The sequence below is a fragment of the Flavobacterium sasangense DSM 21067 genome, assembly GCF_000686885.1.
GTDB lineage: Bacteria > Bacteroidota > Bacteroidia > Flavobacteriales > Flavobacteriaceae > Flavobacterium > Flavobacterium sasangense.
On sequence record NZ_KK366033.1, the window covers coordinates 1 to 57,671 of the forward strand.

Consider the following 57,671-nt stretch of genomic DNA (forward strand, 5'->3'; position numbering starts at 1 on the left):
AATCTAAGAAAGTCAATGCATTTACCTTCTTTAACAGCAGTAAAATGGGACGAAAATTTTAAAAATATTTACGCTAGGCTCATATCAAAGAACGGAATTAAAATGAAAGCATTAGTCGCTGTTCAGAGAAAAATACTTGAACTTATTTATATATTATTCAAAAATGAGACAGTGTATGATAAAGAATATATAACAAAAAATAGCGCGCAAACACAAATGGTTTAAACACGCTATAGAGACTAGTTCAATGACTGTCTTGAAAAACAAAAGTAATAAAAATTAAGATTTAAATTTGAAATCAACACAGAATCTTATATGTTTTAAAATAATTAAGTTCACAAAAGCTCTAATTGTTTATAAAAAACAAACCCAGCATTACACTGGGTTCGTTTATCATCTACTAAAAGAAACCTAATTTGTTCTTGTTATAAGAAATCAACATATTTTTAGTTTGACGGTAATGGTCTAACATCATTTTGTGGTTTTCTCTACCAATTCCTGATTGTTTGTAACCTCCAAATGGCGCTCCAGCTGGATAAGCATGATATTGGTTTACCCAAACACGTCCCGCTTGAATAGCTCTTGGAACTTGATATAATTCATGTGCATCACGAGTCCAAACGCCTGCTCCTAATCCGTACATGGTATCATTAGCAATTTCTAAAGCTTCCTCTGTAGTTTTAAAAGTCGTAACTGCTAATACTGGACCGAAAATCTCTTCTTGGAAAATACGCATTTTGTTGTGTCCTTTGAATAACGTAGGTTGAATGTAATATCCTCCTTCTAAATCGCCACCTAAATGATTCACATCGCCACCACATAACAATTCAGCACCTTCTTCTTTACCTAAATTAATGTACGAAAGAATTTTGTCTTTTTGATTTTGTGAAGCTTGAGCACCCATCATTACTGTTGGATCTAACGGATTACCCATTTTGATAGCTTTTACTCTTTCTAAAACTCTTTCGATAAATTTATCATAAATCGATTCATGAATTAACAATCTTGACGGACACGTACAAACTTCTCCTTGATTTAGGGCAAAAAGAGCCACTCCTTCTAGAGCTTTATCTAAAAACTCATCATCAGCATCCATAACTGATGGAAAGAAAATATTTGGTGATTTTCCACCTAATTCTAACGTAACTGGAATAATATTTTCTGTAGCATATTGCATTACCATTCTACCTGTAGCAGTCGAACCCGTAAATGCTGCTTTACAAACTTTTGGATTGGTTACCAAAGTTCTTCCTAACTCTGCTCCAAAACCATTGATAACATTAATAACTCCTGCTGGAACTAAATCACCAATAATTTCCATTAACACCATAATTGAAATTGGCGTACTTTCTGCTGGTTTTAAAACTACACAATTTCCGGCAGCTAAAGCTGGTGCTAATTTCCAAACGGCCATTAAAATTGGGAAGTTCCAAGGAATAATTTGGGCTACAACTCCAATTGGCTCATGAACGATGATAGAAACCGTATCTTTATCTAATTCGGTAATTGAACCTTCTTCAGCGCGAATTACACTAGCAAAATATCTAAAATGATCAATTGCTAACGGAATATCAGCTGCCATAGTTTCACGAATGGCTTTACCGTTATCTAACGTTTCAACCGCAGCGATGTATTCTAAATTAGCTTCTATTCTATCTGCGATTTTGTTTAACATGATACTTCTCTCAGTCGCCGAAGTTTGGCTAAATGTTTTGAAAGCTTCATCTGCCGCATTTACAGCCATTTCAACATCCATTTTAGCCGAATGTGCTGCTTTTGCCATTAATTTACCATCTACTGGTGAAAGTACTTCAAAATATTGCCCTGTTGAAGGTGCTGTCCATTTTCCGTTGATATAATTATCGTACTTTTCTTTTAGTTGTGGTCTTTGAATTAAATTACTCATAATTTTGATTTTAGGTTTGTTTATCAAATTTAGATTCAATTCTTATCATAGAATAGCACAATTATTTCATTTAATAGCACAAAACTGATATTAGCTCAATTTTAACATCTAAAAATTACATTTCTATTAATTTTTTACACAATTATTTATCGAATTAATAATATTGTCTTTCTAAACTTATCACCAAAAGGCTGTTCAAAATTTCTAAATTCTAATTTCTAAATTCTAATTTTATAAAGTATCTTTGCGGTTTAAAATTCGATACAAAATGCGTATATCTTACAATTGGTTAAAACAATTCATTAAAACCGATTTAAAATCTGAAGAAATTGCTGACATTCTTACCGACTTAGGTTTGGAAGTAGAAGGCGTTGACAAATACGAAAGTTTAAAAGGAGGTTTACAAGGCGTTGTGATTGGTCATGTTTTAACATGCGAAAAACATCCTGATGCTGATAAACTAAAAATCACAACAGTTGATTTAGGTGATGGAAACGCACCAGTTCAAATTGTTTGTGGTGCTCCAAACGTGGCAGCGGGACAAAAAGTTCCTGTAGCGACTATTGGAACTAAGTTATTTGATAAAGAAGGAAACGCATTCGAAATTAAAAAAGGTAAAATCCGCGGACAAGAAAGTCACGGAATGATTTGCGCTGAAGACGAATTAGGCTTAGGCGAAAGTCATGACGGAATTATGATTTTGAACGAAGATTTAAAACCTGGAACGCCAGCTTCAAAAGTATTCGAAATTGAAACGGATGAGGTTTTCGAAATCGGATTAACGCCTAACCGTGCCGATGCTATGTCGCACATGGGAGTTGCTCGTGATTTACGCGCTGGATTATTACAAAAAGGAACTACTTCTGAATTGATTACACCTTCGGTGAGTAAATTTAAAGTGGAGAAACGTACTTTAAAAATCGATGTAAAAGTTGAAAACGAAAAATTAGCACCAAGATATTGTGGTGTTACGATTTCGGGAGTTACCGTTAAACCATCTCCAACTTGGTTACAAAACCGTTTGAAAGCGATTGGTTTAACTCCAAAAAATAATATTGTTGACGTTACGAATTACGTTTTACACGAATTAGGTCAACCATTACACGCTTTTGATGCCGCTCAAATAAAAGGAAATAAAGTAGTCGTAAAAACGGTTCCGGCTGGAACTAAATTTATTACTTTAGATGATATCGAACGTACATTACACGAAGAAGATTTAATGATTTGTGACGAAAGTGGACCAATGTGTATTGCGGGTGTTTTCGGAGGAAAAACTTCGGGAGTTTCTGAAAAAACTCAGGCAATTTTCTTAGAAAGTGCTTATTTCAATCCGGTTTCAGTTAGAAAAACAGCTAAAAGACATACGTTAAGTACGGATGCATCTTTCCGTTTTGAAAGAGGAATTGATCCTAGTATTACGGAATACGCTTTAAAACGTGCGGCTTTGTTAATTCAAGAAGTGGCAGGTGGTGAAATTACTTCGGATATCGTGGATATTTATCCGAAAAAGATTGAAGATTTTAGCGTGTTTATTCATTTCAATAAGGTGAATAAAATCATTGGTGAAGAAATCAAACCAGAAACGATTAAGAAGATTTTAGCTTCTTTAGATATCAAAGTTAACAGTATCACCGAAGCCGGTTTAGGGTTAACAATTCCTTCTTACCGCGTGGATGTTACGAGAGAAATTGATGTTATTGAAGAAATTTTACGTGTTTACGGATACAACAACATCCAAATTCCTTCGAAAGTGAATGCTACTACAGCCAATTCATCAAGAACGGAAGAATATAAAGTACAAAATATCATTGCGAATCAATTGTGTTCGTTAGGTTTCAACGAAATGATGGCGAATTCTTTAACTACGCCAGATTACGTAAAACTTTCTGAAAACTTGAAAGAAGAATTCAATGTAATGATGTTAAATCCATTGAGTAGCGATTTATCAGCAATGCGCCAATCGTTATTATTCTCTGGATTAGAAGCGGTTTCTTTCAATATCAATAGAAGAAGAAGTGATTTAAAATTCTTCGAATTTGGAAAAAGTTACCACAAAACAGCTAACGGTCATGACGAAAACAAACACTTAACGTTATTAGTAACCGGAAATAGACAAAACGAAAGTTGGACGAATGCACAATCAAAATCTGATTTCTTCTTGTTTAAAGGTTATATCAATACGATTTTAAGTCGTTTGGGATTAGACAAGAAAGTGACTTCATTACCATTTGAAAATGATGTTTTCGCAGAAGGCTTAGCTTTAGCGGTTGGAAAAGAAGTAATTGTAGAATTTGGAACGGTTAAAAAATCTGTTTTAAAACATTTCGACATCAAACAAGAAGTGTTATACGCTGATTTTGCTTGGGATAAAATTCAGAAATACGTTTCTACAAAAATTAAATTCACCGATATTCCAAAATATCCTGAAGTTCGTAGAGATTTAGCCTTGTTGTTAGACGAAAACGTACCATTCGAACAAATCTACAACATCGCCAAACAAACCGAAAAAGGCTTGTTAAAAGACGTAAATTTATTCGACGTTTACACAGGTAACAACTTACCAGAAGGTAAAAAATCATACGCTATAAGTTTCATTTTACAAGATGATTCTAAAACGCTAACCGATACTCAAATTGATAAAATCATGAGTAAGTTACAAGGTAATTTTGAAAGTCAGTTAGGCGCTAGCTTACGCTAGTGTTTAGTTTACAGTCACAGTTTACAGTATAAAAAAAACTCCCGATTAAAATGAATCGGGAGTTTTTTGATTGTATTATTCTTATCAAAACTATTCCTTCACAAACTTCGCATTAGCACTACCCTTTTCCGTATTTACTTTTACAAAATACGTTCCTGAAGCTAAGTTAGTAACATCAATTGAATTAATATCATTTGTAGTCGCCATAACAATTTGTCCCAATTGATTATAAATTTCAATTGAATTGATTACTACACCCAATTTAGCTTGAATATTCAAAACATCTTTTGCAGGATTTGGATATAAAGTAAAATAAGTTCCAAAATCATAATCTTGCGCACTTAACGCAGCAACAGTTGTTATGTACGTATTAGTTGTGATTGGGAAATTGTAATCAAAGTAAATGTTAGCATTATTAGTGAAAGTATTTCCAACAACTAACGTAGGTTTCGTTTTAATTTTAAACACCACATAACCATCATTAGTGGCATCATTAAAATCTAAATTGATGTTTTCAAAAATGAATTCCACTTTGTTTCCATTAATTCTCGTATAAAAATCGTGACTACTTTTTAATGGAACTAACGTTGCTATATCAAACTTATTCAAATCAATCATATCTTTAACTACAATGTTTTCTGCTGGGAAAGTTCCTGTGTTTTCGAAACGAATTACATAGTGTACATGTTTTCCAACTTCACTAGGTGCTATAGTTGTTCCTTCTAAACACGTTTTATCGTTTGGATCATAAGAACCGACAACCGTTTGGTCTAATGTAAATGTGTTATCAGCTGGTGTTTGATCTGTATTTGCTGTTGTTATTGTAGTTGTGTAATTCAAAACATCTCCATTATTAACAGCTGGAGTTTCCATTGGCGAATTTACATTGAAAGTTAAAATAATCTCTCTAGTTTCAAAAGGTTGTAAATTGACATAATTCCATGTAAAACTATTTGTTGCAGAACTACTATAAACAGGATTAGCAGAAACATAATCTAATCTTGCATCATCAAAAGTAAATGAAATACTACCATTTTCAATTTGATTTCCTTTGTTGCGATAAACCAGTTTATAATTAGCATCAAAACCTGGACGAGCTGGAGTAATTGGTAATAAAACAATTTCAACATCCGATTTTACTCCATTAGCAGTTACACAAAAATCTTGCGTAAACGGACTTGTTTGTGTTGGAAAATTTGCTACAAAACTAAGCGGTGAATTATTAAAATAGGTTGGGTTTTCTAAAATTGGAGTAATTGTATAATTTCCAGCTTGAACTGGAATTGAATAATTACCTGATTCATTTGAAATTATTGAGCCCGAAGTAGTTCCGTCTGTAATACTAAAGTTTAAATTTGAAACTGAAATATCAGAAACAGCACATCCATTATTGTTAAAATCGAATTTTGTAACTCCTGAAATATCATAGAAAGTCCCACCTGGTGTAAATGAGCAATAGGAATTAACTTGAATTTGATTTTGCAATCCTAAGTAATTAATATATCCATGTATATCATCATACTCTTCTTCATCAACACAAATATATTCTAACTGAGGGTTATTATAAATTTCAAAATAAGGAGGCATCAATTCATATCCTCCATTTTTAAGAAAAATACTTTTTAAAATAACATTATTATTACAATATAACTCTAGTAAATCTGGATTTTGTGAAAGGTCTAAACTTGTTAATTGGTTATTATTACAATATAACACTAGTAAATCTGGATTTTGTGAAACATCTAAAGAAGTTAATTGATTTTGAGAACAGGACAAAAAACCAAGAGATAAATTTTGTGAAACATCTATAGAAGTTAATTGATTTACATCGAAACCCAAGCTATTAAGCAAGGGATTTTGAGTAACATCTATTGAGGTTAATAAATTCTGACCGCATTCTAAAGTAGAAAGTAGGGGGGTTTCAGAAACATCTATAGAAGTTAATTGATTCGTATTTAAACCTAAGAAAGTAAGCAGAGAATTTTGAGAAACATTTATAGAGGTTAATAAATTCTGACCGCAATCTAAAACAGAAAGAAGAGAATTTTGAGAAACATCTATAGAAGTCAATTGATTTCCTCGGCAATTTAAAAATTCTAAATTTGGATTTTCAGTAACATTTAAAGTGTTCAATTGATTATAAATTGTTTCTAATTTACGCAATGCTAAATTTTGTGTAACATCTAAAATTGTTAACTGATTATTTGAGCAAATTAAAACAGAAAGAAGAGAATTTTGAGAAACATCTATAGAAGTTAATTGATTCGTATTTAAATTCAAGAAAGAAAGGAGTGAATTTTGAGAAAAATCTACAGTTGATAATTGGTTAATTTCGCAATGGAGCGCTTCAAGATTTAAAAAAAAATTAATTCCTGATAAATCAGAAATATTTGATCTACTAACATTTAAATATTTAATATTTAAAGCTTCACTAGCCTGAACTTCACCATCTCCATTAACATCAATAACACTATAACTATTAACATTACCATCACTATCAGGAGTTTCTGTAGAAGCAATTTGATTACCAGAACTAGCACTCAACAACTTCGCTTTAAAATTAGCATCTGGAAAATTAATAATCTGCGCATTACCTAAAAAACCAATCGTCAAAAAGAATAAAAAGTAAAGTTTTTTCATTTGTAAGAAATTAAAGAAGTAAAAGTAAGATAAATACTTAAACATCAAAGTATAATTTAACTAAAATCTTCATTTAAAACCTGACAGGTTTCCGAAACCTGTCAGGTTTGTATAACTGCATAAACTAGAGCTATAACATTTCATAAACCTGTCCTATTTTTCATTAAAATAAAATTAAAATTCACTATTTTAGCGCCATGATAAAAGTCGTTTTAATCGGTTCAGGAAATGTGGCACAACATTTAATTCAAGTATTGTTACAGGCTAAAAATGTGGATTTGATGCAAGCATTTGCTCGTAACCCAAGTCATTTATTGCATTTGCTTCCTCAAACAAAAATTACATCTGACTATCATAAAATTACCGAAGCCGATTTGTATATTATTTCGGTTTCGGATAATGCCATTGCGGAAGTTTCAGCACAATTACCGTTTGAAAATCGTTTGGTAGTGCATACTTCTGGTTCGTCGGAACTTTCGGTTTTGCATGATAAGAATCGAAAAGGGGTTTTTTATCCATTACAAACCTTTACCAAAGGAAAAGAAATCGACTTCACTCCTATTCCCATTTGCTTAGAAGCTGGAAAGGAATTGGATTATCAACTTTTAGAAAAAGTAGGAACTAGTATCTCACAAAAAGTAGTTCGAATTTCATCTGAACAACGCAAAAGTTTACACGTAGCAGCCGTTTTTGTTTGTAATTTTGTGAATCATTTGTACCATATTGGGAATGAAATTTGTGAAGAAAACAACGTTCCATTTGAAGTATTGCATCCGTTAATTCAGGAAACGGCTCATAAAATCACGGAACTTTCTCCGAAAGAAGCACAAACGGGTCCGGCCTTACGAAACGATACAAAAACCATCGAAAAACATTTAGATTTCTTAGAAAATCCAGAATATAAAAACCTATATCAATTACTTACACAATCGATACAACATGTCAAAAAGTTATAAAGAACTCATGAATCAAATTACCACTTTCATCTTCGACGTAGATGGAGTGCTAACCGACGGAACTATTCACGTAACCCCAACAGGCGAAATGCTTCGCAACATGAACATTAGAGATGGTTATGCCATGAAAGCTGCTGTTGAAAATGGTTACACGGTTTGTATTATTTCGGGCGGAAGTAACGAAGGTGTTCGTGTTCGCTTGAGAAATTTAGGAATTACCGATATTCATTTAGGAGTTCCAAACAAAGTAGAAACCTTCAAAGAATTCACTGATATTTACAATATCCAACCTGAAAATGTGTTATACATGGGCGACGACATTCCAGATTATCACGTAATGCAATTAGTAGGATTACCAACTTGTCCACAGAATGCAGTTCCAGAAATCAAAGGAATTTCCAAATACATTTCGCACGTAGAAGGCGGAAAAGGAGCCGTTCGTGATGTCATCGAACAAGTGATGAAAGTACAAGGCAAATGGATGGAACATTTTGATGCGAAGTTTGATTAAATATAGATAATTTGAAAATCAATAACCCAAAAAAATAAACATTAAAAAATGAAATACTTAAAATTAATTCGATACCAAAATTTATTGATGCTTGCTTTCATGCAATTGGTATTTCGTTACTTATTTTTAGCACAATCGTATGTAGACTTAGCCTTAACCGATTTTAATTATATTTTATTAGTCATTGCAACAGTTTGCATCGCGGCTGGCGGTTATGTCATAAATAATATCATGGATCAAGATACTGACGAAATCGCAAAACCTCAAAACCGTGTGGTTGGTGTTTCTATTTCGGAAACGGTAGCGTATAATTGGTACATTGGCTTGACGATTGTTGGTGTTGGAATTGGATTTTATTTATCGAATGTAATTTACAAACCTACTTTTGCTTCGATGTTTATTTTGGTGGCAACTTTACTGTATATGTATGCTACTAGTTTCAAGCAAATTCCAGTTCTTGGAAATATGGTAGTAGCCTTGATGCTTTCAACAAGTATTATCATCATTGGATTATTTGATATTTTACCAGCAATTGATGTAGATAATCGTTTCCGAATGAAAGAAGCTTTCGATATTTTAATACATTATGCCATTTTTGCTTTTATCATTAATTTAATTCGTGAAATTGTAAAAGACATGGAAGACATGGATGGTGATTATCAATCAGGAATTAACTCCTTACCAATCGCTATCGGAGTTCAAAAAACGAAAATAATTGTTGGAGTTTTAACCGTAATTTCAATTGGAATTTTAGCGTATTATGTAAATTCTAATTTATTCGAATTGGATTATGTGGTGTATTATGCAATGATTTTAATCGTTGGACCACTAATTTATTTCGGAGTGAAATTATTGAATGCTGCAACGAAAAAAGAATATCATCACTTGAGTTTGGTTTTGAAAATCATTTTGTTTTTCGGAATTTTATCGGTTGCTGTTATTGTTTTCAATTTAAAATTAGCCAATGCTTAAAGACAAACTAAATAAAATCAACATTATTTTAGCTTCTGGTTCGCCCAGAAGACAGCAATTTTTTAAGGAAATGGATTTGCATTACACCATTCGCCTAAAGGAAATTGAAGAAATCTATCCCGAACATTTGCAAGCGGAAGAAATCACCAATTTCTTAGCCGAATTAAAAGCAAGTGCCTTCGAAAACGAACTAAAAGAAAACGATGTTTTAGTTACGAGTGATACGATTGTTTGGTTAAATGGAAAAGCGTTGGGCAAACCAAAAGATTATGAAGATGCGTTTGAAATGCTGCAACAATTAGCCAATCAAACACACGAAGTGATTACATCTGTTTGCTTGAAATCGATTGATAAAACAGAAGTTTTTCATTGTGTTACCAAAGTTACCTTTGCCAATTTATCTGATGAAGCAATCAAATATTATCTTGATAATTACCAACCTTTTGACAAAGCTGGAAGCTACGGAATTCAAGATTGGATTGGTTTGGTCGGAATTTCAAAAATTGAAGGTTCTTATACGAATGTGGTAGGATTACCAACGGAAATGTTATTTCAAAAATTAATGAATTATGCTTAAATTTATTGATAATCCGTATTTAGATCAAGAAATAGCTACCTTAATTGTATTGTTGGTCTATTTTGTTTTACGATTTAGTTCTAACAAATTAGTTCGGAAATATGCTACTTTAAATGAAGTTTTAGAACATCGTACTAATTTAGTAATCAAATACATAAACTTACTACTTGGCATTTTGGGATTAATTTCAATTGTAATTATTTGGGGAGTAAAAAAAGATCAAATATTACTTTTCATTTCTTCTGTTTTTGCAGTTGTGGGCGTTGCCTCGTTTGCTCAATGGTCGATTCTAAGTAATATTACAGCTGGAATTATTTTGTTCTTTTCATATCCTTTTAAAATTGGAGACAGAATTAAAATCCATGACAAAGATTTTCCAATCGAAGGGGAAATTGACGATATCAAAGCTTTTTATGTCATTTTAAAGTCTTCTGATGGCGAAATGATTACTTATCCAAATAATCTATTAATGCAAAAAGGAATTTCAGTTGTAAATAAGCCTTTAGAAGAAAAAGAATTTTTTGATTAAAAAACTATGAATAACAAACTACTCCCTCACTACACTATTGAATTTGATATTAACCAAGCTGATAAACCTAACTTTTTTAAGTCTATCGAATTTGCTTTTAAACAACTTCATTGGGATATCATCTCTTCTTCAGAAGATAAAATTGAAGGTCACACCTCGTTATCTTTAAGTTCGTGGGGCGAATCAATTACAATTAAAATTTCTGATACTAAAGTTACAATTGAAAGTAAATGTGTTGGAAATCAATTATTCGATTGGGGAAAAAACAAAAAAAATATTGAAAGCTTATTAGAACAAATAAAACATTACGAACAAAGTGCTTTTGAAGTTGGTGATATTGAAGTTATAGAAACTCCAAAGAATAATTTCGATTCAATAAGTAAAAAGAAAAGCAGTTTCAAAGATTATTTACAAGTATTTATTCCTACAAAAGATTATTTCTTTACTCCTATTCTAATTTTTTTAAACATTTTAGTCTTTGTTGTTATGGCAATTGATGGAATGAACATCATTTCTCCTGCATCAGAAGATTTAGTGAAATGGGGTGCCAACGAAAGATCTTTAACATTAAATGGAGAACTTTGGAGATTATTTTCGTGCATTTTTATTCATATTGGCATTATACACCTAATTATGAATTTATATGCCTTAATTTTTATAGGAAGTATTTTAGAGCCTATTATCGGGAAATATAAATTCATTATTGGATATTTAATTTCAGGATTCATTGCTAGCACTGCGAGTTTGTGGTGGAATACTTTTTCATTAAGTGCTGGTGCTTCAGGTGCTATTTTTGGACTATTCGGTATATTCCTAGCATTACTAACAACCAATTATTTAGACAAAACAACAAGAAAATCAATGCTAACCTATATTTTTATTTATATAGGATTAAATCTAATGAATGGGTTTCAAGATGGTATTGACGCAGCTGCGCATTTAGGAGGTTTACTTTCTGGATTTATTTTCGGATATGCCTTTTATTACGGATTAATCAACAAAGAATCTCATGTAATTAATAACTGGATATTAAGTATTATTTCCTTTTTAGGTATTGCTTGCTCTTTTTTAGTGTTACAAAAAATTCCGAATCCAATTCAAAAATATAAAAATGAATATGGTCAAGAAATCAATTATTTTGATGTCTATGAAATCAAAATGAAAGATTTTGAATTAAATGAAAATTTAGCACTTGAAATTCAAAATAAGGCAGGTTATAGTAAAGAAGAAATGTTACATTACATTGAAAATCACACATTATATTATTGGACCGAGAATTTAAAAATCGTAAAAGAAATTGAAAAATTTAGCATTCCAAAAGAAACTTTGGAAAGAAATGAAATGATAAAAAAATATGTATTACTTCGATTAAAACAGACAAAATTAATTCGAGAAAAGATTAAGTCGGAATCAGACAAATTTGACAAGAGCATTATAGAAACAAATCAGGAAATTGATAACATTATAGAAAGTATTGTCAATTAATAAAAAACTGTTAAAAAGGAAGCGATTAAAACTTCCTTTTTTTTTATTTCCTTATTTTTGAAACAAAACCATTGCAATGAAACGAAGCATAACTTCAATTTTTATATTTGTTTTTTCTATAACAATGTGCGCGCAAGCACCGAAAAAACTAAGTTCTGTTGAAATTTACGATCAAGTTCAAAAGCTAAATTTCTTAGGAAAAGTATTGTATGTAGCAGCGCATCCCGATGATGAAAATACAAAACTTATCACCTACTTCTCCAATCATTATCATGCACAAACGGCTTATTTATCGTTAACACGCGGCGATGGTGGACAAAATTTAATTGGAACCGAACTACGCGAAAAATTAGGTGCCATCAGAACCCAAGAATTATTAGCTGCTAGAAGAATTGATGGTGGCGAACAGTTTTTTACGCGCGCCAATGATTTCGGATTTTCTAAAGAACCAAATGAAACCTTTTCCATTTGGAACAAAAATGAAGTTATGGAAGATGTTATTCAAGTAATTGAAACGTTTCGTCCTGATATTATTGTGAATCGCTTTAGTCATAACACGCCTGGTACAACCCACGGACATCATACCGCTTCTGCTATGTTGAGTTTAGAAGCATATGATTTAGTAAAATATAAACCAAAACGCATTTTTTTCAATACTTCTTGGTGGTTTTACGGAAGTCAGGAAGCGTTTGATGCTGCTGATAAATCAAAATTATTAGCCATAAATTCCAATGTTTATTATCCATTAAAAGGAAAAAGTAATAACGAAATTGCTGCTTTAAGTCGAAGTCAACACAAGTGTCAAGGTTTTGGAACTTTGGGAAGTCGTGGCGACGAAATTGAATATTTAGAGTTACTAAAAGGTGATTTACCAAGTAATACTAATCTATTTGAAGGAATTGATACGTCTTGGAATCGAGTAAAAGGAGGAAATGAAATTGGAAAAATTCTGTACGACATTGAAAAGAATTTCAACTTTGAAAATCCATCGGTTCATATTCCAAACTTAATAAAAGCATACGATTTAATTCAAAAATTAGAAGATGCTCATTGGAAAGAAATCAAATCAAAACAAATTATTAAGATTATTGAAGCTTGTAGCGGTTTGTTTATGGAAGCCGTTGCAGATACTGAAACTACAACAAAAGATAGTAATTTCAACATCAATATTGAAGTAATTAACAGAAGTCAATCGAATGCAAAATTGATTTCTGTAAAAGCGTTACAACTTCCGTTAGAAACCAAAAATGCTGTTTTAAAAAATAATGAAAAAACAAGTTTTCAATTTAAGAATGTAATTATTGGCGAAAATGTTGATTATTCCAACTTATTCTGGTTAAAAGAAAAACAAACCGAAGGAATGTATCGTGTTTCGGATAAATCCATTCGAATTTTACCTGAAGTTTCATCTAATTTTCCAGTTGTTTTCACTATTGAAATCGAAGGAAAAACAATTGAATTCGTAAAGAATATTTGCTATAAATTCAACAATCCAGACGATGGCGAAACCTATGTTCCGTTTACCGTTTTACCAAGCGTTACTAGTTCGATTGAACCTAAAGTAGTAATTTTTAATGCTACACAACCAAAAGAAATTACAGTTGTTGTAAAAGCACACAAGGCAAATATTTCAGGCAAATTATCATTAGATATTCCTGCGGATTGGAAAGTAAGTCCAAATGAAATATCATTTGAAATTGCTGCTAAAAATGAAGATAAAAAGTTTACTTTCACCTTATATCCAACCAAGAAAGAAATTACCACTAAAATAAAAGCTAAAGTGGAAATTAACAACCAAACCATTGATAAAGAATTAATTACCATACAATATCCGCACATTCCAAAACAAACCATTTTAGTACCTTCAGAATCTAAAATTGTTAAATTAGATATTGAAACCAAAGGAAAAAACATTGGCTATATTATTGGAGCTGGGGATGAAGTAAATAAAAACATAGAAAATTTAGGTTTTACTGTAACCAACATCAATGTAAATGAAATTACGGATGATAATTTAAAACGTTTTGATGCAATAATTTTAGGAATAAGAGCTTTTAATGTGATAGACGAACTAAAATATAAAAACAAAACATTGTTTAATTATGTAGCAAATGGAGGGAATTTAATTGTACAGTATAACACCACTAACAATTTGGTTACAAAAGAAATAGCGCCGTATAACTTAGAACTTTCAAGAGATCGAGTTACCGATGAAAATGCAAAAGTAACTTTCTTACAACCTGACCATAAAGTATTGAATCAACCAAATAAAATTACTAGCAAAGATTTTGAAGGTTGGGTTCAAGAACAAGGTTTATACTATCCAAACAAATGGAGTTCAGAATTTATTCCTATTTTAGCTTCCAATGATGAAGGTGAATCTTCAAAAACTGGTGGTTTAGTAATTGCAAAATATGGTAAAGGAAATTACATTTACACTGGATTAAGTTTCTTTAGAGAATTACCTGAAGGTGTTAGCGGTGCTTATAGATTATTGGCTAATTTAATTGCATTGGATAAATAAATGATTATGAACAACAACAAACATCAATGGAAAAAAAGTTATAGCATTGTACTGATTTTAAATGCTATATACATCCTTATTTTCTATTTAATAATGGAAATCTACACCTAATATGGAAATTTTAGATTGGATTGTACTATCAGTCACCTTATCGTTTATAGTAATCTACGGTATTCTAAAAACCAAAGGAAGTGCTAATGTAAAAGACTATTTATTAGACAATAACGAAACTCCATGGTTTACAGTTGGTGTTTCGGTTATGGCTACGCAAGCAAGTGCAATTACTTTTTTATCCACACCAGGGCAAGCCTATCATGACGGAATGGGATTTGTGCAGTTCTATTTTGGACTACCATTAGCGATGATTGTGATTGCTTATACTTTTATTCCGATTTACCATCGATTAAAAGTATATACAGCTTACGAATATTTAGAACAACGTTTCAATGTTCAAACCAGAACTTTAGCCGCTATTTTATTTTTAATTCAAAGAGGTTTAGGAACTGGAATTACCATTTATGCACCTTCCATCATTTTGTCAGCACTTTTAGGATGGAATTTGAATATGCTAAACATTATCATTGGAATTTTAGTGATTGTTTACACCGTAACGGGTGGAACCAAAGCTGTAAATGTTACCCAAAAACAACAGATGTTCGTGATTATGTCGGGAATGTTTATCATTTTCTTCTACATTTTAACGAATCTTCCACACGAAGTTGATTTTTCAAACGTACTTCATATTGCGGGTGCAAATGGAAAAATGGATATTCTAGATTTCTCTTACAATCCTGAAACACGTTATACGTTTTGGAGTGGAATTACAGGAGGATTCTTCCTAATGCTTTCCTATTTTGGAACGGATCAATCTCAAGTTGGACGCTATCTATCAGGAAAATCAATTAAGGAAAGCCAAATGGGATTAATTATGAATGGAATTTTAAAAGTGCCAATGCAGTTTTTTATCTTGTTAACAGGTGTTCTGGTATTTGTATTTTTTCAATTTAACGATGCGCCTTTGCATTTTAATCCTACCAATGTTGCAAAGGTAAAAGCTTCTGAGCAAAAGGTAGCTTACGAAAATCTAGAACAAAAATTAGTTCAATTGAATACTGATAAAAAAATTGTAAATCAAATTTACATTGAACAACTAAAACACAACGAATACGATAATCCGATTCTGAAAAAGCAAATGGTGGCGCTTTCACTAAAGGAAAAAGACTTAAGGGAAGAAGCAAAAGATGTTATAGCAAAAGTAGATGGGAAAACGGAAACTAATGATAAAGATTATGTTTTTCTTTATTTCATCTTAAACTATCTTCCTAAAGGTATTTTAGGATTGTTATTGGCTGTTATTTTTAGTGCCGCAATGTCATCAAGTGCTTCTGGACTAAATTCATTAGCAGCGACGTCTGCTATTGATATTTACAAACGAAATGTAAATGCAAAATCAGACAAACATTATGTATATGCAACACAGTATTTCACTATTTTTTGGGGAATTGTAGCTATTGGGTTTGCTTGTATTAGTTCGTTATTCGAAAACTTGATCCAATTAGTTAATATTATTGGTTCTATTTTTTATGGAACCGTTTTAGGAATTTTTCTAATTGGATTTTATATCAATTATATCAAAGGAAAAGCAGTATTTATTGGTGCTTGTATTAGCCAACTAGCCATTTTCTATATTTTTTACCTAGATATTGTAGGGTACTTGTGGTTGAATTTTATTGGTGCTTTACTAACAATTGGTCTATCTCTTATACTTCAGAAATTTTTTAACAAATCAAACTCATAAAATAAAAAAGTCCCGAAATAATTTCGGGACTTTTTTTGAATTAATTTAAAACTTTTATTTAGACCATTCCGCAATGCTGTCTTTGTTCATTTTCTCATAGTCAGCATTTCCTGCTTTTACTGATAATGCTAATGATTCTTTAGCTGTAGCAATAGCACCTTTTTTATCTCCTAATTTAGCTTGGATTAATGACTTTAATCTTAAATACCAAAATGGAACGTCTTCTCCTTTTGGTGAATTAGCAATAGCAGCATTTGCCCAAGTTAATGCTTTATTTAAATCACCATTTGATTGATAAAAATATTGAGCTGATGAAAAATAATCCGCTGCAGATGGCCCAGCTAAAGTTTTTTCAATACTCTTCATTGCTATTTCTTGAGTAGGAACAGAAAATGGAATAGATACCATTGTTCTTTCCCAAGATAATTCAATAACTCCTGAATCATTCGTTAAATTATTTAAGAAAATAGAAAGTGATTCTACTGATTTATTTAATGTTTCAGGTTTAACGGTAATTTTTAAAGCTACTTTAGATTCGTCCCAATTTTCAGGTAATCCCCAATTGTTAGTATCCGAATAAAAAATAATATCCCAACTGTCTGCTTTTGGTGTAGTGTAAAAAGCGTACTTCCCTTTTTTAAGTTCTTTTCCACCAATTTTTACATTTTCACTAAATGAAATAGTGGTATTGGCATTAGCACCCGTTCTCCACATTTTTCCAAAAGGAACTAAATCGCCATAAACGGTTCTTCCTTTTGCACTCGGTCTAGAGTATTCTACTTGTACAGTTGTAAGTCCAACAACTTGTTCAACTTTTGCTAACGGACTCGATTGAGGTGTTTTTACTTGCGCCTCAACCATAAAATTGGCTAATACTACAGCCAACATTACAATAATTTTTCTCATAGGTTTAGTTTTTGATTTTCAAATTTACAAATTGTATTAGAATCAAATGTTAATATAAACTTAAATGAATAAATTTTGTTTAATTAATATAAAAAAAGTTTAAACAATTTTGTAATTTTACAAAAAAATAGAAAATGAAAATTTACCGATTACATACCAAACAAAATTTACCAATTAGTATAGATAAAGCTTGGGAACTTTTATCTGACCCGAAAAACCTACAATTAATTACTCCTGACTATATGGGATTTAAAATTCTTTCAGGAGCAGATAGACCTATGTTTCCAGGACAAATTATACAATATATTGTAACTCCAGTACTAGGAATCCCAACAAAATGGGTGACCGAAATCACGCATGTAGTAGATAAACAGTATTTTGTAGACGAGCAACGTTTTGGACCATATGCTCTGTGGCATCACAAACATTTCATCAAAGAAATTCCAGGTGGTGTTGAAATGGAAGATATTGTAGATTATAAAGTGCCTATGGGAATTTTAGGGCAACTTGTTCATCCTATTCTAGTGAAACCGAAATTAGATGAGATATTTGAATACCGAAGAAAAAAATTAATCGAACTATTTGGAGAGTTTAAGTAAAGAAGCGATTTATCGCGTCTCTAATAAAAAGTAAATACCATGAAAAATATACTACTAATTGGCGGTTCTTATGGAATTGGATTAGCCATAGCGAAAGAATTACAATTTAAAAATAACGTTTATATCGCTTCAAGAAGTAATGAAAATCTAACTGATGTAAAGGCAACTCACATTGCATTCGATGCAACAACTGACACAATTGACACATCTAAATTACCAACTATCATTGATGGATTAGTGTATTGTCCGGGAAGTATTAATTTAAGACCTTTTAAAGGATTGAAACCAGAAGCTTTTGAAACCGATTTACAAATTAATTTCATAAGTTTGGTAAAAGTAATTCAATCGGTTTTACCTAATTTATTAGCATCGGAACAAGCTAGTATCGTAGCATTTAGTAGTGTTGCAGCAACAATGGGAATGCCATTTCACACCAGCGTCGCAGCTTCAAAAGGCGCAATTGAAGGTTTTGCTAAAGCATTGGCAGCAGAATATGCTCCGAAAATCAGAGTAAATGTAATTGCACCATCATTAACTGACACACCATTAGCTGATAAATTCTTGAATAATGAAACCAAACAAGAAAAATCAGCAGAACGTCATCCGTTAAAACGATTTGGAAAACCAGAAGACAGCGCACAAATGGCAACCTTTTTATTAAGCGATAAAAGCAGTTGGATTTCAGGACAAATTTTCCACGTTGATGGCGGAATGTCAACATTATTAGTAAACGGATAAAAATTAAAAAACAACTTCAAGTTCAAACTCCAAAATCAAACTTGAAACCTGAAACAAAAAAAAATATGAACATCTTTTGGTTTAGACGCGATTTAAGAGTAGACGACAATGTTGGATTTTTTCATGCTTTAAATAGCGATGAAGAAGTGCTTCCTATTTTCATTTTTGATGAAAATATTCTGTCGCAATTACCAAAAAATGATGCTCGTGTTAGTTTTATTCACGAACAATTAGAGAAGATTCAATCAGAATTGAAGAAGCACGGAAAATCATTAGCGGTTTTTCATGGCAAACCAATTGAAATATTTGAAAAATTAATTGCTGAAAATAGCATTTCATCGGTTTACACGAATCACGATTACGAACCTTATGCTCGCAAACGTGATAAGGAAATGAATCAGCTATTTGTTTCCAAAGGAATTTCATTTTTAACCTCAAAAGACCAAGTGATTTTCGAAAAAAGCGAAGTAGTAAAAGACGATGGAAGTCCGTATGTAGTCTACACGCCTTATTCGAAAAAATGGAAAGAAAATTTCAAGAAAATAAAATTAGTTCATTATCCTTCCGAAGAAAAATTGGATAAAATTGCAAGACACTCCTATCCTTTTTTATCGTTGGAAGACATTAGTTTTAAAAAATCTGAAATCAAAGTTACACCTTATGATGTTTCGGAAAGTTTAATTCAGAATTACGAAGCTACTCGAAACTTCCCAGCTATGAATAAAACTTCTTATTTGGGAATTTATCTCAGATTTGGAGCGGTTTCTATCCGAAAAATGATAAGAAAAGCTATAGCTGAAAAGAACGAAACTTTTTGGAACGAATTGATTTGGCGCGAATTCTTCATGCAAATTTTATGGCATTTTCCGCATACATCTAACAAAAGTTTTAAGGAAAAATACGATGCCATTCAATGGGAAAATAACGAAGAACTATTCAAAAAATGGTGTCAAGGAAAAACAGGTTACCCATTCGTTGATGCTGGAATGCGTGAATTGAATAAAACCGGTCACATGCACAATCGTGTTCGTATGATTGTTGCTAGTTTTCTATGTAAACACTTATTAATCGATTGGCGCTGGGGCGAAGCCTATTTTGCTCAAAACCTTTTGGATTACGAAATGGCCAGTAACGTTGGAAATTGGCAATGGGCTGCAGGTTCTGGAGTGGATGCCGCACCTTATTTCCGAATTTTCAACCCTACGGAACAAATCAAGAAGTTTGATAAAGACTTAAAATACATCAAAAAATGGGTTCCTGAATTGGAAACTCAATATTACCCAAAACCTATCGTAGACCACAAAGAAGCACGAGAAAAATGTTTAAAAGTCTACAAGGAAGCGGTTGGATAAAATAGCGTTGCCCTAAACACTATAAAAATTAAAAAAATGAAAATTGTTTGGTTCAAGAGAGATTTGCGTTTGCACGATCATGAAGCCTTACATGAAGCCTTATCGACTTCTGGAAAGACTTTATTGCTTTACATTTTCGAACCTTCGATGATGAAAGATTATCACTACAGTCAACGTCATTTTGATTTTATAAAACAATCGTTAGAAGCTTTACAAAAAGAACTTTTAAAATACCATACTCAAATCTTAATTGTTCAAGGTGAAGCGGTAACAGTTTTTGAAAAACTATCAAAACTTATTTCCATCAGAGCCGTTTATTCTCATCAAGAAACTGGAATTCAATTGACTTTTGATAGAGATTTGGCTGTCGCTAAACTATTGAAAAACAAAGAGATTATTTGGAATGAATACATCACTAATGGCGTTATTCGTGGTATTAAAAATCGAAAAACATGGAAAGAAGATTGGTATGATTTTATGGATAAAGATTGCCTTCCATTTCAACCTACACCCAGAAGTTTTGTTAAATACATTGAAATTGAAGAATTAGAAAATCATTTCGAAATTCCATCGATTCAAACGGTTCACAATCCCAATTTTCAGAAAGGTGGCGTTCCAACAGCTTTACGCTACATGAAATCTTTTTTTGAAGAACGCGTTCAAAATTACAGCAGTCATATTTCAAAACCAGAACTGGCTAGAAAAGGTTGTAGTCGTTTATCACCTTATATTGCTTGGGGAAATTTATCTATTCGACAAGTGTACACCAAAGCTTGGGAATTGCATCAGCAAGGAAAATTTAAGCGTCAAATATCTAATTTTGCTTCTCGTTTGCGTTGGCAAGCGCATTTCATTCAAAAGTTTGAAATGGAATGTTCGATGGAATTCATCGCAGTAAACAAAGGCTATCGCAATTTGAATCAAAGAGTTAACGAAAAATATCACAAAGCTTGGATTACTGGAAAAACTGGCGTTCCGTTAGTTGATGCTTGTATGCGTTGTTTGAATACGACTGGTTATTTGAATTTTAGAATGCGTGCTTTGGTGGTTTCGTTTTATACGCATCATTTATTCCAACCTTGGCAAAATTGTAGCCCGCATTTGGCCCAACAATTTTTAGATTTTGAACCTGGAATTCATTATCCACAAATTCAGATGCAAGCTGGCATTACAGGAATCAATACACTACGTGTTTACAATCCGGTTAAAAATTCGTACGAACATGACGAAGATGGAAATTTTATCAAAAAATGGGTACCTGAATTAGCCAATATTCCTACGGAATTCATCCACGAACCGTGGAAATTAACTCCAATAGAATCGATGTTGTATGGGTTTGAATTGGGACGCGATTATCCAAATCCAATTGTAAATTTAGAGGAAGCTAGAAAGTTTTCCAGTGATTTCTTTTGGTCGATGCGAAAAAATGAATCCGTAAAAAAAGATAGTAAACGTATTTTAGCGAAACATACCTTACACGATCAAGAAATGAGTTAGTTCAAATCGCGAACTTTTTCAAAATTCAATTCGTTAAAATGTTGAATAACTACATTAGCCTTAGATAAATCTTGGTCTTTCGAATGAAAACTATCGTAACCTACACAAAAAATTCCTGCTGAAACTACTGCTTGAATTCCGTTTGTACTGTCTTCAATTACGATGCAATTTTCTTTTGGCGCAATTGATAAACTCGCAGCATGTTCAAAAATAGCTGGATGCGGTTTCGACTTCGGAAAGTCTTCACCAGAAACGATATGTGTAAAATATTGGTGTAAATTAAAACGAGTAAACACTCTATTAATCGTAACTTTTGAAGCTGAAGAAGCTACAATTAGCTGAATTCCGTTTGCATGCAAATCTTTGATTAACTCTTCTACTCCTTCAATCAAATACAAATCTTCTTTCAAATCGAAAGCTTCATTAAATAAATGGCGTTTTCTTAAGATTAAATCTTCTACATCTTCTTGTAAGTCGAAGTGTGCTTTTAATTTCTGAAAGATATTTCGAGTGGAATTTCCTGTAAACGAACGATACATTTCATCTGAAACTTCGATGTTTAATTCATTAAAATGTTGGTAATACGCAAAATGATGTACCGGTTCGGTATCTACAATTACGCCATCCATATCGAAAATTACAGTTTGTATCATATTAAAATTCAAATTCTTTGCCATCATCGGCTAAAAGTACAGTTTCAAAAATAGTCTCTGCTTCTGTTTTAAAAGGTTCGATAGAACCATAACGTGTAGAATAATGTCCTAAAATTAAGTTTTTAGCATTGGCTAGTTTTGCGATTTTAGCCGCTTCTTTTGCTGTTGCGTGTTTGGTTTTTTCGGTGTATTGCATTTCCGAATCTAAAAAAGTAGATTCATGATACAACACATCGACATCTTTGATAATCGGAACGATAGATTCATCATACATCGTATCGCTACAAAACGCATAACTCATTGGTTTATCTGGTGGAAACGAAAGCAATTCATTATCAATCACTTCACCTGAATCTAAAGTTACATTACCACCGGATTTAATTTTATCGAAATACACTTTTTCAATTTTATATTTGGCAACTGCTTCCACTTTCAAATGGCGTTTTCCTAACTTTTCTTGAAACAAAAATCCGTTGGTATAAACGCGATGATTTAATGGAATCGTTTTTACAATTACCGTTTCGTCTTCAAAAATCACTTCACTTTCTTTTGATTCTAATTCATGGAAATACAAATTGTAACCTGTAAACGAACCAGAAGCTCGCAACTGTAATAAGATAATTTCTTTAATTCCTTTTGGACCATACACATGCAAATCATTCTCACGATTTAACAACATAAACGTCGAAATCAAACCGATTAATCCATAAAAATGATCGCCGTGTAAATGCGAAATAAAAATATGATTAATGCGAGAAAACTTTATTTTATGCTTGCGCAATTGCACTTGTGTTCCTTCACCACAATCGATTAAAAACATATGATTTTTTATGTCTAAAACCTGTGATGTTGGATTCGTTATGGTTCGTGGAGTGGCTGCGTAACAACCGAGTATTTGTAGTTTCATTTTAATTGATAGTTGATAATGAATAATTAACAATTATCAGAATTATCAATTTTTAATTATCAATTTTTAATTATTAAAATCCTAAATCGCGTTCAATTTCGTCCATTTCAATCATGTCGTGAGCTTCTAAAACAGAAGGAACCACGTTTAAATAATTGGGAACTTTATTAAAATCAACCGTGTCAGTAACTATAATCATTGATTTTTTAGCTTTTTTGTGGTTTTTGGCTAAGTCTTTAAAATGCGCTAAATCGGCATTTGAAATGGCTTTGTCTTGCGATACATCCAAAATCAAGTTTTGACCTTGAAATGCGTGATATTCATTGGTTAACTTTTCCACAAAAGCCTCCACATTGTTGTGGGTATCCTTAATTATTGTAGTATGTCCTTTTTGATCGACTTTCATTTGTTGAATTTCTGATTTTATGCTAAGATACTAATTTTTAATCTTACTTGCCAATAAATAAATCACTGCCATTCGTACCGCAACTCCATTTTCTACTTGTTCCAAAATAACCGATTGTTGTGAATCCGCTACATCTGAAGTAATTTCCACTCCTCTATTAATTGGTCCTGGATGCATGATTACGATTTCTTTGTTTAGCGAATCTAATAATTCTTTGGTTACACCATATTGTTGAGTATATTCTCTTGTCGTAGGGAAATAACTTACGTCTAAACGCTCGTTTTGAACACGTAACATGTTGGCTACATCTGCCCATTCTAAAGCTTTTCGAAGATTAGGTTCAACCTTCACTCCAAGCGATTCAATATATTTTGGAATTAATGTTTTTGGTCCGCATACTTTTACTTCTGCGCCTTGCATTTGGAGAGCGAAGATATTGGATAAGGCTACTCTTGAGTGTAAAATATCACCAACAATAACGATTTTTTTCCCACCAACATCGCCTAATTTTTCTCTAATTGTAAAGCTGTCTAATAGGGCTTGTGTTGGGTGTTCGTGTGCTCCATCTCCAGCATTTACAACACTTGCTCCAATATTCTGCGACAAAAAATGAGCTGCTCCTGGGCTACTGTGACGCATCACCACCATATCTACTTTCATAGATAGAATGTTGTTTACGGTATCAATCAAAGTCTCTCCTTTTTTTACCGATGATTGTGCTGCTGAAAAACTAATCACATCCGCTGAAAGTCGTTTTTGAGCTAATTCGAAAGATAATTTGGTTCTTGTGCTGTTTTCAAAGAAAATGTTAGCAATGGTAACATCTCGTAAAGACGGTACTTTTTTGATGGGACGATTGATAACTTCCTTGAAATGGTCGGCCGTTTCGAAAATTAAATCAATATCTTGTTTGGTAATATATTTTATTCCGATTAAATGATTTACTGATAATTCTTTCATTTATATGTAGTTGTGTGTTTGTAGTTATGTTATTTTGTAATTAGGTAAACGGCATCTTCTCCATCGTTTTCAAGCCATTTTACTAATACTTTTTCGTTGTTTATGGCATCTACTTGTCTTCCTCTATAATCGGGTTGAATGGGTAAATGTCGACTGAATCTTCTGTCGATTAGCGTTAAAAGTTCTACTTCAGATGGTCTTCCAAAAGATTGTATTGCGGTTAAAGCGGCATTAATACTTCTACCGGTGTATAAAACGTCATCGATAAAAACTACTTTTTTGTTTTCAACCAAGAAATCGATTTGGGTTTTATTGGCTTCCAATGGTTTTTCACCTCTTCTGAAATCATCTCGGAAGAATGTAATATCTAAAAAACCTAATTGAATGTTGGAAACTTGATATTCTGATTCTAAAATTTGTTTGATTCTTTCGGCTAAAAATTTACCTCGTGGTTGTAAACCGATTAAGATTGTATTTGAGAAATCTAAATGATTTTCAATTAGTTGACAAGCTAATCGATGCAAGATAATGTGTACTTCTTTTGAAGTGAGCAAAACTTTTTGACTCATAGTGTGTTGTTTGTACAAATTTAGAATTTATATTTCTAATAGCAATTGTATTGTAAAAAAAATCCCGTTACTAAAATTAGCAACGGGATTCATATTAAGAATACATTTTCTTTCTTAATTCTTTGATTTTTTCATCTTCTAAATACTCATCAAATGTCATGTATCTGTCAATAGCGCCATTAGGCGTTAATTCTAAGATTCTGTTAGCAACTGTTTGCGCAAACTCGTGGTCATGTGTTGTAAATAATACAGAACCTTTGAAATTATTTAATGAATTATTGAAAGCTGTAATCGATTCCAAGTCTAAGTGATTCGTTGGTTCGTCTAACATTAATACATTAGCTCTAATCATCATCATTCTTGACAGCATACAACGCACTTTTTCTCCTCCAGATAAAACATTACACTTTTTCAAAGCTTCTTCTCCTGAGAAAATCATTTTACCTAAGAATCCACGAACGTAAACTTCATCGCGTTCTTCTTCTGTTTTTGCCCATTGACGTAACCAATCCACTAAATTCAAATCTACACCATCAAAAAACTCATGATTTTCAACTGGTAAATACGATTGTGTTGTTGTAATTCCCCAATCAAATGTTCCTGCATCTGGAGTCATTTTATTGTTTAAGATTTCATAAAAAGCAGTTGTAGCTCTTGAATCTTTTGAGAAAACTACTATTTTATCGCCTTTAGCCATGTTTAAATCTACATTTTTAAACAAAGTTTCTCCATCAACTGAAGCAGCTAAATTTTGTACATTTAAAATTTGATCTCCAGCTTCTCTTTCGGTTTCAAAAATGATGGCTGGATATCTTCTGCTTGAAGGTTTAATCTCGTCTAAATTTAATTTTTCAATCATTTTTTTACGAGAAGTTGCTTGTTTCGATTTCGCAACATTCGCACTAAAACGGCGGATAAATTCTTCTAACTCTGCTTTTTTCTCTTCAGCTTTCTTATTTTGTTGTGCTTTTTGACGCGCTGCTAATTGCGAAGATTCGTACCAAAACGTATAATTTCCAGAATAATGTGTGATTTTTCCGAAATCGATATCTGAAACGTGCGTACAAACCGCATCTAAAAAGTGACGGTCATGCGAAACCACTAAAACCGTATTTTCATAATTCGCTAAGAAATTCTCTAACCAACCGATAGTTTCAAAATCTAAGTCGTTTGTAGGCTCATCCATAATTAACACATCTGGATTTCCAAATAAAGCTTGTGCTAATAACACACGAACTTTTAATTTTCCGTCCAAATCAGCCATTAAAGTATAATGATGTTCCGCACCAATTTCTAAGTTAGATAACATGGTTGCAGCATCACTTTCTGCATTCCAACCGTTCATTTCGTCAAACTGCAATTGCAATTCACCAATTCTGTTGGCATTTTCATCGGTATAATCGGCATACAAAGCATCCATTTCTGTTTTGATGGCATGTAATACTTTATTTCCCATCAAAACAGTTTCTAAAACTGTATATTCGTCAAATAAGTTGTGATTTTGGTTTAAAACCGACATACGTTTTCCTGGCTCAAGAATTACTCTCCCAGACGTTGGTTCCATTTCACCTGCAATAATTTTCATGAAGGTAGATTTTCCAGCACCATTGGCTCCAATGATTCCGTAGCAGTTACCTTGTGTGAACGTTGTATTTACTTCATCGAATAAAATTCGTTTCCCAAATTGAACCGATAAATTTGAAACTGTTAACATTTTTGTATTTTTTTATAAAACTGTTGCAAAAGTACTAAAAATAGTAGATTTTTGAACACTTTAATTTAGAATTAATATAGGTTTATTTTAACTGTACATTAACAACAAGATTTGAATATATCTGATACATTTGTTCAGATTTAATGATCAAGTAAATGATTAAAAATTACATAAAATACTTTTTGCCTCTTTCTATCGTCCTTTTTTCTACTTTAACTTCTTGCAAAAGAGTGTTTAAAGAAGATAATTTTGTGGCTTACTTTGGGGGCGAAATAATTAATCCACAAGAAAAATATGTTTTGTTTTTAAAAGATGATGAAGTAATTGACACTATTTATCTGGACAAAAACAATCGCTTTATGCATAAATTTGATTCGTTAGCTCCTGGCTTGTACTCTTTTAAACATAATCCTGAATACCAATATGTGTATTTCGATAAGAATGACAGTTTAATGGTTCGAGTAAATACATTTGATTTTGATAACTCAGTCGTTTTTTGTGGTCGTGGTGATGAAAAGAATAATTTTTTAATGGAATTATATCTTAAAAATGAAGCCGACAAAGACAAGATGTATGACAATTTTGATAAAGATGTAAAGAGTTTTATCAAAAATATTGACTCAAGTTTTGCTATTCGTAAATCTTTTTACTTAAAACGTAAGGCAGAAATTGGTTGGGATGAAAATTTTGATGTAGTTGCTAAAGCTTGTTTGGATTTTCATCACATTACCAAAAAAGAAATTTATCCTTACGCACATCAATTTAGAACAGGTGAAAATATTAGAACTAAATTACCTTCAAACTACTACGAACACCGAAAAGAAGTTGATTTTGAAAATGCACTTTTAACCAATTATTCTCCTTTCATTAAATATGTAAGCGTAATGTTAAACAACGTTGCTCTACAGAAAGATCACTTAGATTTGAATGAGAATTCGTTAGAAAACAATATCGAAAAATTAAATATCACTGATACTTTAATCAAAAATCAGAAAGTTAAAAATGTGGTATTGAATAATGTTGCTATGATGTACTTGTTAGAAGACCAAAACATGTACAACAACCAGAAATTCATTGAACGTTACTTACAATTAACTACTGACAAGCAAAATAAAAAAGAAATCACTGAGATTTACAATTCGGTTCAGAATTTAAAAGTAGGTAATCGTTTACCTAAAATTGAATTGGTGGATACTGCTTACAAACCTTTAGACATTAATACAATTATTAAAAAACCAACCGTTTTATTCTTTTGGACGAGTCATGCTGAATCCCATTTTGCAGCTTCTCATAGAAAAGTAAAGGAATTACAAACAAAATATCCAGATTACGAATTTATTGCCATTAATGTGAATGACAATGTAACTAACTGGAAAAATGCATTGAAAAAATATAATTTTGAAGGTATAAAAGAACTACATGCTTCAGATTTTGAAACCGCAAGAAAACAATGGGTTATTACAAAAATACACAGAATTATCATCCTAAATGCTGATGGCACTATCAAAAATGGTTTTGCTAATTTGTTTGACGTGAATTTTGAACAGAATTTGAAATAGTTAATCCTTTTCTGATGAAATATTCTTTAACGACAATCTTACTATTGTTTTTTTCATTTAGTTTTTCTCAAGATTTGAATTTTGATGATATTGTGAAACTCAAAACAAAAAATCCAAAAGAAGTTAAAGAATTATTACTTGAAAACGATTTTAAAATCTCTCAAGAACATTTTTCAAAAGAAATGAAATTTGGAGATATTTTATTTTTGTCTAAGAATAAAATAGATGATGAGATTCCAACTTCAATTTCATTTTATTATGAAGGTGATGATTTGGCAAAAAACAGAATTAGTTTTGATATTTTTAACCAACAAATTTTTGAAAAATATTTAAGCCAATTAAAAAAATCAGATTTTAAAATTGTAAGTTCAAAAACAGAAAAAAATATTACTTTAGAACATTATAAAAACGAAACTACTACTATTGAAGTAAAAATTAGAATTGTTGAAAACCATTTTGGCAAACAAAGAACATTTTATAGTTTTTATATAACTGATAATAATTACACTCAAACAAAATATTATTAAAAATACTCATAAAAAAAGCGTTCTGATTAGAACGCTTTTTGTTTTATATACTTGAAAAATTATTTATTTCCTTTTTCGTAATCTGCAATAAACTGAGCAATCCCGATATCGGTTAATGGATGTTTTAATAATCCTGTGATTGATGATAAAGGTCCAGTCATAACATCAGCACCAATTTTAGCACAGTTAATCACGTGCATAGTATGACGAACAGAAGCTGCTAAAATTTGAGTTTCAAATCCGTAGTTATCATAAATTTGACGAATTTCATCGATTAAATTTAAACCATCTGTAGAAACGTCATCTAATCTTCCTAAGAAAGGAGAACAATATGTTGCTCCTGCTTTTGCAGCTAATAAAGCTTGCCCAGCAGAGAAAATCAAAGTTACATTCGTTTTAATTCCTTTATCAGAGAAATATTTACATGCTTTTACACCTTCTTTAGTCATAGGTAATTTCACTACGATTTGTTCGTGTAAGTCAGCTAACTCCTCACCTTCTCTAATCATACCTTCTAAATCCATTGCATTAACTTCTGCACTTACATCACCGTCAACAATATTGCAAATGTCTACGTAATGTTTTAGGATATTGTTTTTTCCTGTAATGCCTTCTTTAGCCATTAACGATGGGTTTGTAGTAACGCCATCTAAAATTCCTAATTCTTGTGCTTCTTTAATTTGCTCTAAATTAGCTGTGTCAATAAAAAATTTCATCTTTTTTAAATTTTAAAGTATTGTGTGTTGTTTCGAAATGCAAAAGTAAGAATTCAAAATGCAATGACAATGACAATTTCAAAAATCAATTTAAAAAATAAAATACTTTTATTAAATAATTGATATTGAACTTAATATTGAATTTTGATGTTGTTAAAGTTTATAATGATTCATCAACATTTTTTCATACACTGTATCAGGCAAAATGCGTTTTAAAACAATAGAAAACTTTTGCATGAAAGCCCCAACTTTATAATGTACTTTTGGTTTATCCGTTTTAATGATAGCAAAAATTGCTTCTGCCATTTCGTTTGGATTACTGCCGCTATCCACATGCGAATCCATTTCTTTTAAGGTATTTCCGTAAGGAACTTCGTAAGCCGAACCTTTCACCACCGGAGCATGATAACGTCCTGCGGCAATGTTTGTAGCAAAATCACCTGGAGCCACATTAGTAATTTGAATTCCGAAAGATTTGACTTCCATTCGTAAGGCTTCGGTGATTAATTCTAAAGCGCCTTTTGAAGCGGAATAAATTCCACGATAAGGCAATCCCATATAACCCGCAATCGAAGTAATATTAATAATTAAACCCGATTTTTGCTCACGCATTTGAGGCAAAACTGCTTTCATCACTTCGATTGGACCAAATAAATTCGTCTCGAAATTATTTCTTATTTCTTCGGTTGGAATTTCTTCAATTGGACCTGTAATTCCTACTCCAGCATTATTAATTACAATATCCAATCGTCCTGATTTTTGAATCACTTCGGCAACACAATTTACAATACTCTGCTTATCGCGAACATCTAAAGCTACTAATGGAAATATCGAATTCGTGATTTTTTCAGGATTTCGGCTCGTGCCATATACTACAAAACCTTTTTGATGTAAATACTCGCCTATTGATTTTCCAATTCCTGATGAACCACCTGTAATTAATACTACTTTACTCATTTTAGTGTGAATTATAGTGCGAAAATACGGCTTTATATTATTTCACGGAAATTCCTAACCCAACTTTCTCCGAAAGCAACACTTTTCCTTTTTCGATAGTAGTTCCAAGAGCGATGTCGTTGGCAATTAAATTTGCACCATCTAAATCTACATAATCCACTAAAGGAACCAAAACGGCTCCAGCTGAAATTCCTACGGTAGATTCGGTCATGCAACCTATCATGATTTTGAAATCATTTGCTCGTGCTTCATTAATTAGTTGTAAAGCTGGAGTCAATCCGCCGGTTTTGACTAATTTGATGTTGATGGTTTTATAATGCGATTTTAAATCGGAAAGTTTTGTTTTTTCTTGGCAGTCTTCATCGGCCATCCAATTCGCAAATTTGGAAGTATTCAAATGACTGTAACTTGAAATTCCGATTTTCATGGGTTGTTCAATGTAAGTAAATTGAGCTGATGCAGGATTTTCTTCCAATTGCTGACATTCGGAAATAGAGAAACTTCCGTTAGCATCCAAAGCAATTTCTTTTTGGCAATTCAATAATAAATCCAAAGCTTTTTCATCGAAATGATTCCATTTTACTTTGAATTTATTCCAATCGGATTTTGCGATTTTTTGAAATTGTTCTTCAATGGGTGCCACACTGATTGTGATGGAAGATTCGGGTAGTTGTTTTATTTCAATTGAATTCAATTCTAAGAAACTTTTATTTTCTAATTTCCCGAATAAATCCCAATACGCACAATCTAAAGCTGAACGTAGAAAAGAATGCAATTGTAAACTTTCTAAAAAAGCATAAAATTCGGAAGGATGATTTATGTATTGTTTTTCAATTTGTGCTTGAATTTCGGCTAATTTCTTAGTGAAATCAACTAAATTAATTCCGTAGTAATCAATTGCTGTACATTCGCCATAGCCTGTTTTTCCGTTTTTGGAAAGCGAAATAATTAAGGCTTCTCTGAATGAGTAACTTCCATAACTAATTGAAAACGTTTCTTTTAGTTGTAAGCGTACAATTTGCCAAATGATTTGCATAGGAATTAGAATTGGTGTAAAAATAAAAAATCCCGAACAATCGGGACAACAATTCAAAAGAAATAAAAAATGGCAAGCGACCTACATCGCACCGCTACAACCACATACCTTTGCTGTGTTCCCACCCTGGAGGAGTCTGCAGGAGCTGGTCGTGTAGGACTTGCCGATGCAAATATACAACCTTTTTATATTTTTGCAAGGCAATTGTGAGTATAAAAAATCATTGTATATTTACGTAATTAAATATTTCAACCATGTTAAAAGTTAAGCTATTCGCTTTCATTGTTTTAGGTGTAATTTCTACTTCATGTAAAGATGATGAAAATGCATTAAAAAATTTATTTTCGATTGAAAATCCTACTATAAAACCGATTCTTAAGTTAGAAGAAAGCATTGATTTGGTCCTTCAAAACAAAGAAAACAAAACGATTGATTCTGTCGTTTACTACATTAACGAAGTTAAAATTGGTTCGGTAAAAGGAAACGAGAAATTACCTTTCGCCTTGAACAATCAGAAACTAGGAAACCAAACGATTAAAGCTTTAGTTTATTTTGAAGGACAAAATATTGATATCACTTCAGGATTTTCAATTTATGCGAGTGCTGAACCAAAGATTTTGAATTATAAAATCGTGAATACTTATCCGCATGACATAAATGCTTACACGCAAGGTTTTGAATTTTATAATGGCGTATTATTAGAAGGAACTGGTCAATATAAAGAATCAACTTTAAGAAAAACCGATTATAAAACAGGAAAAGTAACCGAACAAATTAAGCTAGAAGACAAATATTTTGGTGAAGGAATTACGGTTTTAAAAGACAAAATCTATCAATTGACTTGGAAAGAAAAAACTGGCTTGGTGTATGATGCCAAAACCTTCAAATTAGAAAAAACTTTTTCATTCGAAACTGAAGGTTGGGGAATTACCAACGATGGTGAAAAATTATATATGAGTGATGGATCAGAAAGAATCTACATTTTAAATCCAGAAACTTTAAAAGTTGAAGATTTTATTAATGTTTACACGAATGGCGCTAAGATTGAAGCTGTAAATGAATTAGAATGGATTAATGGAAAAATTTGGGCAAACATTTACCAAAAAGATGCTATTGCGGTAATTAATCCAAAAACAGGAGCCGTTGAGAACGTAATTAATTGTCATGATTTAAGAAGCAAAGTAACACAGCATCAAGAATTAGATGCGTTCAATGGAATTGCATACAACTCAGCTACAAAAACATATTTTGTTACGGGTAAAAATTGGGATAAAACTTTTGAGATTACAGTTGAATAATTTTATACAAAAAAACATAAAAAAAGCCTCATTTCTGAGGCTTTTTTACTTTTAGATTTTACTCGTAATAATATCTAACCATTTTTTAGCAATTCTAAATTCTTCTCCGATGATAAAATTTTTCGCATCGGCATGAAAGAAAACTAAATGAATTTCTTTATGGTTACTTAATGTTAAATGCAATGCCAATTTGTTGATTTCATGATTGCTTTTTGGAGTATTTCCATGCTTATCAAATTGAACTAAGGTACATTTTTTAACCTCTTTTAAATCTACAACTTCATTAACTTGAGTGTCATCTGCTTTTCTAAAATAAGCTAAACTATCGCCTTTTAAACCAATTCCTGAATTGTTTGACCAAAAATCGGTATCTGAGAACTTGGTATTTTTATCTGACGATAATTCGTTTAACGTGTTTAATAATTGATTTTTTCTTTTTCTAACATTATTATTGATAATGAAAATAGGAATAATAATTAATGAAAAAAATACGATTCCTATAATAGTGTTGGTAATATCCATTTTGAATTTATTTTAAATTAAGTGTATAATAAGATTTCCCAAGTATCCTATTTACAAGGGATTAACGAAACTTAAAATAAATTTTACCAGAAATAATGAAATGGAAAAATGATTCTAGATTTATTTAAAAATAGATTTAAAAGGTTCTTTTTTACAAAGAAAACTTCAAAACTATTTTTATTGAATAATTCTAATTGAACTAGAGAAGTTGGTAATAAAAATGAAGGAATTTGCTTTCTAACAATTTCACTTGAACCCGAATAATTTTGATTCGTTTTTAATGAAACCGATTCTTTTTGAATTCCTTCTTGATTAAAATCAATTTTTCCTTGACTAAAATGAGAAGAAATTTCTTTTGTAGATTCCTTTTTTATAGGTTGAGCAACACCCAAAGTAGCATTACTATGCAACAACAAATAACCGAATACAAAAACGGTTAAAGTAGTAATGATATAATGAGCGACTCTTTTCAATGGAATTATTTCTGCAAATGTAATTATAAATTAACTACTTAACCAATTTTGCTACAATTTCAGAAACTGGCAAAATAGCTTTCGTATCTTCAATACTTGGTCCCGCTACCCAAACGGTTTTATAAGTTACTTGAGTTGCCGCTTTTTCTGTGGCTTTCATTCCGATGTAAAAACGAATCATTTTGACCCATTTTTTTAGGCTTTTATTCTTATTTAATAAAGTTTCTAACCAAGTTTGTTTAGTTCCTACTTTTTGAACATAAGGCGTATTGATTACTGTACATGGTGTTCCCGAAATTCGCTCTGTCATTACGATATCTTTCGCTCCGTAATCTACACAAGCTTGTTTGTATTCTTGAGAAACTCCAGATTCAATTGAAGCAATAAACGGACTTCCTACAGAAACGCCAACCGCTCCATAGCTTAGCATTTTATCTAAATCGGCCTTACTTCCTACTCCACCAGCTGAAATTACGGGTAAAGAAGTATTTTCATTTAAAGATTTTATTAATTCCTCTGGACTAATATTTCCTCTATGCCCACCAGCTTGGTTGTTTACTGCTACTAATGCATCTGCTCCTAAACTTTCTACTTTTTTAGCGAAAGCTAAATCTGTCACATCACAAAATACTTTAATTCCGACTTTATGCGCTTCATTAATAGTTTCTTCTGGAGAACCTAACGAAGTTAGAATGAAATCAACTTTTTCTTCACATAAAATACGTAATTGTTCTTTGTATTTTACGTTAGATTTGTTAACGATTAAATTAAATCCAAAACTTCCACCAGGAACTTTAGCTGCATTTAATTCATGAATTGCTGCTTTTAATTCTTCTAAAGTTCTGTAATTCAATGCTGGAATACAACCTGCAACACCACTTTTCATGCCCTCAATTACCATTTTAGTATTTGATACCAAAAACATAGGAGCCATAATTACAGGATGCGTAATTTGTAAAAGCGAAGTCAACGATTGTTTTTCCATTTTTATTTGAATTTATTTTCAAATATAAGAAAAAAATAAAATACTATGCATGCATATTATTTTTTCTTTTTCGTTCCAGAAGTCTTTGGAGCTCCTTTCATTTCGTATTTACTTGAAGCTGTATTATAAACATAAGTGCTATTTTGAGTTTTTGTTTTTAAAACAAAGCTACCGTCAGCATTTAGAATAAATTCGAAACCCTCACTTCTATTCTTCTCAACATCGTGAGAAGCTGTCTTATTAGCATCTAAAAAAATAGTTTCTTTAATGTGCGATGACTTATGAACATTTCCTAATAAAAGAGTTTTAGTTTCGGTATCCCAAATTTGGTCTTCAGTTACAAACCCATTTTCTTTTTTTAATTTGGTATCAGTTTTAATTTCTTCTTTCCAATTCACATGATAAAACTTCTTACCTTGAGTTGTAAAACTTTTTACGGTGAAATTAGTTGGTTTAAAATCTACTTTCTCTAATTTTTTAACTTCTAATGTATCAACTTTTCCTTCTTTTTTCACAAATAATACTACTCGTTTTCCTGTTTTTTCCGAAATAATTTCGGCTGAAATATTATCGACTGTAGTTAAAACTACATTTTTTGTAGCTGATTTTCCTTTGCCTTTTTGAGCAAAACCAAAAGCTGACACTAATAAAACAAGAAGTAAAAATAGTTTTTTCATAATAGTAGGTTGTTAAATTAAGTTCCTAATATACAAAAAAATAGATACGATTGATTTTTATGAAATAAAAAAAAACCGAATCATTACTGATTCGGTTTTACATTTATTTTCGATTAGAAAATTATTTCACTTCTTCGAAATCTACATCTTGAGTTTGGTCACCTGAAGCGTTTGCTTGTGGCTCAGCTTGAGAAGCTCCTTGCTCTTGTGATTTGTACATTTCTTCTGTAGCTGTTTTCCAAGCTGCATTTACGTTGTCTAAACCTTTTTGAATAGCTTCTAAATCTTGATTTTCGTGAGCCATTTTTAATTCAGTTAGAGCGTATTCGATAGCAGTTTTATGCTCTGCAGTTAATTTATCACCAATTTCTTTTAATTGACTTTCTGTTTGGAAAATCATAGAATCAGCTTCATTAATTTTTTCTACTCTTTCTTTAGCTAATTTGTCTGCTTCTGCATTCATTTCAGCATCTTTTTTCATTCTTTCGATTTCTTCTGGAGTTAAACCTGAAGAAGCTTCGATACGAATATCATGAGATTTTCCTGTTCCTTTGTCAGTAGCAGAAACTTTGATGATACCATTTGCATCAATATCAAATGTTACTTCAATTTGAGGAACTCCTCTTGGTGCTGGTGGAATACCATCTAAATGGAAACGACCAATTGTTTTGTTATCATTCGCCATTGGTCTTTCTCCTTGTAAAACATGGATTTCTACCGATGGTTGGTTATCTGCTGCTGTTGAGAAAACTTGTGATTTTCTTGTTGGAATTGTAGTATTAGACTCAATTAATTTTGTCATTACACTTCCCATAGTTTCAATACCTAATGAAAGTGGTGTAACGTCTAATAACAATACGTCTTTTACTTCACCAGTTAAAACTCCTCCTTGAATTGCAGCTCCAATTGCTACTACTTCATCAGGATTAACTCCTTTTGATGGTTTTTTGTTGAAGAATTTCTCAACTTGTTCTTGGATAACTGGGATACGAGTTGAACCTCCTACTAAAATAACTTCATCAATATCAGAAACTGATAAACCTGCATCTTTTAAAGCTTTAGCAACTGGTTCCATAGAACGTTTTACTAAAGATTCAGCTAATTGTTCGAATTTAGCTCTTGTTAATGTTTGAACTAAGTGTTTTGGTCCAGAAGCCGTAGCTGTTACGTATGGTAAGTTGATTTCTGTTTGAGCAGAAGCTGATAATTCAATTTTAGCTTTCTCAGCTGCTTCTTTTAAACGTTGTAATGCCATTGGATCTTTACGTAAATCAACACCTTCAGCAGCATTGAAATCGTTTGCTAACCAATCGATAATTACTTGGTCAAAATCATCTCCACCTAAGTGAGTATCTCCGTTTGTAGATAATACTTCGAAAACTCCGTCTCCTAATTCTAGGATAGAAATATCAAAAGTACCTCCACCTAAATCGTAAACTGCGATTTTTTGGTCTTTACCTTGTTTGTCTAATCCATAAGCTAAAGCTGCTGCTGTTGGCTCATTGATAATACGCATTACTTTTAAACCTGCAATTTCACCTGCTTCTTTCGTAGCCTGACGTTGTGCATCGTTAAAGTAAGCTGGAACAGTAATAACTGCTTCAGAAACTGAATGACCTAAATAATCCTCAGCTGTTTTTTTCATTTTTTGAAGTGTCATTGCAGACAATTCTTGCGGTGTGTATAAACGACCATCGATATCAACACGAGGCGTATCGTTGTCACCTTTAACCACTTTGTAAGCTACTGTTGAAGCTTCTTTTGCACTTTCAGTATACTTGTTACCCATAAAACGTTTTACCGAAGCAATCGTTTTTGTAGGGTTAGTTACTGCTTGTCTTTTTGCCGGATCTCCAACTTTAATTTCTCCACCTTCTACAAAAGCAATTACAGATGGTGTTGTTCTTTTACCTTCTGCGTTTGCAATTACAACAGGTTCTCCACCTTCCATTACAGCCACACATGAGTTGGTTGTTCCTAAGTCGATTCCAATAATTTTGCTCATTTTTATACTTGTTAGATTTTAAATTTCAATTTTAAACTCGATGACTTTAATTCAAGGATTGTGCCATTACGAAAAATACTGAAAATTGACAGAAAACAGCTTTTGTCAGGTTTTTTAAACTGACAAAATGTCGTTTTAAGGTGGTTATTTGAGTCTATTCTGTCTTAGGTTTTTAAAATTAGCGACATTAAAAACCACAATAGAAATCAAAATCAAAGAGTAAGAAACAATTTGGGCAACCGAAACCGATTCTTTAAAATAAAATATCGCTAAAAAGAAATGAATCAACGGATTGGTGTACATTAATATCCCAACAGTAGAAGAATTTAATCCTTTTAAAGCATATAGATTTAGGAATAAAGGAATAATCGTGAAGACAATGACAATGATTAAAAGTAATGAATAAAACAAAAATTCGGTTGGAACTGCTCCACCATAACTCGGATAAAACGGTAATAAAATAGCTGATGAAATCACCATTTGAATGGTTAATATCAAGAATTTATCGAAATCACTATTCTTTCTTTGGGAAACTAAATACAATCCGAAACTTAAAGCGATTATCACACTGTAAATCAAATCTTTAAAATTTCCGTAAGATAAAATTACACAACTAATTACGCATAATCCTACTGCAATCCATTGCCAAACATCGATTCTTTCTTTTAATAATATGAAAGCTAAAACGGTGGTTAAAATTGGGCAAATTATATAAGCAAACGAAGCCGATTGCAAACTCACATGATTCACCGCGTAAATGAATAAAAACCAATTTAATACTAACAAAAGTCCGCCAACAATCGTCATGATTACAGCTGATTTTTGTTTTTTCTTTGAAAGTTCTTTGAAGGTTTTCTTCGCTTCAACAACAACTGATTTTCTAAAAAATAAATTAATTCCCAATAAGAAAGCCGTAGCAATAAAAACTCGGAAGAATAAAATATCTAGTGAAGCATAATCCGTTAAAGGCTTCAAAGCCAAGCTGAAAAATCCCCAAATAACAAAGGCAATAAGAGCAGCTAAAAAATACTTATTTATTGGCATTACTTTTTTTTGCAAAAGAACTAAAAAAGAAGGAAACCAAATCCCAATTTTATGTTATTAATTCAAAAGATTTGTAACAATTGAACTGTTTTACGTGTTGCATAATTTCAATTTTAAAAACTATCTTTGCTATACTAAAGAACTATTTATGGAATGTATTTCTGTTTTTGATATGTTAAAGATTGGTGTTGGACCTTCAAGTTCTCACACTCTTGGGCCATGGCGTGCTGCCGAACAATTTTTAAAAGAATTGCGCAATCGCAATCTAATTGATAACATCATTGGTGTCAAAGTAGATTTATATGGTTCCTTATCATTAACCGGAAAAGGGCATGCTACAGATTTAGCAGTAATGCTTGGTTTAAGCGGCGCTGATCCAGAATATATTCCGGTGGAAAGTATTGATGTGATTATTTCTGCCATCAAAAACAAGAAAGAAATTTTCTTAGGAAATGAAATTTTAATTCCGTTTTGTTTTGAAACCGATATTGTTTTCAACCGAAACTTTTTACCTTTTCATGCCAACGGATTAACTTTTACCGCTAAAACTGATACTGAGACTTATTCAGAAACCTATTATTCGATTGGTGGAGGATTTGTGGTAAAAGAAAAAGAAGACCATCACAAAGAAGAAATTTTACATACTTTTCCATTTCCAATTGAAAAAGCGGACGAACTTTTAGCTTTTTGTGCGGCAGAAAACAAGAAGATTTCTGAAATCGTTTACGAAAACGAGAAAACCATGCGTAGCGAAGAAGAAATTCACAACGAATTACTTCGCATTTGGGATACGATGTTAGAATGCATGTACATTGGTTGTCATTCTGAGGGAATTCTTCCGGGTGGTTTAAATGTGCGAAGAAGAGCGTATGACATGCACAAAAACTTAATTGGAGTTTTACCTTATGAAGACCCATATTCGTGGTTGCAAATCATCAGACAAACTGAAGTTAAATTCCGTCAAATTTTAAAATGGGTAAGTTGTTTTGCATTGGCAGTAAATGAAGTAAATGCTTCGTTAGGTCGTGTGGTTACGGCTCCTACCAATGGAAGTGCAGGAGTTATTCCAGCGGTTCTAATGTATTATTTGGTAATCGAAAATCACGAAGCTGGCGAAAAAGAAATCAAACAATTTTTAATGGTGGCGGGCGAAATTGGCTCTATCTTTAAAAAAGGAGCCACCATTTCAGCAGCTATGGGCGGTTGTCAGGCGGAAATTGGAGTTTCGAGTGCTATGGCAGCAGCTGCTTTGTGTGAATTAATGGGCGGAACTCCAGCTCAAGTTACGATGGCAGCCGAAATTGCAATGGAACATCACTTAGGATTAACTTGCGACCCAATTGGTGGTTTAGTGCAAATTCCGTGTATTGAAAGAAATACTATGGGAGCAATTAAAGCCATAAATGCAGCAGAATTAGCCTTAGAAACCGATGCTTTAAACGCAAAAGTACCATTAGACAAAGTAATCAATACGATGTGGGAAACTGCAAAGGATATGAATACTAAATACAAAGAAACCTCAGAAGGTGGTTTAGCGGTTGCGGTTGGACTAGCGGATTGTTAATGAAAAGTAATCGACTAAATTATTTCATTACGATTTTATTAGTTTTAATTCTTGGAATACTTTCAAGGAAAATCACTGGCATTCCATTATTTATTGGAGATGTTTTGTATGCTGTTTTGATTTACTTCGGATTTCGATTTTTAATTATGGATTCGAAAAAATCAACCTCGCTCCTATTGAGTTTGCTTTTTTGTTTTGATATTGAAATCTTACAATTGGTTCAAATCGATTGGTTACTAGCTATTAGAAAAACCACTTTAGGTCATTACATTTTGGGAGAAGGTTTCCTTTGGTTGGATTTACTTTGTTATGTAATGGGAAGTTTTACTGGTTATTATTTTGATAAATTATTTCTTTCTTCTGGTATCAATTAAATGAATAATTTGCCATTTTCCGTTGTCGTTGTACAAGGTAAAAGCGTTGGCACCAATATGACTTAGCTTATCATTTACATAAAATTCATACGGAGTCCATACGTGGGCTAAGTTGCCATCAATTTCTACTTTAGAATCAAGTAATTTTTCGAATATTTTCAAATTTGAAGGAATAGTAGCAATTGAATTTAAAAATTCATCAAACTTTTCATCAATGAGTTTGTTTCCTTCTTTTGTGTTAGCAATTGTTCTCATTACAATTTCAGGATGACACAATTGTTTTAGAGCAGTTGTGTCTTTAGCATGAAAAGAAATAAAAAAATCATCCACCACTTTTTTGGGATTGGTATCTTGCGCAAAAAGAGAGCTAGTTATTCCAAGAAAAAACAGGAAAAACAATGATTTCATCCTAATATTTTAATGCATTAGTAGCACTTGAATCAAATATGTTACAATACCAGCAACATAACCAACAATTGCCAAAGGAGTTATTTTTTTCAAATACCACATAAAAGTAATTTTCTCTTTCTCCATTACGGCAATACCCGCTGCAGAACCAATTACTAACATACTTCCTCCTGTTCCAGCACATAAAGCGATAAATTCCCATAAAGAATGATCCATTGGATAATCAGCCAAAGAGAACATTCCTTGTGTTGCTGCTACTAAACTTCCGTTATCTACAATTGAAGATAGAACTCCAATAGCAACAATCATAGAATCTGTATTTGGTAAGTTTGTAATTAAAATGTTCGCTAATTCTTTTAAAACTCCTACTTCTTGCAAAGCAAATACCATTAATAATATTCCCATAAAATAAAGTATTGAACTAATATCAACTTTAGTCAATGCGTATGCCACTGAAAACTTATCTTTCTCTTCTTGTGTCTTTTTTCTATGATACATTATTGAAACTAAAGAAACCATCGATAATGAAATTAAAACTCCAATAAATGGTGGTAATCCTGTTAATGTTTTAATTACTGGAACCATTACTAATCCTAGTACACCAGCTATAAAAACACTCATACTCCCTCGCATTTTTTCTTCCTGACGCACTTGAGCCATGGATACTTGTGCTCTCAAAACTGCAAAACCTTTCATTCTAAAACTAGCTATCAATACAGGCACTAACAATACCATAATAGATGGCAAAATCAATGCTTTCACAATTCCAAAAGAACTTACTTGACCGCCTATCCATAATAAAGTTGTAGTAACATCTCCTATCGGACTAAAAGCTCCTCCAGCATTAGCTGCGATTACAACGATTCCTGTCAATACCATTCTGATTTCTCCTTTTGGCATTAACTTTCTTAAAAGTGTTACCATAATGATTGCAGTTGCCAAGTTATCTAATAATGCTGATAGAAAAAAAGTAATAAAAGCAACTATCCAAAGTAATTTTAAAACAGAAGTTGTTCTAATTCTACTGGTAATTACAGTAAAACCTTTATGAATATCTATTAATTCCACTATCGTCATTGCTCCCATAAGAAAAATCAACAATCCTGATATTTCTCCAAAATATTCCATTAATTTTTCAGTTACTAAGTGTTGGTCATCGTGGCTGTAAAGAGCAATAACAACCCAACAAATTGTTCCAGTAAGTAAAGCAGTAATTGTTTTATTAATTCGAATAGGAGATTCTAGAATAACCGATAAGTAACCTAGAATTGCAACAGCAAGTAATATAGATATCATTTTAGCATTGTTTTTAAACGCCCCTAAATTAAAACATTAATTTAACATAAATTTAATATTTGAGAAATATTTTTTCAAAATCTAAAAAGAAAATAACATTTACTACCTTTGTCTTTTAAATACAAAAAACATGTCAGTAGCGAAGAAAGATTACAAAAGAATTACAACAAGAACTTTGATTGATATGAAAGAAAATGGAGAAAAAATCTCCATGCTAACTTCATATGATTTTACAATGGCTAAAATTGTAGATTCTGCGGGTGTAGATGTTATTTTAGTTGGTGATTCAGCAAGTAATGTTATGGCGGGACATGAAACAACACTTCCAATTACACTTGACCAAATGATTTATCACGCATCAAGTGTGGTTAGAGCTTGCGAAAGAGCTTTGGTCGTGGTTGATTTACCTTTTGGTAGTTATCAATCGGATTCTAAAGAAGCCTTACGCTCTGCAATACGAATTATGAAAGAAAGTGGCGGGCATGCAGTAAAATTAGAAGGTGGAAGTGAAATTAAAGATTCAATCAAAAAGATATTAAACGCTGGAATTCCTGTCATGGGACATTTAGGATTAACACCACAATCTATTTATAAATTCGGAACTTATACCGTTAGAGCTAAAGAAGAAGCGGAAGCTGAAAAATTAATCGAAGACGCAAAAATGTTAGAGCGCTTAGGTTGTTTTTCATTAGTATTAGAAAAAATTCCAGCAGCTCTAGCTGAAAAAGTGGCTAAAAGTATTTCTATCCCTGTAATTGGAATTGGTGCTGGTGGTGGTGTTGATGGACAAGTTTTAGTAATTCACGACATGTTAGGAATGAATAACGAATTCAGTCCGAGATTTTTACGTCGTTATTTGAATTTATACGAACAGATGACGCAAGCTATTGGTCAATATGTAACCGATGTGAAATCGCAAGATTTTCCTAATGCTAACGAACAATATTAATTGTGTCTAACAAAGAAATTTCCACAAAAGACAACTTACAAATCCTTCACGAAGACAATCACATCATTGTCATCAATAAGCGTGTAGGTGATATTGTTCAAGGAGATAAAACGGGTGACAAACCACTTTCTGATGTGGTAAAAGAATACATCAAAGAAAAATACAATAAGCCTGGAGATGTTTTTTTAGGAGTCGTTCATCGTTTAGATAGACCAACAACTGGAATTGTGGTTTTTGCGAAAACGTCAAAAGCGCTAACACGTTTAAACGAAACGTTTAAAAATAGAGAAACGCAAAAAACCTATTGGGCAGTAGTAAAAAATTGTCCTCCAAAAGAAAAAGATACTTTAGTTCATTTCTTAAAAAGAAATACTAAAAACAACACTTCAAAAGCGCATTTAAAAGAAGTTCCTGAAAGTAAAAAAGCAAGTTTAAGTTATCAAATCATCAAAAAATTAGATAATTATTTTGTTTTAGAAATTGACTTACACACAGGAAGACACCATCAAATTAGAGCACAATTACAAGCTATTGGTTGTCCAATAAAAGGTGATTTAAAATATGGTTTTGACCGAAGTAATTCTGATGGAGGGATTCATCTGCATGCTCGTAAATTAATTTTAACTCATCCTGTCTCCAAAGAAATCTTGACTTTTATTGCTCAAACTCCAAACGATGTCATTTGGAATTCAGTAATTTAACATTATTTATGTTTTTTTTAAAGTTTTTTCACTACATTTATTGCAAATAATTTCGTTGTAATGAAGAAAACTTTACTTTCACATATTACTTCTAATCAAAAAATCAAACAACTTGAGACGGAATTAGCATACTACAAAAGTAGAGACACTTTACACGAAAATTTTGAATATTTTTTTAACGAAACTACCGATTTAATATGCATTGCCAATTTAGACGGTTATTTTTTAAAAATTAATCCCGCTTTCTCCAACACATTAGGATATTCTGAATCAGAATTAATCACTAAAAAATTCATCAATTATGTTCATTCAGAAGATGTAGAAAAAACCTTAAATGAGATGAATAATCTTAGAGAAGGAATCAATACTATCAATTTTAGTAATCGATATTTACGAAAAGATGGAACCAACATCTGGCTACAATGGATTTCAACTATCAACTTAAAAACAAAAATAATATTTGCAATAGCACGAGATATTTCAGAAATAAAAAATACCCAAGAAAAATTAATACTCAGTGAAAAATTATTAAATGAGTCCCAAAAAATGGCAAAAATTGGGAGTTGGGAATTTGACTTAATCAGTAACAAACTATATTGGTCAGACGAACTTTACAATATTTTTGAGATAGATAAAAGTGCACAAGAAAATCTAGCAGAAACCTATAGAAGCAAATTAACTATTGAAGATATAAATCACTTAGATCAGCTTGTTGATAGAACAATTAAAGAAAAAAAATCATACGAAGTGGAGCATCCTTTCACTCTAGCTGGAAACAGAAAAAAATGGCTTTTAGGATCTGGCGAGCCTGTAATAAACGAATCAGGTGAAGTTATTAAAATAAGAGGAGTTGCCCGAGATATTACAGCACAAAAAGAAAGAGACGCTGCAATAAAAGCAAAAGAATTTGCTGAGCTTGCTAATCAGGCAAAATCAGAATTTTTGGCTAATATGAGTCATGAAATTAGAACTCCATTAAACGGTGTAATTGGATTTTCTGACTTATTATTAAAAACAAATTTAGACGAGAATCAAAAGGTTTATATGAATAATATCAACCATTCAGCCAATTTACTTTTAGAAATTATAAACGATATCTTAGATTTTTCAAAAATTGAATCTGGAAAATTTGAACTGTTTTTCGAACCCGTAAATATTAGAACCTTAGCACAACAAGTTGTTGACTTATTTAAAAGTCATGCAATGAATAAAAACATTGAATTAAATTTAATTATAGATCCAAATGTTCCAGAATGGATAGTGGCAGATATTGTTAGGTTAAAACAAATTCTCGTAAACTTAATTGGAAATGCTGTAAAATTCACCAACTTCGGAGAAGTTTTACTTCAAATTGAACAAATAAAAAGCGTTAAAAATAAATTTTCAACACTAAGATTATCCGTAATTGACACTGGAATTGGTATTAAAGAAGAAAACCTTAATAAAATATTTCAATCTTTCGTACAAGAAGATGTTTCCACAAGCAAAAAATTTGGTGGAACTGGATTAGGATTGTCGATTTCTAATAAAATTCTAGAAAAATGGAACAGTAAAATTGAAGTAAACAGCATTCATGGAGAAGGAAGTAATTTCAATTTCACTATCACTTTTGAAATTGCAAAATCTTCTCAAAACGATATAAAAAATTCAAATAAGAGTAATCAAATAACAAATTTTGAAACCAATAAATTCTCGAAAGAATTAAATATTTTAATTGTAGAGGATAATATAATTAATATGTTATTGTGTAAAAAAATGATTCAATCTATTTTACCCAATAGTACTATTTTTCAAGCTGAAAATGGTCTAAAAGTCTTGGAAATATTGGACAAAGAATCGATAAACTTAATTCTTTTAGATATTCAAATGCCTGAAAAAAATGGTTATGAAACTACTTTGGAAATTCGAAAAAATGAAAAGTTAAAAAATTTACCTATTATTGCACTCACAGCCGGAATTATGGTTGGAGAAAAGGAAAAATGTTTAGATTATGGAATGGATGACTACATTTCTAAACCTTTCAAAATAATTGAATTACAAACTATAATTAATAAATATATCTAATTTTTATGAAGATTATCAAACTTGCTTTTACTACCTTTTTAATTACCAACACTTTAACTGCTCAAGAACACTTTAGTGGAATTTCAACTTCAAAAAGAGGAGGTTTATTAAATGCGACAAATAATCCTGCTGAATTAGTAAACATGAATTCTAAATTTGAAGTTAATGCATTCAATTTTTCTATTGGAATGGCTAATAATAAATTAACTTTTAGTGATTTAGTTAGTGGAAACAATTTAGAAGATAAAATTTTTGAAGGAAATGATGTTGTTAATTTAAGATTAGATACTCAAATATTAGGTCCTTCATTTGCTTTTAAATACCAAAAATGGGGATTTGGAATTACTTCAGTTGCTAATGTTAAAGCAAATGTTATTAATTTAGACTCAAAATTAGGAGATGCTATTCAAAATGGTGAATTGAGTAATATTTTTTCTCAAACCGTAATTTCATCAAACGACAATCAAAGATTAAACGCAACAACTTGGGGAGAAATTGATTTAACAATTGCTCGAAATTTAATCGATCTTCCAAAACACAAACTTAATATTGGAACTAATTTACGTTTATTATTTCCTGGAGCTTATGCAAACTTTTCTGCAACAAACTTAAATGGTACAATCGTAAATAATTTTGGAGACATTTCTTTGATAAATGCTTCTGCTAATATCAACATTGCGTATGCTGGTGTTTTAGCAAACAACTATAACGATCAAGGAAACTACAACGAATTTTTCTCTCAAGGAATCAATGGTTTTGCAGCTGACATAGCCGTAAACTATCGTTGGAAAGACGAAAATGATGCTAATAGTTATCGATTAAACACTGGACTTTCAATTAAAAACATTGGTTCAATGACTTTTAAATCTGATAATAACTTAAGTAAAAATTATGTTTTAAATGTAGATAACTTAGAAAGTTTAGATTTGAATCAATTTGAAAATGCAGAAAGTTTATCTGAAATTGAAGCTATTTTAAACGATCCTGCAAATGCGGCTTATTTCCAATCAACATCAAGTACTGCTGACTATACTGTGAAATTACCAACCGTAATTAATGCTTATGCCGATGTTCGTTTAACAAAAAAATGGTTTGTAACAGGAAGTATCAATCAAAAAGTTAGCGATGATAGCAAAAGTGATTTTATCACAACTCAAAATTCGTACACTTTAATTCCAAGATTTTCTGCAAAATGGTTTGAAGCTTATGCTCCTTTAGCATCTAATGAAATTTCAGGATTTACAAGTGGAATTGGTTTTAGATTAGCAGGATTTTTCATAGGATCAAACAGTGTATTTACAGCTTTAGCTGATAGCGGAAAACAAGCCGATTTATATTTAGGAGTTCGTTTCGGATTTTAACAATTTAAAAAATATTTCTTATGAAATGGATAGGCAGACGTCAAAGTGACAACGTAGAAGATAGAAGAGGAATGTCAGGCGGAGGAAAAGTAGTTGCTGGTGGAGGTGCAATTGCAATTGTCTTTTTTCTTGTAAAAATGTTTTTTCCAGAAGCAGCACCGCTTGTCGATACCATTCAACAAAGTCAAGGTACTCAACAAACAGAGCAAGTTGAACAAAGAGAACTTACTCCTGAAGAAAAAGAAATGGGCGAATTCGTTTCAACTGTTTTTGCTGATACAGAAGATATTTGGACCAAAATATTTGAAGAAAATAATCTTGGAACATACGAACAACCAAAAATGGTTTTATTTACTGGTTCAGTTGAAACCGCTTGTGGTGGAGCAAGTTCAGCTTCAGGACCATTTTATTGTCCAGGCGACCATAAAGTGTATATGGATTTAGCTTTTTTTGAGGAGCTAAAAACTCGTTTTGGAGCTAAAGGTGGTGATTTTGCCATAGCTTATGTAATTGCTCATGAAGTGGGGCATCATGTTCAAACTTTACTTGGAACTTCAGGGAAAGTGAGACAATTACAACAAGGAAAAAGTGAAGCAGAAGCCAATAAATTATCCGTTTGTTTAGAATTACAAGCTGATTTTTATGGCGGATTATGGGCACACTACAACCAAAAATATTTAGAAGAAGGCGATATTGAAGAAGCCTTAAGTGCAGCTCACGCTGTGGGTGACGATGCTATTCAAAGTAAAATGCAAGGACATGTTGTACCTGATTCATTCACACATGGTTCATCTGAACAACGTATGAAATGGTTTATGAAAGGCTTTAAATCGGGAGATATTAGATTAGGCGATACTTTTGCCGAAGAACTTTAATTGTGTTGAAAATTGAAGCACCCGAATCTGATTATTTATATATTCAAGATTCACAAATACCAAATGCTGGAAAAGGTTTGTTTACAGTAATTGATATCTATCCAAATGAAATTATCTCACTTTTTAAAGGAGAAATTTTAACCGATGAAGAAGCTCAAAAAAGAGTTTCTGAAGGAAATGACCGCTATTTCATTAACATGTTAGATGGTTCACTACTAGACTCTATGAATGTAGATTGCTTTGCTAAATATGCTAATGATGCCGAGGCTTTCTCCAAATCAGCATTCAAAAATAATTCCAAAATCACATTAGACGATGATGATAATGTTTGCATCGTAGCTACAAAGAAAATCAAATCCCAACAAGAGATTTTTTGTAGCTATGGAGCAAAATATTGGAAAAAACATAAATAATTCAAATCTGTATTCATCATATTTATTTTTTTTGTAATTTTGTTTAACTTTTTAAATTATTTTTTAAACAAAATGAATGTTTCATCCAAAAAAGACTTCACCGATATTGAAATTGATAGAATAATAGAAATGGCTTGGGAAGACAGAACTCCTTTTGATGCAATAAAATTTCAATTTGGTTTGAGTGAAGCAGATGTTAAGGCTTTAATGAAAAAAGAACTCAAATTCAGCAGTTATAAATTGTGGAGAAATAGAGTTGAAAATTGTAAAACAAAACATTTAGCCAAACGAGTTGAAGGCATTGATAGATTCAAATGCAAACTTCAAAGAGCCATTACAAACAACAAAATTTCAAAAAGATAAGATGAAAAGCAAAATTCCAGATAATGTAGTTTTTTCTGAAGAAAACGGCTATAATGCAAATGTTTTGGCTTATCCTACGAGTGTTGGCGCGCCAGCAATTAAATTGGATAACGTTGTGGATTGGAAAAATATTGGTATTAGAAACGTAAACAAAGAATTTGAAAGCAAGTTTAACGAACTAAAAGCGGAGTATGAAAAATTAATGCAAGAATACGAATGGAATGAAATTCTATACAACGCTAAATATTCATTTGAACCTATAATTGGAGAAACTTATCATTTGTATTTAGCTAAAGATGGTTCCAATTTTCTGTCATTAATTCATCCAAATCATTGGAATAAAGAACATATTGGCTCATTCAAATTGAATAGCAACAAAAAATGGATTCAAACCGATTCCAAACAAGATAAGTTTTAAATTATTGAATTCTTCTAATTATTTCCAGAAGAATTCAATAATTACTTTTTAAACTAGCCTAACCACCCTTCCCTGTCCAAACTACGATATTGAATAGCTTCTGCTATATGATGTGATTGAATAGACTCAGAATCCTCTAAATCAGCAATAGTTCTTGAAACTTTTAAAATTCTATCATAGGCTCTGGCAGATAAATTCAAACGTTCCATAGCTGTTTTTAACAATTGTAACGAAACCTCATCTAAAACACAAAATTCACGAATTAGTTTGCTACTCATTTGAGCATTGTAGTGAATATGTTCAAAATTTTCAAAGCGTTGGGATTGAATTTCTCTTGCTTTCGTAACACGTTCTCTAATAGCTACGCTACTTTCTGCTTTTCGAGTTTCAGTTAGTTTTTCAAACGGAACGGGAGTAACTTCAATGTGAATATCAATTCGATCTAATAATGGTCCCGAAATCTTGCTCAAATAGCGCTGCATTTCTTGAGGAGTAGAACTCACAGGTGCATTCGGATCATTAAAATAACCACCTGGACTCGGATTCATACTCGCTACCAACATAAAAGAAGATGGATAAGTAATCGTAAATTTCGCTCTAGAAATCGTGACTTCCCTATCTTCTAAAGGTTGACGCATTACTTCTAAAACTTCTCGTTTAAATTCGGGTAATTCATCTAAGAATAGAACGCCGTTGTGAGCTAATGAAATTTCACCCGGTTGTGGATAACTTCCACCTCCAACTAAACTTACACTTGAGGCTGTATGATGCGGACTACGAAAAGGGCGTTGTGCCATCAATCCAACATCTTTTGTTTTTCCTGCTACCGAATGAATTTTGGTAGTTTCCAGCGCTTCTCTCATCGTCATTGGAGGCAGAATACTTGGCAATCGTTTTGCTAACATGGTTTTTCCCGAGCCAGGCGGACCAATTAAAATGATATTATGACCACCAGCCGCCGCAATTTCCATGCATCGTTTAATTCCTTCTTGACCTTTGACATCGGCAAAATCGTGTTCTGGAAAGTTTAAAGTTTTTGAAAATTCTTCGGTTGTATCAATTCTTGTGGGTTCTAAGTCTCCTTTTCCTTCAAAAAATTCGATTACTTCAGTTACATTTGAAATCCCGTAGACATCAATATTCTCTACTATTGCTGCCTCTTTAACGTTTTGGATTGGTATCATAATCCCTTTAAAACCTTCTTCTTTGGCTTTAATGGCGATAGACAAAGCTCCTTTTATGGGTTGCAAAGTTCCATCGAGCGACAATTCGCCCATGATGATGTAATTTTCGATTTCTTTTGAAGTAATTTGGGATGAAGCTGCTAAAATTCCGACTGCAATAGTTAAATCATAGGCCGAACCTTCTTTTCGTAAATCGGCAGGTGCCATATTTACAATGATTTTTTTACCGGGAAATTGATAGGAATTGTTTTTAAGTGCGGCAGCAATTCGAAAACTGCTTTCTTTAATAGCCGAATCAGGAAGCCCAACTAAATGATAACCGATTCCTTTTTCTGTGTTAACTTCTACTGTGATTGTAGTGGCCTCAACGCCAAAAACGGCGCTTCCGAATACTTTTACTAACATGGCTTATACTATTTAAATGGCTTATATAGATGCAAATATAGAAAAAGTATTGAAAAAAATAACTTTTTTATGAATTAGACAATCTGATCGCAATTCAATAATTTTGTACTTTGTATTTACTTTTAAAGTTATATTTATGAATTTCACATATATCAATGCTTCTACAGGGACTTCGGAAAAGTTTCCAAATAAAACAATTACCCATTTTTTACATACGCATCTTGAAGAATTTGGAGATACCGAAGAAGACATTCAAAAATGTATAGATTATGTCCTAAATCCAAATAAAGGTGGACAAATTATCATTGGTACTAATGAAGATAAAATTGTTGGAATTGTTATCCTAAACAATACAGGGATGAAAGATTATATTCCTGAAAATATATTGGTTTATATTGCCATTAATAATTCACAAAGAGGAAAAGGCTATGGAAAAAAGCTAATGGAAAAAGCCATTTCTTCTGTTGATGGAAATATTGCACTTCACGTTGAACCCAATAATCCGGCAAAAGCTTTATATGAAAAACTTGGTTTTACGAATAAATACTTAGAAATGAGATTGATAAAATAATTCGTATTATTGATAAATACCATTTAGTTACTATGAATAAAAAAATCCCAATCGTTTGATTAGGATTTTTTATTTGAAAAATTATTTTTTAAAAGCCGTTACACCATCCTGTAACCATTTTTTGTATTCCTCAACATCTGGTGTATAACCAACAGGTTTAGAAATATCTTTTCCATCAGCATCTAAAACAACATAATAAGGTTGGGCATTAATGTTATATCGTTCAATTTGATATTCTCTCCATTTTTTACCAATAGTAGTTACTTCACTTCCTGATTTTGAAACATATTGTTCTTCTTTTGGTAATTCACGTTGGTCATCACCGTATAATGAAATCAGTACAATCTCATTTTTTAAGATTTTCAAAATTTCAGCATCAGACCACACATTTTCTTCCATTTTTCTACAATTGGCACATGCATGTCCAGTGAAATCTAATAAAACTGGTTTGTTTACTTTTTTCGCGTAAGCTAAGCCTTCTTCATAATCATGAAATGCCGTTATTCCTAATGGTCCAATATGCGCATTTTCTGGTAAAGCAGTTGCTGAAGAAACTCCTGTACTAACTGTATTTTGGTACCCAACTCCATACGGACTTTCACTGTAAGTCATTGGTGGTGTGAATCCGCTCAATATTTTTAGTGGCGCTCCCCATAAACCTGGAATTAAGTAAATAGTGAATGTAGTAACAAATAAAGCTATGAATAATCTACCTACAGAAATATGTGTCATTGGACTATCGTGAGGCAAGATTAATTTTCCGAAAAGATATAACGCCCAAGCTCCAAAAACAGCTATCCAAATTGCTAAAAAGACTTCTCTTTCTAATAAATGTGTTTGTAAAACTAAATCGGCATTAGATAAAAACTTGAAAGCAAAAGCCAATTCTAAGAATCCTAATGAAACTTTAACCGTATTTAACCATCCACCTGATTTTGGTAAAGAATTCATCCAACCTGGGAACATAGCAAACAACATAAAAGGTAATGCAATGGCAGATGAGAATCCTAACATTCCAACTATTGGTCCTATTCCTCCTTGTCTTGCTGATTCTCCTAATAAGGAACCTACAATAGGTCCAGTACATGAAAAAGATACAACAGCTAAGGCTAACGCCATGAAGAAGATTCCAATGATTCCACCTCTATCGGCTTGTCTGTCGATTTTATTTAAAAATGAATTAGGTAAAACGATTTCAAATGCTCCTAAAAATGAAGCTGCAAAAACGATTAGAATTACAAAAAATATCAAGTTAAACCAAACATTAGTCGATAACGCATTTAGTGAATCGATTCCAAAAATAGCCGTTATTATCATTCCTAAACCAACATAAATAACAATGATGGAAATTCCATAAATAAAAGCATTACGAATTCCTGCCGCTTTAGTTTTACTCTGTTTGGTGAAGAAACTTACTGTCATTGGTATCATTGGGAATACACAAGGCGTAAGTAAAGCTGCAAAGCCGCCTAAGAAGGCTAAAATGAAAATTCCCCACAAGCTTTTCTCCTCTTCTTTTGGAGTTGAAAACAATTCTTTTGCTTTTTCCTTTAAATTATTGTCATCTTCAACAATTTCTTTTGTTTTATTTTTAACTTGATTAACTGTGTCTTTTTCAACTTGCAATACGGTTTCTGAGTCCTCTACCTTAATTTCTGGTAATTTAAACGTAAACGTAGCATCTTGCTGAATACATTGTTCTTTACAAACTTGGTATTCTACATAAACTTTTACTTCTTTTAATTTTGGATTGGTAACTTTTATTATTTGCTTAAACTGAGCCGTTTTTGCAAAGTAATATTCGTCTACTTCAAAAATATCGTTGTATACTTTTTTGTATGGACTTTCTTTGGTTTTCCCAACTAAATCGAAGTTTCCTTTTGCGTTTTTATAATCAAAAACGGTTGGAAGTGGTCCGTTTTCTGGTGTAAATTGCGAATACATGTGCCACTCGTTTTCGATAGTAGCATCCATGACCAATTCAAATTCGGTAGCCGATTTTTGAACGACTCTTGTTTTCCATTGTACCGGATTTATAATTTGTGCATTTCCAAAAAATCCAAAAATTAAGGCGATTAAGGCAAAATATTTTCTCATTCTTCTAATACGATTTTTATACTGTTTTGTGTTGTTTCATTACTTGTAAATCGATTATCTGCTCGTTTTCCGATTACCCAAACAATTTGGTCTTCCGAACATAATAACCACTGATTTTCTTTATCTAAAAGCGAATATTTTTCATCTTTGAAATATTTACTCAATTTCTTTTTCCCATTCATTCCTGACGGATAAAAATAATCTCCTTCTTGCCATTTTCTAATAGTAAGCGGAAATTTGAGTTTACTTTCATCTACAAATATACAATTCGAATGTGTTTCAAAAATGTTAACTCCTTTATAAAACCTAAGTTTTAAGGGAATATTAACTTTACTATCTAACGATTCGATAATAAAAAATGTTGAATTATTTGATGATTTTCTTTCAAAAAGGATTAATTTTTCTCGGTCTTTCAACAAAATATGCGTTTCGGAAAATACTTTTTTTCCTGATTGTGCTTCCACCAAATCATAAATATCATTCCAAGCCGAAAATCTATATTCTTTCAACCATTGGTACAAATACGCTTTATAATTTTGGAATTCAAGCAAAGGTTTCAAATGAATTTCTAGTTGATTTTCTTTTACTACAACAACTTTCTCATAAACCAATTTAGAAGCATCCTCAACCAAACTTTCCGCTTGTTGCAAATGATGTAAAGTATTTTGAAACGAATCTAAAAATCCGGTATTCAATTCTTTTAAAATGGGAACAATATCGTGACGTAGTTTATTACGAAAATACTTATCCGAAGCATTACTCGAATCTTCTCGCCATTGAATTTTATTTTCTAACGCATAATTTTCAATTTCCAAACGAGAAAAAGGCAATAGCGGACGAATAATGTTTCCATTTTGAGCTGGAATTCCCGTTAAACCTTCTAAACCTGTTCCTCTGATGAAATTAATTAAAAATGTTTCGACATTGTCATCCAAATGATGCGCGGTTAAAACATAATCAAATCCATGAGAAATAATTTCTTGAAACCAATCATAACGTAACTTTCGAGCAGCTAGTTGAATAGAAAGTTTGTTTTCTTTAGCAAATTCGAGCGTATCAAACTTCTCAATAAAATATGGAATATATCTATCTTGACAAATTTCTCTAACTAACATTTCATCACCATCACTCTCTTTTCCACGCAATTGAAAATTACAATGTACCACACAAACATCAAACCTCAACTTGTAAAACAAATCCAATAAAACCATACTATCGATTCCACCACTAACCGCTAAGAACAATTTCTTGTCTTTTAGTTGGTGAAAATTTTGTTCGATATGATTTTGGAATTTTGTAAGCATGACCAAAAATAAGGAATTATTTGGATTGCAGCACTTCAAACATTGCTTTTGCTTTCAACAAACATTCTTCGTACTCCATTTCTGGAATTGCTTGAGAAGTTATAGCACTTCCAACAGAAAAAGATAAATATTGATTTTTTGAATTGTACAAAATACTTCGAATTACGACATTAAAATCGAAATCGCCAGTTGGAGTAAAATAACCCACTGCCCCACTGTATAATCCGCGCTTGGTTTCTTCTAATTTTTCAATGATTTGCATGGCTGAAATTTTGGGTGCTCCCGTCATGCTTCCCATTGGAAAAGTGGTTCTTAGAATTTCGATGGGTGAAGTGGTATTTTCAACTTCCGAAACAATTGTTGAAATCATTTGGTGGACTTGCTTAAAAGTGTAAATCTGACACAATTCTTCCACTTGAACGCTTCCTTTTGTGGCGGTGTGCGATAAATCATTTCGGACTAAATCGACAATCATGATGTTTTCTGAACGCTCTTTTTCGTTTTGAGCTAAATCTGATTTTAATTGTTCGTCTTGTTTTACATCAAAACTTCTTCTTGCCGTTCCTTTTATAGGTTGGGAAGTAACTTTTAAACCTTCTTTTCGCAAATAACGTTCTGGTGAAGCGGAAAGCAAATACTGAAAATTATTCTTGAAATACACCGCAAATGGTGGTTCCGAAATAGCATTCAGTTTTTGATAGATTTCCAAAGGTTCAATTTGAGCATTTTCGGCATAAAATTCCATACAAAAATTCGCTTCGTAAATGTCGCCACGATGAATGTGTTCGAGCATTTTGGACACTTTGGAAAGATAATTTTCTTTTGAGATGCGTTGTTTTATGGTAATCGGTGATGGGTAATGGTTAATGGGTGCGATAGATATGATTTCTTCAAAATCAGCCTCCATTTCCTCATCGCATAATCTCAAATACTGAATTTCAACTTCATTCCCTTTAATCAAAAACAACTTTTTAGGTTGAAAAAAAAACAAATCTGGGAATTCTAATCCGTCAAAATTGTTGGAATTTAAAGCTTCGGTATCGTTTTTTAAATCGTAGGACAAATAACCAAACAACCAATCTTTCGTTTGGCTTTGGTACTGATACAAATCTTGAAACGCATTTTCGTAATCGGTTTTAATCGAAGTAAAAGCATCCACAGCCAAAACCGAATCGTAACTCGAATACTTTTGATGATACTGATTCGAATCTAAAAAAACAACTTCTCTGTGTTGGTTAGCCCAATGCAAAAGTTGGTTTTTAAAGTTGGAAAAGGGCGATATATCTTTTGTAATTACTGTTCTCAAAATTGGAAAATTTACTTCGTAAAAGTACAACAAAAAAATAGTTGTTGGAAAATGGTTCAAATGTTAAAATTTGGCACGGTTTTTATTCTTGCCTCAACAACTAACCCGTTAAAAATTCATTTTTATTGATTCTAAAACTACACGTATTAAAAACAATTAATCAATAACTTTAAAAATGAATTTTTATGAACAAAAACACCAAAATCGTATTGACTTTGCTAGCGTTTGGCTTAGTCTTATCTTGTAAAGAATCGGCTTCAAAAGAAAACGCCGCTTACATGGAAGAAGCTGCAACCGATAGCACAAGTGTTATTTCTTCCTCAGCCACCGTTGAAAACAAAAACAGTAATCAAAAGTTTGTGAGAACAGCTGATGTCAAATTTAAAGTCAAGAATGTCGCCAAATCGACTTATGCCATTGAAGATGCGACAACAAAATTTGGTGGATTTGTAACGTATACCAATCTTCAAAGCAACATTTACAACGAAGACCGAACCAAAGTGAGTCAGGATAGCACTTTAGTAACAACCAAATATAAAGTAGACAATAACATCACGATTCGTGTTCCGAATACGAAAATGGATACGGTGATTAAAACCATTGCGAAACAAATTCACTTTTTGGATTATCGCATCATAAAAGCAGATGATGTTTCCTTACAAATGTTATCCAATGAATTAGCTCAGAAAAGAAGTAATTCATCTGAAAAACGTTTGGCAAATGCAATTGATTCGAAAGGAAAGAAACTAAATCAAGTTGTCGATGCCGAAGCAACCTTAGAAGCAAAAAAAGAACAAAATGATGCTTCAAAATTGCAGAATTTATCACTTCAAGACCAAGTGAACTTTAGTACGTTAACGCTAAACATTTACCAAGACGAAAGCATCAAACAAGAAATGGTGGCTAATGAAAAAAGCATCAACGCTTACCGACCAAATATTGGATTACAAATTTGGGATAGTGTAAAAACGGGCTGGTTTATGTTGGAAAATATTATTTCTTTTCTTGTGGTACTTTGGCCATTTGCGTTGATTGGGTTTTTAGGATTTTTGGGATATAAAAAGTTTTTGAAAAAGTAAGAAATAAGCCATCGGGAAACTGATGGTTTTTTGTTTAATAATTTCATTATCTTTGAAATAACTAACCAAAAAACTATTCAAATTATGAAAATTGCAACTATTATTGTTCGTGTGCTTTTAGGAGCTTTGATGCTTTTTGCTTCTATTTCTTATTTCTTCAATTTAGGAGAACAACCTGTACCAACTGGTGATATGGCTACTTTAATGGGAGGATTGATGGCTTCAAAATACATGTTTCCATTG

Annotated in this window: 53 protein-coding genes, 1 other RNA gene and 1 pseudogene (1 of these 55 running past the window's edge); 30 read left to right on the forward strand and 25 right to left on the reverse strand. The window is 32.1% G+C overall.

Features of this window, described 5'->3' with window-relative positions; genetic code table 11:
* Window positions 1-225 (forward strand): annotated as a pseudogene (locus BP92_RS17300) (IS110 family transposase); the annotation flags it as partial.
* Between the two features lie 175 nt (window positions 226-400).
* Here the strand turns inward: BP92_RS17300 and BP92_RS0114230 are convergent.
* Window positions 401-1,906 (reverse strand): aldehyde dehydrogenase family protein, encoded by a 1,506-nt coding sequence (locus BP92_RS0114230; RefSeq protein ID WP_026726640.1) that lies wholly within the window; start codon window positions 1,904-1,906, stop codon window positions 401-403.
* Between the two features lie 268 nt (window positions 1,907-2,174).
* On the opposite strand from BP92_RS0114230, the gene pheT reads away from it, so the two are divergent.
* Entirely contained in the window at window positions 2,175-4,604 is a 2,430-nt protein-coding gene (gene pheT, locus BP92_RS0114235) for a phenylalanine--tRNA ligase subunit beta (protein WP_026726641.1), read from the forward strand.
* A 90-nt stretch (window positions 4,605-4,694) separates the two neighbouring features.
* Here the strand turns inward: pheT and BP92_RS0114240 are convergent, their stop codons facing one another.
* Window positions 4,695-7,244 carry a T9SS type A sorting domain-containing protein gene (locus BP92_RS0114240; RefSeq protein WP_026726642.1) on the reverse strand — a complete coding sequence of 850 codons (2,550 nt, stop codon included), beginning with the start codon at window positions 7,242-7,244 and terminating at the stop codon, window positions 4,695-4,697.
* Window positions 7,245-7,441: 197 nt separating this feature from the next.
* On the opposite strand from BP92_RS0114240, the gene BP92_RS0114245 reads away from it, so the two are divergent.
* From BP92_RS0114245 to BP92_RS0114280, 8 genes are all read left to right on the forward strand, one after another.
* Window positions 7,442-8,200 carry a Rossmann-like and DUF2520 domain-containing protein gene (locus BP92_RS0114245; protein ID WP_026726643.1) on the forward strand — a complete coding sequence of 253 codons (759 nt, stop codon included), beginning with the start codon at window positions 7,442-7,444 and terminating at the stop codon, window positions 8,198-8,200.
* On the forward strand, window positions 8,184-8,711 hold the full coding sequence (locus BP92_RS0114250; protein WP_026726644.1) for a KdsC family phosphatase: 528 nt from the start codon (window positions 8,184-8,186) through the stop codon (window positions 8,709-8,711). The genes BP92_RS0114245 and BP92_RS0114250 overlap by 17 nt, the downstream gene beginning before the upstream one ends.
* A 48-nt stretch (window positions 8,712-8,759) precedes the next feature.
* Window positions 8,760-9,683 (forward strand): geranylgeranylglycerol-phosphate geranylgeranyltransferase, encoded by a 924-nt coding sequence (locus tag BP92_RS0114255; RefSeq protein ID WP_026726645.1) that lies wholly within the window; start codon window positions 8,760-8,762, stop codon window positions 9,681-9,683.
* Window positions 9,676-10,260: a Maf-like protein gene (locus BP92_RS0114260; RefSeq protein WP_026726646.1), complete on the forward strand. Its 585-nt coding sequence runs from the start codon at window positions 9,676-9,678 to the stop codon at window positions 10,258-10,260. The genes BP92_RS0114255 and BP92_RS0114260 overlap by 8 nt, the downstream gene beginning before the upstream one ends.
* On the forward strand, window positions 10,253-10,789 hold the full coding sequence (locus tag BP92_RS0114265) for a mechanosensitive ion channel domain-containing protein (RefSeq protein ID WP_026726647.1): 537 nt from the start codon (window positions 10,253-10,255) through the stop codon (window positions 10,787-10,789). Before BP92_RS0114260 ends, BP92_RS0114265 begins: the two co-directional genes overlap by 8 nt.
* Window positions 10,790-10,795: 6 nt before the next feature.
* Window positions 10,796-12,274: a rhomboid family intramembrane serine protease gene (locus tag BP92_RS16835; RefSeq protein ID WP_051604498.1), complete on the forward strand. Its 1,479-nt coding sequence runs from the start codon at window positions 10,796-10,798 to the stop codon at window positions 12,272-12,274.
* Window positions 12,275-12,398: 124 nt separating this feature from the next.
* Window positions 12,399-14,798 carry a PIG-L family deacetylase gene (locus tag BP92_RS0114275; RefSeq protein ID WP_316929534.1) on the forward strand — a complete coding sequence of 800 codons (2,400 nt, stop codon included), beginning with the start codon at window positions 12,399-12,401 and terminating at the stop codon, window positions 14,796-14,798.
* Window positions 14,799-14,910: 112 nt separating this feature from the next.
* Window positions 14,911-16,596 carry a sodium:solute symporter gene (locus BP92_RS0114280; protein WP_026726649.1) on the forward strand — a complete coding sequence of 562 codons (1,686 nt, stop codon included), beginning with the start codon at window positions 14,911-14,913 and terminating at the stop codon, window positions 16,594-16,596.
* Window positions 16,597-16,650: 54 nt separating this feature from the next.
* On the opposite strand, the gene BP92_RS0114285 is transcribed toward BP92_RS0114280, so the two are convergent.
* A complete protein-coding gene (locus tag BP92_RS0114285) occupies window positions 16,651-17,502 on the reverse strand; it encodes a DUF2911 domain-containing protein (protein ID WP_026726650.1) in 852 nt (283 codons plus the stop codon).
* 134 nt (window positions 17,503-17,636) lie between these two features.
* On the opposite strand from BP92_RS0114285, the gene BP92_RS0114290 reads away from it, so the two are divergent.
* The 4 genes from BP92_RS0114290 (at window position 17,637) to BP92_RS0114305 (ending at window position 21,688) form a co-directional block, all read left to right on the forward strand.
* A complete protein-coding gene (locus BP92_RS0114290; RefSeq protein WP_026726651.1) occupies window positions 17,637-18,101 on the forward strand; it encodes an SRPBCC family protein in 465 nt (154 codons plus the stop codon).
* Between the two features lie 39 nt (window positions 18,102-18,140).
* A complete protein-coding gene (locus tag BP92_RS0114295; RefSeq protein ID WP_026726652.1) occupies window positions 18,141-18,839 on the forward strand; it encodes an SDR family NAD(P)-dependent oxidoreductase in 699 nt (232 codons plus the stop codon).
* A 65-nt stretch (window positions 18,840-18,904) separates the two neighbouring features.
* Window positions 18,905-20,191 (forward strand): cryptochrome/photolyase family protein, encoded by a 1,287-nt coding sequence (locus tag BP92_RS0114300; RefSeq protein ID WP_026726653.1) that lies wholly within the window; start codon window positions 18,905-18,907, stop codon window positions 20,189-20,191.
* 36 nt (window positions 20,192-20,227) lie between these two features.
* Window positions 20,228-21,688 (forward strand): cryptochrome/deoxyribodipyrimidine photo-lyase family protein, encoded by a 1,461-nt coding sequence (locus BP92_RS0114305; protein ID WP_035693584.1) that lies wholly within the window; start codon window positions 20,228-20,230, stop codon window positions 21,686-21,688.
* On the opposite strand, the gene BP92_RS0114310 is transcribed toward BP92_RS0114305, so the two are convergent.
* The 6 genes from BP92_RS0114310 to BP92_RS0114335 form a co-directional block, all read right to left on the reverse strand.
* On the reverse strand, window positions 21,685-22,341 hold the full coding sequence (locus BP92_RS0114310; protein WP_026726655.1) for an HAD family hydrolase: 657 nt from the start codon (window positions 22,339-22,341) through the stop codon (window positions 21,685-21,687). The two genes, BP92_RS0114305 and BP92_RS0114310, sit on opposite strands and share 4 nt — an antisense overlap.
* Window position 22,342: 1 nt before the next feature.
* Window positions 22,343-23,248 carry a ribonuclease Z gene (locus BP92_RS0114315; protein ID WP_026726656.1) on the reverse strand — a complete coding sequence of 302 codons (906 nt, stop codon included), beginning with the start codon at window positions 23,246-23,248 and terminating at the stop codon, window positions 22,343-22,345.
* Window positions 23,249-23,321: 73 nt separating this feature from the next.
* Window positions 23,322-23,654, reverse strand: a complete 333-nt coding sequence (locus BP92_RS0114320) for a hypothetical protein (RefSeq protein ID WP_026726657.1) — start codon at window positions 23,652-23,654, stop codon at window positions 23,322-23,324.
* Window positions 23,655-23,684: 30 nt separating this feature from the next.
* A complete protein-coding gene (locus BP92_RS0114325; RefSeq protein ID WP_026726658.1) occupies window positions 23,685-24,614 on the reverse strand; it encodes an aspartate carbamoyltransferase catalytic subunit in 930 nt (309 codons plus the stop codon).
* A gap of 29 nt (window positions 24,615-24,643) precedes the next feature.
* Window positions 24,644-25,183 carry a bifunctional pyr operon transcriptional regulator/uracil phosphoribosyltransferase PyrR gene (gene pyrR, locus BP92_RS0114330; protein ID WP_026726659.1) on the reverse strand — a complete coding sequence of 180 codons (540 nt, stop codon included), beginning with the start codon at window positions 25,181-25,183 and terminating at the stop codon, window positions 24,644-24,646.
* A gap of 94 nt (window positions 25,184-25,277) precedes the next feature.
* Window positions 25,278-26,897, reverse strand: a complete 1,620-nt coding sequence (locus BP92_RS0114335; RefSeq protein WP_026726660.1) for an ABC-F family ATP-binding cassette domain-containing protein — start codon at window positions 26,895-26,897, stop codon at window positions 25,278-25,280.
* 155 nt (window positions 26,898-27,052) lie between these two features.
* On the opposite strand from BP92_RS0114335, the gene BP92_RS0114340 reads away from it, so the two are divergent.
* Window positions 27,053-28,456, forward strand: a complete 1,404-nt coding sequence (locus BP92_RS0114340; protein WP_026726661.1) for a TlpA family protein disulfide reductase — start codon at window positions 27,053-27,055, stop codon at window positions 28,454-28,456.
* A 14-nt stretch (window positions 28,457-28,470) separates the two neighbouring features.
* On the forward strand, window positions 28,471-28,983 hold the full coding sequence (locus tag BP92_RS0114345; protein WP_026726662.1) for a hypothetical protein: 513 nt from the start codon (window positions 28,471-28,473) through the stop codon (window positions 28,981-28,983).
* Window positions 28,984-29,042: 59 nt separating this feature from the next.
* On the opposite strand, the gene fsa is transcribed toward BP92_RS0114345, so the two are convergent.
* The 4 genes from fsa to ffs all read right to left on the reverse strand — a co-directional run bounded on the left by fsa (window position 29,043) and on the right by ffs (window position 31,858).
* Entirely contained in the window at window positions 29,043-29,699 is a 657-nt protein-coding gene (fsa, locus tag BP92_RS0114350) for a fructose-6-phosphate aldolase (protein ID WP_026726663.1), read from the reverse strand.
* 153 nt (window positions 29,700-29,852) lie between these two features.
* A complete protein-coding gene (locus tag BP92_RS0114360) occupies window positions 29,853-30,656 on the reverse strand; it encodes an SDR family oxidoreductase (protein ID WP_026726664.1) in 804 nt (267 codons plus the stop codon).
* A gap of 37 nt (window positions 30,657-30,693) precedes the next feature.
* On the reverse strand, window positions 30,694-31,692 hold the full coding sequence (locus tag BP92_RS0114365) for an enolase C-terminal domain-like protein (protein ID WP_026726665.1): 999 nt from the start codon (window positions 31,690-31,692) through the stop codon (window positions 30,694-30,696).
* 68 nt (window positions 31,693-31,760) lie between these two features.
* Window positions 31,761-31,858, reverse strand: an RNA gene (ffs, locus tag BP92_RS16965) — signal recognition particle sRNA small type.
* A gap of 88 nt (window positions 31,859-31,946) precedes the next feature.
* Here ffs and BP92_RS0114375 point away from each other — a divergent pair.
* The gene (locus BP92_RS0114375; protein ID WP_026726666.1) at window positions 31,947-32,990 is read left to right on the forward strand and encodes a glutaminyl-peptide cyclotransferase; all 1,044 of its coding nucleotides are present in this window, start codon (window positions 31,947-31,949) and stop codon (window positions 32,988-32,990) included.
* Window positions 32,991-33,041: 51 nt separating this feature from the next.
* Here the strand turns inward: BP92_RS0114375 and BP92_RS0114380 are convergent, their stop codons facing one another.
* From BP92_RS0114380 to BP92_RS0114405, 6 genes are all read right to left on the reverse strand, one after another.
* A complete protein-coding gene (locus tag BP92_RS0114380) occupies window positions 33,042-33,512 on the reverse strand; it encodes a hypothetical protein (RefSeq protein WP_026726667.1) in 471 nt (156 codons plus the stop codon).
* An 83-nt stretch (window positions 33,513-33,595) separates the two neighbouring features.
* The gene (locus tag BP92_RS0114385) at window positions 33,596-33,985 is read right to left on the reverse strand and encodes a hypothetical protein (protein WP_026726668.1); all 390 of its coding nucleotides are present in this window, start codon (window positions 33,983-33,985) and stop codon (window positions 33,596-33,598) included.
* 34 nt (window positions 33,986-34,019) lie between these two features.
* Complete coding sequence (locus BP92_RS0114390; RefSeq protein WP_026726669.1) at window positions 34,020-34,970, reverse strand: NAD(P)H-dependent flavin oxidoreductase; 951 nt, start codon at window positions 34,968-34,970, stop codon at window positions 34,020-34,022.
* Window positions 34,971-35,026: 56 nt separating this feature from the next.
* Window positions 35,027-35,647, reverse strand: coding sequence for a hypothetical protein (locus BP92_RS0114395; RefSeq protein WP_026726670.1), 621 nt, complete (start codon window positions 35,645-35,647; stop codon window positions 35,027-35,029).
* A 121-nt stretch (window positions 35,648-35,768) separates the two neighbouring features.
* Window positions 35,769-37,652: a molecular chaperone DnaK gene (gene dnaK / locus BP92_RS0114400; RefSeq protein ID WP_026726671.1), complete on the reverse strand. Its 1,884-nt coding sequence runs from the start codon at window positions 37,650-37,652 to the stop codon at window positions 35,769-35,771.
* Window positions 37,653-37,796: 144 nt separating this feature from the next.
* Window positions 37,797-38,696, reverse strand: a complete 900-nt coding sequence (locus BP92_RS0114405; protein ID WP_026726672.1) for an EamA family transporter — start codon at window positions 38,694-38,696, stop codon at window positions 37,797-37,799.
* A 148-nt stretch (window positions 38,697-38,844) separates the two neighbouring features.
* Between BP92_RS0114405 and BP92_RS0114410 the strand changes: the two genes are divergently transcribed.
* The gene (locus BP92_RS0114410) at window positions 38,845-40,260 is read left to right on the forward strand and encodes an L-serine ammonia-lyase (RefSeq protein WP_026726673.1); all 1,416 of its coding nucleotides are present in this window, start codon (window positions 38,845-38,847) and stop codon (window positions 40,258-40,260) included.
* Window positions 40,260-40,634: a ribosomal maturation YjgA family protein gene (locus BP92_RS0114415; protein ID WP_026726674.1), complete on the forward strand. Its 375-nt coding sequence runs from the start codon at window positions 40,260-40,262 to the stop codon at window positions 40,632-40,634. The genes BP92_RS0114410 and BP92_RS0114415 overlap by 1 nt, the downstream gene beginning before the upstream one ends.
* Here the strand turns inward: BP92_RS0114415 and BP92_RS0114420 are convergent.
* Window positions 40,608-41,042 (reverse strand): nuclear transport factor 2 family protein, encoded by a 435-nt coding sequence (locus BP92_RS0114420; RefSeq protein WP_026726675.1) that lies wholly within the window; start codon window positions 41,040-41,042, stop codon window positions 40,608-40,610. The genes BP92_RS0114415 and BP92_RS0114420 overlap by 27 nt on opposite strands.
* Before the next feature lie 9 nt (window positions 41,043-41,051).
* A complete protein-coding gene (nhaD, locus tag BP92_RS0114425; protein WP_026726676.1) occupies window positions 41,052-42,338 on the reverse strand; it encodes a sodium:proton antiporter NhaD in 1,287 nt (428 codons plus the stop codon).
* A 130-nt stretch (window positions 42,339-42,468) separates the two neighbouring features.
* Here nhaD and panB point away from each other — a divergent pair, with 130 nt between their 5' ends.
* The 8 genes from panB to BP92_RS0114465 all read left to right on the forward strand — a co-directional run bounded on the left by panB (window position 42,469) and on the right by BP92_RS0114465 (window position 49,482).
* Window positions 42,469-43,287 (forward strand): 3-methyl-2-oxobutanoate hydroxymethyltransferase, encoded by an 819-nt coding sequence (panB, locus tag BP92_RS0114430; protein WP_026726677.1) that lies wholly within the window; start codon window positions 42,469-42,471, stop codon window positions 43,285-43,287.
* Window positions 43,288-43,289: 2 nt separating this feature from the next.
* The gene (locus BP92_RS0114435; protein WP_026726678.1) at window positions 43,290-43,988 is read left to right on the forward strand and encodes an RluA family pseudouridine synthase; all 699 of its coding nucleotides are present in this window, start codon (window positions 43,290-43,292) and stop codon (window positions 43,986-43,988) included.
* 60 nt (window positions 43,989-44,048) lie between these two features.
* Window positions 44,049-46,052 carry a PAS domain S-box protein gene (locus BP92_RS16840; RefSeq protein ID WP_051604499.1) on the forward strand — a complete coding sequence of 668 codons (2,004 nt, stop codon included), beginning with the start codon at window positions 44,049-44,051 and terminating at the stop codon, window positions 46,050-46,052.
* Window positions 46,053-46,057: 5 nt separating this feature from the next.
* Window positions 46,058-47,413 carry a hypothetical protein gene (locus BP92_RS0114445; protein ID WP_026726679.1) on the forward strand — a complete coding sequence of 452 codons (1,356 nt, stop codon included), beginning with the start codon at window positions 46,058-46,060 and terminating at the stop codon, window positions 47,411-47,413.
* A 20-nt stretch (window positions 47,414-47,433) separates the two neighbouring features.
* Window positions 47,434-48,288, forward strand: coding sequence for a KPN_02809 family neutral zinc metallopeptidase (gene ypfJ / locus BP92_RS0114450; RefSeq protein ID WP_026726680.1), 855 nt, complete (start codon window positions 47,434-47,436; stop codon window positions 48,286-48,288).
* 2 nt (window positions 48,289-48,290) lie between these two features.
* Window positions 48,291-48,701, forward strand: coding sequence for an SET domain-containing protein-lysine N-methyltransferase (locus tag BP92_RS0114455; RefSeq protein ID WP_245598387.1), 411 nt, complete (start codon window positions 48,291-48,293; stop codon window positions 48,699-48,701).
* Window positions 48,702-48,773: 72 nt separating this feature from the next.
* On the forward strand, window positions 48,774-49,064 hold the full coding sequence (locus tag BP92_RS0114460) for a TIGR03643 family protein (protein WP_026726682.1): 291 nt from the start codon (window positions 48,774-48,776) through the stop codon (window positions 49,062-49,064).
* Between the two features lies 1 nt (window position 49,065).
* Window positions 49,066-49,482: a DUF2452 domain-containing protein gene (locus BP92_RS0114465; RefSeq protein WP_026726683.1), complete on the forward strand. Its 417-nt coding sequence runs from the start codon at window positions 49,066-49,068 to the stop codon at window positions 49,480-49,482.
* 53 nt (window positions 49,483-49,535) lie between these two features.
* On the opposite strand, the gene BP92_RS0114470 is transcribed toward BP92_RS0114465, so the two are convergent.
* Window positions 49,536-51,071 (reverse strand): YifB family Mg chelatase-like AAA ATPase, encoded by a 1,536-nt coding sequence (locus tag BP92_RS0114470; protein WP_026726684.1) that lies wholly within the window; start codon window positions 51,069-51,071, stop codon window positions 49,536-49,538.
* Window positions 51,072-51,207: 136 nt separating this feature from the next.
* Here BP92_RS0114470 and BP92_RS0114475 point away from each other — a divergent pair, with 136 nt between their 5' ends.
* Entirely contained in the window at window positions 51,208-51,642 is a 435-nt protein-coding gene (locus BP92_RS0114475; RefSeq protein ID WP_026726685.1) for a GNAT family N-acetyltransferase, read from the forward strand.
* Window positions 51,643-51,723: 81 nt separating this feature from the next.
* Here the strand turns inward: BP92_RS0114475 and BP92_RS0114480 are convergent, their stop codons facing one another.
* From BP92_RS0114480 to BP92_RS0114490, 3 genes are read right to left on the reverse strand one after another with little or no spacing between them, the layout of a single operon-like run.
* The gene (locus BP92_RS0114480) at window positions 51,724-53,739 is read right to left on the reverse strand and encodes a protein-disulfide reductase DsbD family protein (protein WP_026726686.1); all 2,016 of its coding nucleotides are present in this window, start codon (window positions 53,737-53,739) and stop codon (window positions 51,724-51,726) included.
* Window positions 53,736-55,043: a tRNA lysidine(34) synthetase TilS gene (gene tilS, locus BP92_RS0114485; protein WP_026726687.1), complete on the reverse strand. Its 1,308-nt coding sequence runs from the start codon at window positions 55,041-55,043 to the stop codon at window positions 53,736-53,738. Before tilS ends, BP92_RS0114480 begins: the two co-directional genes overlap by 4 nt.
* 16 nt (window positions 55,044-55,059) lie before the next feature.
* Window positions 55,060-56,349: an anthranilate synthase component I family protein gene (locus BP92_RS0114490; protein ID WP_026726688.1), complete on the reverse strand. Its 1,290-nt coding sequence runs from the start codon at window positions 56,347-56,349 to the stop codon at window positions 55,060-55,062.
* 185 nt (window positions 56,350-56,534) lie between these two features.
* On the opposite strand from BP92_RS0114490, the gene BP92_RS0114495 reads away from it, so the two are divergent.
* Window positions 56,535-57,428: a DUF4349 domain-containing protein gene (locus BP92_RS0114495; protein WP_026726689.1), complete on the forward strand. Its 894-nt coding sequence runs from the start codon at window positions 56,535-56,537 to the stop codon at window positions 57,426-57,428.
* Window positions 57,429-57,512: 84 nt separating this feature from the next.
* Window positions 57,513-57,671 carry the 5' portion of a DoxX family membrane protein gene (locus BP92_RS0114500; RefSeq protein WP_026726690.1) on the forward strand. 216 nt of this gene lie beyond the right edge of the window, so the window shows 159 of its 375 coding nt (coding positions 1-159); the start codon lies at window positions 57,513-57,515; its stop codon lies beyond the right edge, outside the window.

Excerpts from the sequence above, each read along its gene's own strand:
- BP92_RS0114230 (WP_026726640.1), bottom strand. The coding sequence starts at position 1,906 with ATGAGTAATTTAATTCAAAGACCACAACTAAAAGAAAAGTACGATAAT.
- BP92_RS0114305 (WP_035693584.1), top strand. The coding sequence starts at position 20,228 with ATGAAAATTGTTTGGTTCAAGAGAGATTTGCGTTTGCACGATCATGAA.
- pheT (WP_026726641.1), top strand. The coding sequence starts at position 2,175 with ATGCGTATATCTTACAATTGGTTAAAACAATTCATTAAAACCGATTTA.
- tilS (WP_026726687.1), bottom strand. The coding sequence starts at position 55,043 with ATGCTTACAAAATTCCAAAATCATATCGAACAAAATTTTCACCAACTA.
- BP92_RS0114480 (WP_026726686.1), bottom strand. The coding sequence starts at position 53,739 with ATGAGAAAATATTTTGCCTTAATCGCCTTAATTTTTGGATTTTTTGGA.
- BP92_RS0114475 (WP_026726685.1), top strand. The coding sequence starts at position 51,208 with ATGAATTTCACATATATCAATGCTTCTACAGGGACTTCGGAAAAGTTT.
- BP92_RS16835 (WP_051604498.1), top strand. The coding sequence starts at position 10,796 with ATGAATAACAAACTACTCCCTCACTACACTATTGAATTTGATATTAAC.
- BP92_RS0114325 (WP_026726658.1), bottom strand. The coding sequence starts at position 24,614 with ATGAAAGAATTATCAGTAAATCATTTAATCGGAATAAAATATATTACC.
- BP92_RS0114340 (WP_026726661.1), top strand. The coding sequence starts at position 27,053 with ATGATTAAAAATTACATAAAATACTTTTTGCCTCTTTCTATCGTCCTT.
- BP92_RS16840 (WP_051604499.1), top strand. The coding sequence starts at position 44,049 with ATGAAGAAAACTTTACTTTCACATATTACTTCTAATCAAAAAATCAAA.
- BP92_RS0114465 (WP_026726683.1), top strand. The coding sequence starts at position 49,066 with ATGAAAAGCAAAATTCCAGATAATGTAGTTTTTTCTGAAGAAAACGGC.
- BP92_RS0114375 (WP_026726666.1), top strand. The coding sequence starts at position 31,947 with ATGTTAAAAGTTAAGCTATTCGCTTTCATTGTTTTAGGTGTAATTTCT.
- BP92_RS0114345 (WP_026726662.1), top strand. The coding sequence starts at position 28,471 with ATGAAATATTCTTTAACGACAATCTTACTATTGTTTTTTTCATTTAGT.
- BP92_RS0114245 (WP_026726643.1), top strand. The coding sequence starts at position 7,442 with ATGATAAAAGTCGTTTTAATCGGTTCAGGAAATGTGGCACAACATTTA.
- BP92_RS0114265 (WP_026726647.1), top strand. The coding sequence starts at position 10,253 with ATGCTTAAATTTATTGATAATCCGTATTTAGATCAAGAAATAGCTACC.
- BP92_RS0114315 (WP_026726656.1), bottom strand. The coding sequence starts at position 23,248 with ATGAAACTACAAATACTCGGTTGTTACGCAGCCACTCCACGAACCATA.
- BP92_RS0114290 (WP_026726651.1), top strand. The coding sequence starts at position 17,637 with ATGAAAATTTACCGATTACATACCAAACAAAATTTACCAATTAGTATA.
- BP92_RS0114285 (WP_026726650.1), bottom strand. The coding sequence starts at position 17,502 with ATGAGAAAAATTATTGTAATGTTGGCTGTAGTATTAGCCAATTTTATG.
- BP92_RS0114405 (WP_026726672.1), bottom strand. The coding sequence starts at position 38,696 with ATGCCAATAAATAAGTATTTTTTAGCTGCTCTTATTGCCTTTGTTATT.
- BP92_RS0114255 (WP_026726645.1), top strand. The coding sequence starts at position 8,760 with ATGAAATACTTAAAATTAATTCGATACCAAAATTTATTGATGCTTGCT.
- BP92_RS0114470 (WP_026726684.1), bottom strand. The coding sequence starts at position 51,071 with ATGTTAGTAAAAGTATTCGGAAGCGCCGTTTTTGGCGTTGAGGCCACT.
- BP92_RS0114295 (WP_026726652.1), top strand. The coding sequence starts at position 18,141 with ATGAAAAATATACTACTAATTGGCGGTTCTTATGGAATTGGATTAGCC.
- BP92_RS0114320 (WP_026726657.1), bottom strand. The coding sequence starts at position 23,654 with ATGAAAGTCGATCAAAAAGGACATACTACAATAATTAAGGATACCCAC.
- ypfJ (WP_026726680.1), top strand. The coding sequence starts at position 47,434 with ATGAAATGGATAGGCAGACGTCAAAGTGACAACGTAGAAGATAGAAGA.
- BP92_RS0114390 (WP_026726669.1), bottom strand. The coding sequence starts at position 34,970 with ATGGAAAAACAATCGTTGACTTCGCTTTTACAAATTACGCATCCTGTA.
- BP92_RS0114240 (WP_026726642.1), bottom strand. The coding sequence starts at position 7,244 with ATGAAAAAACTTTACTTTTTATTCTTTTTGACGATTGGTTTTTTAGGT.
- BP92_RS0114280 (WP_026726649.1), top strand. The coding sequence starts at position 14,911 with ATGGAAATTTTAGATTGGATTGTACTATCAGTCACCTTATCGTTTATA.
- BP92_RS0114275 (WP_316929534.1), top strand. The coding sequence starts at position 12,399 with ATGTGCGCGCAAGCACCGAAAAAACTAAGTTCTGTTGAAATTTACGAT.
- pyrR (WP_026726659.1), bottom strand. The coding sequence starts at position 25,183 with ATGAGTCAAAAAGTTTTGCTCACTTCAAAAGAAGTACACATTATCTTG.
- dnaK (WP_026726671.1), bottom strand. The coding sequence starts at position 37,652 with ATGAGCAAAATTATTGGAATCGACTTAGGAACAACCAACTCATGTGTG.
- BP92_RS0114410 (WP_026726673.1), top strand. The coding sequence starts at position 38,845 with ATGGAATGTATTTCTGTTTTTGATATGTTAAAGATTGGTGTTGGACCT.
- BP92_RS0114365 (WP_026726665.1), bottom strand. The coding sequence starts at position 31,692 with ATGCAAATCATTTGGCAAATTGTACGCTTACAACTAAAAGAAACGTTT.
- BP92_RS0114260 (WP_026726646.1), top strand. The coding sequence starts at position 9,676 with ATGCTTAAAGACAAACTAAATAAAATCAACATTATTTTAGCTTCTGGT.
- BP92_RS0114310 (WP_026726655.1), bottom strand. The coding sequence starts at position 22,341 with ATGATACAAACTGTAATTTTCGATATGGATGGCGTAATTGTAGATACC.
- BP92_RS0114335 (WP_026726660.1), bottom strand. The coding sequence starts at position 26,897 with ATGTTAACAGTTTCAAATTTATCGGTTCAATTTGGGAAACGAATTTTA.
- BP92_RS0114460 (WP_026726682.1), top strand. The coding sequence starts at position 48,774 with ATGAATGTTTCATCCAAAAAAGACTTCACCGATATTGAAATTGATAGA.
- BP92_RS0114420 (WP_026726675.1), bottom strand. The coding sequence starts at position 41,042 with ATGAAATCATTGTTTTTCCTGTTTTTTCTTGGAATAACTAGCTCTCTT.
- BP92_RS0114415 (WP_026726674.1), top strand. The coding sequence starts at position 40,260 with ATGAAAAGTAATCGACTAAATTATTTCATTACGATTTTATTAGTTTTA.
- nhaD (WP_026726676.1), bottom strand. The coding sequence starts at position 42,338 with ATGATATCTATATTACTTGCTGTTGCAATTCTAGGTTACTTATCGGTT.
- BP92_RS0114360 (WP_026726664.1), bottom strand. The coding sequence starts at position 30,656 with ATGAGTAAAGTAGTATTAATTACAGGTGGTTCATCAGGAATTGGAAAA.
- BP92_RS0114495 (WP_026726689.1), top strand. The coding sequence starts at position 56,535 with ATGAACAAAAACACCAAAATCGTATTGACTTTGCTAGCGTTTGGCTTA.
- BP92_RS0114445 (WP_026726679.1), top strand. The coding sequence starts at position 46,058 with ATGAAGATTATCAAACTTGCTTTTACTACCTTTTTAATTACCAACACT.
- BP92_RS0114380 (WP_026726667.1), bottom strand. The coding sequence starts at position 33,512 with ATGGATATTACCAACACTATTATAGGAATCGTATTTTTTTCATTAATT.
- BP92_RS0114395 (WP_026726670.1), bottom strand. The coding sequence starts at position 35,647 with ATGAAAAAACTATTTTTACTTCTTGTTTTATTAGTGTCAGCTTTTGGT.
- panB (WP_026726677.1), top strand. The coding sequence starts at position 42,469 with ATGTCAGTAGCGAAGAAAGATTACAAAAGAATTACAACAAGAACTTTG.
- BP92_RS0114250 (WP_026726644.1), top strand. The coding sequence starts at position 8,184 with ATGTCAAAAAGTTATAAAGAACTCATGAATCAAATTACCACTTTCATC.
- BP92_RS0114300 (WP_026726653.1), top strand. The coding sequence starts at position 18,905 with ATGAACATCTTTTGGTTTAGACGCGATTTAAGAGTAGACGACAATGTT.
- fsa (WP_026726663.1), bottom strand. The coding sequence starts at position 29,699 with ATGAAATTTTTTATTGACACAGCTAATTTAGAGCAAATTAAAGAAGCA.